Consider the following 57,671-nt stretch of genomic DNA (forward strand, 5'->3'; position numbering starts at 1 on the left):
CATCAGCATTGCTTGGTCTGAAAAGTTTAACTGAATATGTAGTTAGGCTTATGGACGAAGATGCAACACACGTAATTGAAAAGCACGAAAGTATCGTGGTTCAGGATAGTGTCTTTGACGCATTTATGGCTGCTTGTGACAAAGCAAAAGCCCCAAATCAAGCTTTGTTGGAAGCTGCAAAACTCACAGATGAGAGCGGTATCAAGTGAGTTGGGGCAAAGAGTTCGTAGAACTTAGTAAATCATATCACGACCGCAACTCATTCGACTGTGGTGAGCAAGAGCTAAATACATTTATCAAAACTCAAGCAGCAAAGCATATGGAAGCAGGTATTAGTCGAACTATGATTCTACCAAGTGCTCAGCCATTGCTTAATCAGAAGTTTGCAATCTGCGCATTTTACAGTGTTGCGCCTAGCTCAATCAGTCGAGAAACCTTACCAGTGCAACTAGCAAAGAAACTTCCTCGATACCCAATTCCAGTGTTTCTTTTAGCTCAGTTAGCTGTGCATAAGGAATTTCACGGCTCTGGGCTAGGGAAAGTCAGTTTAATCCGTGCACTGAAGTACCTTTGGGAAGTTAACCACCATATGAGGGCATATGCTATTGTCGTGGACTGTCTCACTGATTCAGCACAGGCATTCTATACAAAATTTGGCTTTGAAGTATTGTGTGAACATAATGGACGCATTCGCATGTTTCTACCGATGAAAACGGTAGAAAGACTTTTTAACCAATGAGTTAATAATATAGAAAATAATAATTAGGCAGTGCTTAATCCTGAACTCGTTGTAGATCAAGGCTGTATGACAGTAAGCTAGCGCGTCCATGCTCCGGTAAGAGTTAGTAAATCCTGTTAGCTCAAAAATGCCCCTTTATCATTCTTACAGGCTAAAAGATAATCAAACCGAATAAGATTTTTTCTTTAGAAAAGCTAATCTGAAAGGTTTTTGCATAGTCTATAAAGTTATGCCTATCCTATCTTTTTCTTCCAAAACCTGATTTTGATGAGCTTCGTCAAGCTGGTTTTGGAGAGTTTATAGATATGGAATTACAAGGTATTACAAGCCTTGTTTCCTAAATCGAGGGAACCTTTTGCCGTTAGCGTGATCTGATCCCTAAAGATAGCTATACGGAAGCTGAAAAGTGGGAAAATCTAAACATAAAATAACCAATTGGTCTCAGTACAATAAGGCGTTGATTAATCGAGGCTCACTCACTTTCTGGATTGATGAGCAAGCAATTAAGTCTTGGTATTGTTGTGAACACCACGGGCGTCGTGGTCGAGGGTTCACTTACTCTGATGTTGCTATTGAAACAGCACTCGTTGTGAAAGGCGTTTTTAACTTGTCATTACGAGCACTTGAAGGATTCACCAACTCTGTATTTCAACTTATGGATGTGCCACTGACTTCACCAAGTTATAGCTGTATAAGCAAAAGAGCTAAGACTGTTGAGATCAACTATCGAGCACCGAGTCGTGGCTCTGCGGCACATGTTGTGATTGATTCAACAGGTCTGAAAGTTTATGGAGAAGGAGAATGGAAAACGCGTAAGCATGGTAAAGAAAAACGCCGTACTTGGCAAATTGAAGATTCTGAGCTTAGACTTAGCAAAATCAATAGCTCTGTGACTGAAACGATACAGTACGACGATCCTCGCACGCCCGAAACGGTAAATGGTATCGGCGCATTAAATAACCTGAACTCGGGATAAAAAATTGAACTAACAACCCTCTTTGTGATCAGAGCTCTCGACCAAGATTAATCAATCACGCAGAGGGCATATGAATAATTTAGTGGATATATTTTGTGATGTCGATGATTTTTGTACTGTGTTTATTCCTCAATGGGAACAACAATGTCTAACCGATGGTACTCGCAAGCGTAAGCGCTCTGGCAGAATGGCTATGAGTGAAATTATGACTATTATCATACTCTTCCATATCTCTAATCATCGTGATTTCAAGAACTTTTATACTGGATATTTGGCTCGTTTCTACAAATCTGACTTTCCAAACTTACTCAGTTACACTCGATTTCTCGAGGTCATGCCTAGTGCCGTTATCCCAATGTGCAGTTATTTTTCTTCTTTAAAAAGCGAACCTACAGGCATCGAGTTCGTTGATTCAACGAGCATTAAAGTCTGTCATAATTTACGAATTCCAAGACATAAAACCTTATCAGCTCTCGCTAGCCGAGGAAAAGGTACGATGGGCTGGTTCTATGGTTTTAAACTTCATCTTATTGTGAACCATCAAGGTGGTATCGTTGCAGCCAAAATAACACCAGCGAATGTGCATGACACGAAACCAGTAAAAGAGATGGTCGTTGAATCAATGGATAAACTTTATGCGGATAAAGGATATATTGGAAAAGCGTTAGCAAGCGACCTATTAGAGAGTGGAGTGACTATCATTAATAACGTGCGTAAGGATATGAAAGAAAAAGCTTTATCGCTATGGGATAGAGCCATGCTTTCTAGACGATTTATTATCGAAACAATCAATGATCAGTTAAAAAACATCTCACAAATAGAACATACACGACACCGCAGTGTACATGGTTTCATGCTTAATGTGATAGGTGGTTTAGTGGCCTATCAACTCAAAGAGAATAAGCCACAACTCAATATTACATCAGCTGAATTCAATACGATTTCAGTGTTCCGTTAAACCGATCTGAGGTTAAATAACTATGTAGGCATGTTTAGCGCAAATGCTCCAGGTTGGTCAGCAAAGGTTGTTAAAAGTGACACGGTTTCCGGCGTCACTCGTGTCACAGTCGCTTTCGGCGGAATGGGCCCTGATGGCTCTGAACAAGTTCAGCTCGGTCAGTATTTCCTAGAAAAAAACGGAGAGCTAGTATCTCGTATGGTGGGGTTTGTTGGTACTGGTGAGCAGAGTTAAATTTGTGCTTCGATTCACGCATAACAAGTCATTCAAAAGGACAAAAAGCAGTTGCTTTTTGCTTCTTCGTCACTTATTTTAACCTCTTAATGAGGCGTTAGGAGCAAAGTTAATTATGGAGAATCCATCAACGTTATTAGTCGTTCATAATCTTAATATTTCAAAAGAGTTTTATGTGAATGTTTTAGGCCTTGAATTGATGGAAGAGCATGACGATTGTTTAAAACTTAATATTGGTCATCATCTAGTGTTTATGTTCCAGAGCGGGATGGAATCAATCGAATATAAGCATGGTTATAATGCTAATTCCACCTTGGTTTTTACTGTTCAAAATTTGGATGAAAAAATTAGAGATTTGAAGTCGAAAGGGGTTGTTTTTGTGCATGAATCACCAAACCAAAATAGATGGGGACGTTATTCTGCTTTTAAAGATCCCTCCGGAATTGTCCATGAAGTAATGGAGTTTTGCACCTAATAAACGCATTTAGAACGGATACATAACAGTTTGCTGTGTTTCGCTTCGCTCAACCATTTTAGTCAACTATTATTTAGCCGCTTATGCGGGCGTTGAGTGGCCACTTTCAGGAAACATGTTTCTATTTTTAACTTACTACCAATGGCTGCCATAATATGTGAATTCAACTAAAGACAGGACAGCCAAATCTTTTGTGCTTTAGCATATCCTCTACTAGCCTTTACGTTACCTCAACTGCGTATTGTTCAGGATAACGATCATGACGTCAGCTAGAAGAACCCTCATTGATGCAGAATCAACGCCGTTTTATCACATGAAGAGAAAGATGAAAGATGGGACAGCCATATCTTTTGTGCTTTAGCATATCCTCTACTAGCCTTTAAGTTACCTCAACTACGTATTGTTCAGGATAACGATCATGACGTCAGCTAGAAGAACCCTCATTCGAAAGACGGGACAGCCATTCGAAAGACGGGACAGCCAAATCTTTTGTGCTTTAGCATATCCTCTACTAGCCTTTAAGTTACTTCAACTACGTATTGTTCAGGATAACGATCATGACGTCAGCTAGAAGAACCCTCATTGATGCAGAATCAACGCCGTTTTATCACATAATAAATCGTTGTGTAAGAAGGGCCTACCTATGTGGGGAAGATAAGCTCACTGGGAAAAGTTATGAGCATCGTCGCGGCTGGATTGTCGATAAAATCAAAGCGCTTTCGAACATATTTTGTATTGATATATGCGCCTATGTGGTAATGAACAATCACTACCATTTAGTGCTTAACATTGACATGGATAAAGCCAAGTCTTTGAGCCACCGTGAAATAATTACCCGATGGTGTCAGATTACCAAGGGCCATGATGTAGCCACTAAATACATGAATGGTGACGCTTTGATTGAAGGAGAGCGCATACTTCTTGATGGTTTACTGACTGAGTGGCACGAGCGTTTATCTAGCATATCCTGGTTTATGCGCTGCCTAAACGAAGAGATTGCCCGTAGGTCCAACCGTGAAGATGAGTGTAAAGGGGCTTTCTGGGAAGGGCGCTTTAAGTCACAAGCTCTACTTGATGAGCAAGCACTATTAGCCTGCATGATGTATGTTGATTTAAACCCTATCAGAGCAGGAATAGCCGACACACTGCAAGCTTCTGATTATACGTCGATTCAGGAGCGCATTAACGCGCTAAATACACCTGATAAACCAAATAATGATGAATCAACACTCATCCCGAGTGAGCGACTCAACCCCATTGCCAAATTTGATGGTGCAGCTCATTTAGCACCTCAATCAGGCATCCCATTTCATTTCTGTGAAATAAAGACAGGACAGCCAAATCTGTTGTGCTTTAGCATATCCTCTACTAGCCTTTACGTTACCTCAACTACGTATTGTTCAGGATAACGATCATGACGTCAGCTAGAAGAACCCTCATTGATGCAGAATCAACGCCGTTTTATCACATAATAAATCGTTGTGTAAGAAGGGCCTACCTATGTGGGGAAGATAAGCTCACTGGGAAAAGTTATGAGCATCGTCGCGGCTGGATTGTCGATAAAATCAAAGCGCTTTCGAACATATTTTGTATTGATATATGCGCCTATGCGGTAATGAACAATCACTACCATTTAGTGCTTAACATTGACATGGATAAAGCCAAGTCTTTGAGCCACCGTGAAATAATTACCCGATGGTGCCAGATTACCAAGGGCCATGATGTAGCCACTAAATACATGAATGGTGACGCTTTGATTGAAGGAGAGCGCATACTTCTTGATGGTTTACTGACTGAGTGGCACGAGCGTTTATCTAGCATATCCTGGTTTATGCGCTGCCTAAACGAAGAGATTGCCCGTAGGTCCAACCGTGAAGATGAGTGTAAAGGGGCTTTCTGGGAAGGGCGCTTTAAGTCACAAGCTCTACTTGATGAGCAAGCACTATTAGCCTGCATGATGTATGTTGATTTAAACCCTATCAGAGCAGGAATAGCCGACACACTGCAAGCTTCTGATTATACGTCGATTCAGGAGCGCATTAACGCGCTAAATACACCTGATAAACCAAATAATGATGAATCAACACTCATCCCGAGTGAGCGACTCAACCCCCTTGCCAAATTTGATGGTGCAGCTCATTTAGCACCTCAATCAGGGATCCCATTTCATTTCTGTGATTATTTACAACTTATCGATTGGACTGGCAGAGCAATTAGGCCAGACAAAAGAGGGTTCATCGACGCAAGTCGTCCTAAATTACTTGATGAACTTGGTATATCATCCGATGCCTGGATCACCTCAGCAAAAGAGTTTCGCCGCCAATACAGTGGTATTAGTGGTCGCTGGGATGCCATGTGTGCCTTCAAAAGACAGCATCACAGTGGTCAATGGTGCAAAGGTAAGGCCAGTAGCGATGCACTTCACCCCTCGCCTTAGTCGTATATTACTGAGATCGAGCAATCATCTACAAATACTTGGAAATAATTAGGGGTTCCGAATAAACCAAGGTACTTTTTCTAGTCAATGTCAGTTTAATTAGAGTCTCAGCTCTAACTAATAACTGTCCAAAATCGCGTTAGCAATCATAAAATCTCAATCGAAGAAACAAGGCTTTGTTTTTACAAAGGTGTGAACCCGGCTGTGACCTTCCGTGACAGGGAAGTCACGGCAGAGGCTATAGGGATATATTCACGCCGTGTCACTGAAGTGTTCGCACAGTTCTCGCCGAACAGGCGTTAAACACCAATGAAACTTTGGCCATCAATAAGCCAATCAAACACCCAACCTGCCCAATGAACCCAACCAAAAGATATTTAAAACTTGTTATCAGACAAATTAACTCATTTTTGTCCATAATCGAGTTAGCAACCATAAAATCTCAATCGAAGAAACCATGCTTTGCTTTACTCTTGTTGATAAGAGCAGGTGTAGATGAAGCTTCGGCCGTTGATGGCAAGGCCGTTCTGCAACATCCCTGTTATCACGGCATTTGTGAATCCATTCACATCAGATGCCATCGTCGAGCTTATAGGGAAGACTCTTATGAAATCAAGAGCCAGCGTTCCGCAGACTCTTGTCAAAGAAAAGTACACATCAGGTCGTTCTTAGGCATCCTGCCTACACGACATTGGTGCATCCCTGCACGGCACCTGCTGCAAGCAATAAACACCAATAATACTATGGTACTTAGCAAATTAATCAAACACCAAGTCTGCCCAATGAACCTAATCTAAAAGATGCTTGAAACTTGTTATCCGGCAAGTAGCTAAATCTTGTTATCCAACAAACCACCCAACTTTTATTCAAAAATTCACCACCGAATCAGGCTGGGACAAATTTAATTTATTCTTGCTCTATCTTGGGCGTATTTTCAGTCACCGCCTGACTATTTATGGTTTCATCGTGTGGATTGTCCACATTGGAGACTTCCTCTTTTAAAGCCGTATTTGAAAACAACGCCGCGAGAGACTCTGGATCTGACAAGTCAGGTAAATCTGCGAGGGTATCTAAACAAAAATAAGCTAAAAAATCGACCGTAGTGGCATACAATGCGGGTCTACCTGGTACCTCTTTATGTCCCACCACTCTAATCCACTGTCTATCTGATAGACTTTTAATGGTATGACTGCTCACGGCAACACCACGAATAAATTCGATATCACCTCGAGTAACAGGCTGACGATACGCTATGACAGCCAACACCTCTAGTGTAGCCCTTGAGTATTTGGGGGCCTTTTCCTGCCACATTAATTGTAAATACGGGCTTAATGATTCAACCGTCTGAAATCGATACCCACCAGCAACCGCAATCAATTCAATGCCTCGCCCTTGATAATCTTCTTGCAGCTCTTCAATCGCTAATTTAACCTTGGCCCTTGGTACATTGAAATTGGCCAATACTGTGTCTTTTAAGCTTTTAATCGTGACCGCTTTTCCCTGCACAAACAAGCTGGCTTCAATAAGCTGCTTAAGCTGATCGGGGTTAATCTGCTGTAATTTAGGTGCTGACAATCAATTTATCCTGGAGAGTAATAAGGTACATTTTATTATTTAATATCAATAAGCTGGATGCATAAAAATCAATACGCCTTCACATGTATAGTGGAAAATGGCTCTGTCTGTATTAAATCAACTAAGCGTTCCTTAACCAATTCCATCAAGGCTAAGAAACTGACCACCGCTCCTTTTCGACCTTCTTTTACGTTAAAAAGTGCTTCAAATGGTAAATAATTTTCACCATTTAACAAGGCAAGTATCTGCGTCATTCGTTCACGGGTCGATAAAACTTCACGTTGAACATGGTGATTCTCAGTGGCTGCAATCCTTTGTAATACAAAAGAAAAAGCTCTTGTCATATCCACCAACGACACTTGCGGGGGTAATAAAACAGGTTTAATACTGGGTGCTGGAACCACTTTAGCTTGAAACACATCTCGCTCTAGCCGAGTCAAAGCATCGAGTGCTTGTTGCGCTTCTTTAATCACTTCATAGGCTTGTAATTGGCGGATCAACTGAGCCCGAGGATCCTCTTCATCTTCAATGTCATTTTTAGGGCGTGGCAGCAGTAAACGAGATTTTATCTCTGCCAGTGTCGCTGCCATCACCAGATAATCCGCAGCTAACTCCACTCTTACACCTTGAAGTAGTTCTATGTACTCTAAATATTGCTCTGTCACAGGCCAGATAGATAATTCAACGACATCTAATTTTTGTTTACGGATCAAATATAAAAGCAGATCTAACGGTCCTTCAAATGATTCAAGAAAGACCTCCAAAGCTTCTGGCGGGATAAAAAGATCGGCCGGGAATTGCTTCATCGGCTCGCCTTTTATCATAGCCAAAGGCAAGATTTTTTGAGTTCCCTGCAATCCACAATCTCCAGCTTAAACAGTAAAAAGGTGACAATTTATCATCCACATAAACAAATTAACGCGTTACATCACACCTTAAAAAAACGCGCTTGTATCACCCGCCCCTTCACGGAGGATCTCAATGTCACCATCAGACAGATCAATGACTGTCGTTTGCTTTTGTCCTAAATAACCACCATGAATAATCACATCAACTTGATGCTCTAAAATATCACGAATATGTTCAGGATCGGATTCGGCAAACTCTTCATTAGGTAAAATCAAACTGGTCGACATCAAAGGCTCATCAAGGGCCCCAAGCAAAGCTAGCGCAATCACGTTATCAGGCACCCTGATCCCTATTGTTTTTTTCTTTGGATTTTGCAATCGTTTCGGTACTTCTTTACTGGCCTTAAAGATAAAAGTAAAAGGACCCGGCGTATTATGTTTAAGCACCCTATACGCTTGATTATCCACTTTGGCATAAGTAGACAGCTCGGACTGATCACGGCACATTAATGAAAAATTATGATCATTATCTATCTGCCTGATCCGTGCAATACGACTCATCGCCTCTTTTTCACCCAGTAAACACCCTAAGGCATAGCCTGAGTCTGTAGGATAAACAATCACCCCTCCATTTTTAATCGCATTGACTGCTTGGCTGATTAAACGAGCCTGGGGATTCTCTTCATGAACATAAAAAAACTGACTCATCTCAATTCCATCCATCACCCTCGGTCAAATTTTCCGACGGTAAGTTATTATTTAGTCTGAATTAAAGTGGCTAGACGTTGGCCACAGGCCAATTGTCTGTCTGCCATACCCAATTAACACCTGGAGGTTGATACATACTTTTCCCTAATTCAGTCCAGCTTCCAGGAAAGTGGAAATCACTGCCCAAGGATGCCGATAACTCATGTTGTAAGCTCAAGCTAATTAAGAAGTTTCTCGCCTCTACTGTTTGCTGACTGAGCACCACTTCCATCGCATCACCACCGGCTTCTTTAAACTCACGCACTAAGCGCTTAACCCATTTTGTCGATAATTTATACCCACTTGGGTGAGCCAATACTGCTAGCCCGCCCGCTTGATGGATCACCTCAATAACCGTGGCAAGTTCAGACCAATTATTAGGCACATATCCAGTCTTCCCCTGTGCTAAATATTTTTTAAACACATTCGCCATGCTAGTCGCATAACCTTTATCGGCCAACCAACGAGCATAATGACCTCGACTCAATGCTGCATCACCTGCCATCGATTTAGCGCCTTGATAGGCTCCTTCTATCCCAGCTTTAGCAAGACGAACACCGATCTCCTTGGCTCGACGCTCTCGCAAATCACGTTGATGAATCAAAAAATCATCAAAAGTAGTATCATTAAGATCAATGTTTAAGGCCACAATATGAATATCATGGTTATGCCAACGACTTGATATTTCAACACCATTAATCAACACGAGTGGAGTTTCATGGCCATTATTATGGGCATGAGCCTCAGCTAAACCTGCCGTGGTATCATGGTCGGTGATCGCAAACATTTGCACGCCATGGCTAATGGCTCTTTCTATCAGCTCTGAGGGAGTCAATAAGCCGTCAGAGGCTGTTGTGTGGCTGTGTAGATCGGCCAATATTATTTCATCTGTCATCTGTCCATTCTACTTGAGTTTATGCCCAAAAGGGGAATTAACATTAACAGAGGGTTAATTTTATCATGCCACCCGCTTCATTTTTATGACATGTCTAAGGTACCAACGTAAAAATAGGGCAAATATAGCAAATAATAAAAAGATTCAATTGACATCATTGACTCGCAAATGTTTTCATAGGGTATCGGAGACAAAACAGGCTCCACTTTTTATTACATGTTTTTTAAATAAGGTTCTCATGAACGTATTTTCTCAAGCACAAAACATTCATTGGTGGTGGCACTTCCCAACTTAGCGGGTAGTGTGGAACTCTGTGCTCATGTAAAAGAGACAAGATTCAACAAAAAGCCCGCATAGTTTGCGGGCTTTTTTGTACTTGATATTTAATACCAAAAAATCAATAAAGCTCTAACACTCTATTGCGATAAAAGACAATAAGATAAGCGAGACATTAGATGAAACTAGCTCACGTGATGACGAATAAGGAGAAGATCACCTACCATGCTGATCCTCTCCACTTATACCAGCAACTCACTCAAAATGCGTCACATACCCTGCTACTCGAATCGGCTGAGATTGATAGCAAGGACCACCTAAAAAGTCTAGTGATGACCCACGCGGCCATGATGATACGCTGTGATGGCTATCGACTCACCTTTACAGCATTAACCGATAATGGCGAACAACTGCTAACGCCAATACAAAATTACTTCGTTGATGCTCACAGCGAACGCAGGGAACAAACACTCACGCTGACATTAGTCAAACAAGATGGCATGCTAGATGAAGATGCTAGACTGAAATCGGTTTCCCCTCTTGATGGTCTTCGCGCTTTAGTTAACGAAATCGGTTACGGGGAGACACCGGTATTTGAAGATCTCTTTTTAGGTGGCGTACTCGCCTATGACTTAATTGATACCGTCGAGCCACTGCCCACCGTTCCTCAAACTGAAAACACGTGCCCTGATTACCTGTTTTATCTCGCCGAAACATTAATTTTGATCGATCATCAACAGCAACAAGCCGACATTGTTTCTCACCTCTTTTACACTGATAAGTTACCAGCGTCCTCAACTCAGCAAATCCAATTATCACAACGGGTAAAAAGCCTACAGGCTCAAGCTGAACACATTTCAGCTATCGCTCCCCTCGTGCCTGTTGCAGCTGATATTGACGTCAACATCAGTGATGATGCATTTAAACAAACGGTATTGGATTTACAATCACATATTGTGGCGGGTGACATTTTTCAAGTGGTGCCATCACGTAGCTTTAGCCTCCCTTGCCCTAACACAATAGGTGCATATCGTGCCTTGCGCTTAACCAACCCTAGCCCTTATATGTTCTACTTCAGAGGTGAAGACTTTACTCTATTTGGTGCTTCACCTGAAAGTGCATTAAAATATGAAGCACACACTAATCAAGTAGAAATTTACCCCATTGCAGGCACACGACAACGCGGAAAAAATACCGATGGAGAGATTGATTTTGATCTCGATAGCCGTATTGAACTTGAACTTAGATTGGATAAAAAAGAACTGTCAGAGCACTTGATGTTGGTTGATTTAGCCCGTAATGATGTGGCTCGGATCAGCCAAAGTGGCACTCGAAAAGTCGCTGAATTATTAAAAGTCGACCGCTATTCTCATGTCATGCACTTAGTCAGTCGAGTCACAGGGCAGCTAAGAAACGATCTTGATGCGCTCCATGCCTACCAAGCTTGCATGAACATGGGCACATTAACCGGCGCCCCTAAGGTCAGTGCAGCACAATTAATCCGAGGGGCTGAACAGAGCCGTCGTGGCAGTTACGGCGGTGCTGTTGGCTATCTCAACGGGCTAGGTGATATGGATACCTGTATTGTTATCCGCTCTGCGTTTGTTAAAAATGATATCGCCTATATTCAAGCGGGAGCCGGTGTAGTCTTTGATTCCGACCCACAAGCTGAAGCCGATGAGACTCGGCAAAAAGCGCAAGCCGTTATTTCTGCCATCAAAATGGGAGGTGGCCTATGAAGTTATATCTATTGGACAATTTCGATTCATTCACCTATAACTTGGTCGATCAATTCAGAAGCTTAGGTTATGATGTCGTGATCTACCGGAACGATATCGATGCCACATTTATCGCCAATAAATTACTTAATGAAACCGATAAAGCGGCCCTAGTACTCTCACCAGGACCCGGTGCTCCCCATGAAGCAGGCTGCCTCATGGAGCTGATTAGCCTTGTGGCAGGTAAAGTGCCGATGCTAGGCATTTGCCTCGGTCATCAGGCTATGATTGAGCATTATGGCGGCAAAGTTGAACGAGCCCCCCAAGTGGTTCACGGCAAAGCCAGTCTCACTTATCACCAAGAAAATGGCATATTTAACCATCTTGTTTCACCTTTACCTGTTGCTCGCTACCACAGTTTAGTGGCGACTGAGATCCCAGAGTGCTTAGCCGTCATCGCCACGACAGAATCGATGCCGATGGCGATATCTCACAAAACACACAAGTCAATCGGCTTTCAGTTTCATCCGGAATCCATTCTCACTACATTAGGCAGCCAACTGCTGATTCAGACGTTAAACGAATTAACAGGCATAGAGCGTCATCAAGGGGGTCATTAATGAGCCAATCGATGCAAGAAAATAGAGAGCTGCAACCGTTATTGGATAAACTCTATTCAGGACAATCAGCCACACGAATTGAAGCTAAACAATTGGTCAGTAGTATCATCACTGGTGAAATGAGTGAAGTGGCTATGGCAGGTATGCTGATTGCTATGAAGATGCGCGGTGAAACCATTGATGAAATCTCCGGTGCTGCCGATGCCCTTCGCCTCGCGGCTAAACCGTTTCCTTCGGTCAATAATAAGACGCGTAAACACGGTATCACTGACATTGTCGGGACGGGGGGGGACGGGCATAACACCATCAATATCTCCACGACCGCCGCTTTTATTGCAGCCGCATCTGGCGCTAACGTGGCAAAGCATGGCAACCGCAGTGTCTCAAGCAAATCAGGATCATCTGATCTGTTGGCACAATTAGGTATCGACTTAACCATGGCACCAGAAATGGCACGTGATTGCTTAGATAAATTCGGCCTCTGCTTTCTATTTGCTCCTCATTATCATGGTGGAGTACGCCACGCTGTTCCCGTGCGACAAGCATTGAAAACGCGCACCTTATTTAATGTGCTTGGGCCACTCATCAATCCATCACACCCAGACACCATCTTGTTAGGTGTATACAGTGCAGCGCTAGTGCAACCCATCGCCGAAGTCTTAAAAGCCTTAGGTATGAAGCGAGCCATGGTGGTCCATGGTAGTGGTCTTGATGAAGTGGCAATACACGGTGACACCTTAGTGTGTGAACTCAACAACAATGAAATCACGCAATACACCTTAACCCCTGAGACATTAGGCGTCGTACGAGATCAATTAACAGCTTTAGAGGGGGGGACACCTGAAGAAAATGCCGCATTCACGCGTGCTATTTTGCAAGGAAAGGGTCAATCAGCTCATCAACACGCGGTGGCCGTTAATGCCGGGTGCGCCCTGTACATAGCAGGCGTCTGTGATAGCCCAAAATCAGGCACTGTGTTGGCACTAGACACTATCACCAACGGTAAAGCATACTCACTACTTGAGCAGCTCGCTAACGCCAGCACTGCTGCCAAATAATATCTCAGGAATGACAGTGAAGCATACATCTACAGAAAAAATTAGCAATGTGTTAACCAAAATTGTCGACACCAAAGCAGCGCATATTGCCGCCCTTAAAATACGCTTCCCAGAGGAGAGTTTGGCACCACAGATTTCAGACAGAAGCTTATTTAATGCGTTAAAAGCCCCCAATGCAGGTTTTATTTTCGAATGTAAAAAAGCCAGCCCGTCTAAAGGGCTTATACGTGAAAAATTTGATGTCGAAGCCATTGCCGATGTCTACAACCATTACGCCGCTGGTATTTCCGTGCTTACCGATGAGCAATTTTTCCAAGGTCATATGGATTACATTCCTCTAGTACGTGCACGAGTCAAACAGCCCATATTATGTAAAGATTTTTTTGTCGACACCTATCAAGTAAAATTGGCAGCTCATCAAGGTGCTGACGCGATTTTGTTAATGTTGTCGGTGCTCGACGATGAACAATACCGAGCGCTTGCCTTAGAAGCTGAAAAATACCACTTAGACATGCTCACTGAAGTGAGTAACGAAGCTGAACTCCAACGCGCCATTGACTTAAATGCCACGATTATTGGGATCAATAACCGTAATCTACGTGATTTATCAACAGATTTAACCACCACAGAGGCATTAGCGCCTCGTATTCCAGCCGATCGGGTGGTGATCAGTGAATCAGGGATATACAATCAAGCCCAAGTTCGTCGCTTAAGCCCATTAGTCGATGGCTTTCTTGTGGGCAGTTCTTTAATGGCGGAAGCCGATTTAGATCTTGCCTGTCGAACCTTGACCTTAGGCCATAACAAGGTGTGTGGTATGACGCGCAGTGAAGATATTGCCGCCGCTGCAAATGCGGGCGCCATCTACGCAGGACTTATTTTCTACCCTAAATCACCACGTTCCGTCACGACAGAACAAGCAATCACACTGGTCGAACAACATAGAAAAACGGGCCCAAATATTAAATTCGTTGGCGTGTTTGTCAACGAAGCGCCTGAGGTTATTGCCAAGATAGCAAAAACACTCGATCTGTTCGCTGTTCAACTTCATGGCAGTGAATCAGAACATGACATAGAGCAAGTACGCAGCGCATTAAGCGCACTGTCTAGTCACGTGTTAATCTGGAAAGCCGTTGCAGTCAACGCGGATAAAGAGCAAGAAGAGGTAAACGTACCTACCAATGTCGACCGCATTATTTTTGATAGTAAAAGCACCCAATCTGGTTCACTTCAATTTGGTGGAACTGGCCTGACTTTCAATTGGCAACAAACATTACCAAACAAACCTGAGTCTCTATTAGCAGGTGGCTTAACGGCAGAATTAGCAGCAGCTGCAAGCTCTCAGGGATTTTACGGCTTGGATTTTAACTCAGGCTTAGAAAGCGCTCCAGGGCTTAAAGACAGTGCCAAAATAAAGGCCACCTTCGCCGCGCTTAGGCAGTATTAACACAACAAAATTTTTGATTTAAAACTTATGCCGGCAACGGCTCCTACATAACGCCATACATTGATAGCATTCACATGCTGAAACTGTGTGTTAGAGGACATGGATATGACCAAGCTTGACCCTTATTTCGGTGAATATGGTGGCATGTATGTGCCACAGATTTTAATGCCGGCACTGAAACAATTAGAAACTGCTTTCCTTGAAGCACAAGCAAGCGACACATTTAAAGCTGAGTTTAGTGATCTACTCAACAACTATGCAGGCCGCCCTACTGCCTTAACACTGACGCGTAATTTAAGCCCCAACCCATTGGTTAAAATTTACCTTAAGCGTGAAGACCTACTTCATGGCGGCGCACACAAAACTAACCAAGTATTAGGCCAAGCATTACTTGCTAAACGTATGGGTAAAAAAGAAATTATTGCCGAAACGGGTGCAGGTCAACACGGCGTTGCGACCGCCCTTGCATGTGCACTGCTCAATCTTAAGTGTAAGGTATACATGGGGGCTAAGGATATCGAACGTCAATCGCCCAACGTCTTTAGAATGAAACTGATGGGCGCTGAAGTTATCCCGGTCACATCGGGTTCTGGTACGCTAAAAGATGCGTGTAATGAAGCGATGCGAGATTGGTCTGGTAGCTATGACAAGGCGCATTACCTGCTTGGCACTGCAGCAGGTCCGCACCCTTTCCCGACTATCGTTCGTGAATTCCAACGCATGATTGGCGCTGAAACTAAGCAACAAATTCTAGCACGCGAAGGCAAATTACCTGATGCTGTGATTGCCTGTGTTGGCGGGGGATCTAATGCTATCGGTATGTTCGCCGATTTTATTGAAGAAGAGTCCGTTAAGCTGATAGGTGTTGAACCCGCAGGATTGGGCATAGACACTCCCATGCATGGTGCGCCACTGAAACATGGTAAAACCGGCATTTTTTTTGGGATGAAAGCGCCATTGATGCAAGACCAAGAAGGACAAATTGAAGAGTCATATTCTATTTCAGCGGGTCTTGATTTCCCTTCAGTCGGTCCCCAACATGCCCATTTAGCCGCAACAGGCCGTGCCACCTATGAGTCAGCAACCGACGATGAAGCCTTAGCTGCCTTTGAGCTACTCGCGAAATGTGAAGGTATTATTCCGGCCTTGGAATCTGCTCATGCCATCGCCTATGCCGTTAAGCTGGCAAAAGAAGCCACCAAGGAAACCCTATTAGTGGTTAATTTGTCAGGCCGTGGCGATAAAGATATTTTTACCGTAGCGGATATTCTTGCAGCAAAATCGGTACAAAAAACAACACAGGAGAGTGGCAATGAGTAAGCGTTACCAGGCAACTTTTGCCGCATTAAAAAATAAAAATCAAGGCGCATTTGTCCCCTTTGTCACCTTAGGCGATCCAAGCCCAGCACTTTCATTAAACATTATCGATTGTTTAATCGACAATGGCGCAGATGCTCTGGAACTCGGATTTCCCTTTTCCGATCCACTCGCCGATGGCCCGGTGATCCAAGGAGCAAACCTGCGTTCACTCGCAGCGGGTACCACACCTACTCAATGTTTTGAAATGCTAACAAGTATTCGCGCTAAGTACCCTGATTTGCCTATCGGATTACTGCTTTATGCGAACTTGGTCTACGCCAATGGCATCGATACCTTTTACGCTAAGGCTCAAGCTGCTGGTGTCGATTCTGTATTGATCGCCGATGTTCCTGTTGAGGAGTCAGCCCCTTTTATCAAATCAGCCAAAGCACATGGTATTGCCCCTATCTTTATTGCGCCACCCAATGCCGACGATGATACGCTCAAACTGGTCAGTGACAAAGGTGAAGGTTACACTTACCTCTTATCACGTGCTGGTGTGACTGGCACAGAGTCCAAAGCAGGTATGCCTATTAATGACATTTTATCTAGCCTAAACCAGTTTAACGCAGCTCCTCCGCTACTTGGTTTTGGTATTGCCGAACCTGCTCAGGTTAAAGAAGCGATTGATGCAGGCGCTGCAGGGGTCATTTCTGGATCGGCCGTTGTCAAAATTATCGAAGCAAATAAAGATAATGAAACAGAACTATTGACTAAGCTGGGTGAGTTTACTCGTAAGATGAAAGCTGCGACCTAATGTTTAACCAAAAAAATAGCGCCTAAATGGCGCTATTTTTTTATTAGTGCCATCGCCAATTATTAACTTAACCTGAACTAGGGATAACGAGTGTCAGATACGTTTGACTTTTTAATTTAAATCAACAGGTTAAATTCCACCTGATTATTATTAACCCACTTACTTAATGCCGACATTTTTGTCGATATCAAGACGGGATTTCGTACGTAATAGCTGGCTATGACTAGAAAGCACAACAAAGATAGGGGCCAAAATAGCGATATTAAGCGGCACAGCTTAACCCGAGCTCAGGTTAACTTATCCTTCACGGGCTAAAAATTCAATGATCTGCTCCATATTCAAGTCAAAATCATCGGCTCTGACACATTTGACTATGTGCTCGGTTTGCATTGCGGACAAATCAATATACTCTGTCATTTCAAAATGATTGGGCTTTAAATGATAAAACACTTTCACCTTTGGGCGAATAGGATCTTGTACATTATGACTCTCTACAATGGCTAATCTATCCGAATCAAGTTGCACTAACGCCCCTATAGGATAAACCCCCATGCATTGAATAAAGCTATCAACTAGGTTTTCATCCAATTGGTTATCTTGCGCCAAGGCCCGTAAAATACTAAACGCTTTAACCTGAGAATAGCCCGTTTTATAACAACGACTCGAGGTCAGTGCATCAAAAATATCACAGATAGAGATCATCCGGCCATACATGGAAATACCATCCGCTTTAATGCCGTTAGGGTACCCTTTACCGTCTAGTTTTTCATGATGTAAAGCGGCAACTTCAAGGCTTAATGCACTAACACCCGGTGTATTTTTAATCGTTGTAATAGAATGAGCTGCATGGCTTTTCATGATTGCAAACTCTTGTTCTGTCAACTTGCCTGGTTTATTTAATACCGAATCTGGCACAAAAATTTTACCCACATCATGCAAAAAAGCCCCTATCGCTAATTGACTAACAATGTCTCTATCCAACTTCATGTGGAAAGCAAACATGGTTATCAATACGGAAACAGCCACTGAATGCTCTAATAGGTATTCATCTTTATTCCTGATACTCAATACACACGTCAGTGCATCAGGGTTTTTAAAGATAATATCAATAGACTCATCGGTGACTTTACTGACAGATTTAACATCTAAGGTATTGCCATTTTTTGCTGCTGCAAATAATTTTTTCTGAATATTTTTAGATTCATCAAATATCAGCTTAGCTTTAGCAATTTGTTCGGTAAATGACGGCGCGTTATTTTCAATAATCGGGGCAAGGACAATGGCAGACTCTTTGGTTTTACTCATATCGATTAAAAGACGCTGTACACCTTTATTTCTTAATCCCTCAATGACGCTTTCACTCTCTAGCCAGGTTGCTTTAGTCAGATGAAATTGTCCTTTCGGATAAGTAATGTCCAAAACATACATACCAACACGTACATTAGCAATATCTTGCTCAACGATCATAGTTAAATCCTATTGCCTAAAGCACAAATTACGATTCTCAATCTGAACCATCATTCGAGGAGTGAGTTAAAAGTATGGCCCACAAAATAACCAAAAACCACTCTATTTAACCTTAATTACATCATATGACATTTTGTGGGATCAAGTGTATTTGCGTATTTCCTATGCCAAGTTGTCCGTTGATATTATCTCCCCAACATTGGAGCGTGTCATCGTCCAAAATAGCACAACTATGACCTTTGCCTAATGCGATCATTTTAGCTCTGTCTCTAAGCGCCACTGATAGTGGTAATGATTGGTTGACGTTATTACCGATCCCTATTTGCCCATACTCATTATTGCCCCAACATTGCACTTCGCCATCTTCAATAAGGACGCAAGCATGTTCGTTTCCTGTTGCTATTTGTTTAACCGTCCCATTAATATTAAGTGTTTGCGGCCTAGCTTTAATGTAGGTATAACCTAACCCTAACTGCCCGTATTGATTATTACCCCAACACTTCACACTGCCATCAACTAACAAAGCGCAGCTATACTCAAGTCCAAGGGATATTTGCTTAGCCTGCCCACCTAAATTAACGGTTTGCGGCAACATATGTGCATCATGATCTCGAACACCTATTCCTAACTGACCAAAATAATTGCTCCCCCAGCATTGCACAACACCATTATCGGATAGCGCACAAGAATGTTTGTCACCAAGTGCTATCTGCTTTATATTCATGTCCGTGTTCACACTAGCTGGTAGGTGAGTGGGACTGGTAGTTCCAGATCCTAATTGCCCAAAAAAGTTATCTCCCCAACATTTAGCTTGACCATTAGCAATGGTTATACAAGCATGAACACGTCCCATCGTTATCGTCTTTGGATTATCAGCTAAATTTAACATTGTTGGAGCGACTAACCGATGAAGCCCATTACCTAATAAATGTCTGCGATTTCCTCCCCAACATTTGACTATATTATCTTCAAATAACACACAAGAATTATCGCCAACGGATGTAAGTTGATGAGGATTATCATTAATGTTAAGCAATTGAGGACTTGTCACACCAGCTAAACGGCCTAGGCCTAAACCCAGTTGACCTGAATAATTGTCCCCCCAACAAAATACCTCTTTATTAATTAACATCCCACAAGTATGAGACCGGCCAAGCGATACCAGCTTCCAGGCTCTAGGCGTTTCCGCCCTTGCATTTAACACGATCACAAATATTATCATTAAAATCAGGTATTTAGGATTTATCATATTTATTATTTACCTTAAAAAAGTAACACATCAACAAAGCTTAAAAATAACAGTTACGATAACCCATTGAAACATGAAAACGACTGATATTAAAAATGAACCCAATCCAGAAAGAGGAGTGATGTGCTAGCTCTTTTGCCGCCTTTACAGGCATGTTACACTCTCTTTTTTAACTCTTATTTAGATAGAGACCTATGAAACAATTGCTCGATTTTCTCCCTTTAGTGATCTTTTTTGCCGTCTATAAAATGTTCGATATATACACGGCCAGTGGCGCACTTATCGCAGCAACCGCACTGCAACTCATTGTGACCTACGCTTTATATAAGAAAATAGAAAAGATGCATATCGTGACTTTCGTCATGGTGACATTTTTTGGCACGCTCACCTTAGTATTTCATGATGATAGCTTTATCAAATGGAAAGTGACGGTGATTTATGCCCTATTTGCCATCGCGTTAACAGTCAGCCAGTGGCTCAATAAGCCCATACTTAAGAGTATGCTAGGTAAGGAGCTTATTGTTGCAGATAAAATATGGGCTCATGTCACCTGGTATTGGGTCTGCTTTTTTATCGCTTGTGCCCTGATTAATATCTATGTGGCTTTTAGCCTGTCGCAAGAGACTTGGGTTAATTTCAAGGTATTTGGCTTAACAGCGCTCACCTTGGTTAACACGGTTATCACTGTTATTTATCTCTTTAAAAATATGCCTGAAGAACATAAAAAAGAGCTGAAAAAATAATCACCCACTTTCTGTAATATCCCATAATGCCATGGTTAAGCAGGGCATTATGGACACAACATCCATGCTTCAGTGCAGATAAAGGAATTAACCATGTGGTATATGATCTCATCACAAGATATTGAAAATAGCTTACCAGCACGCTTAGCCACGCGTTCTGAGCACCTCAGTCGCTTACAACAACTCAGCGACGAAGGACGGCTACTCGTGGCAGGGCCTCACCCTGCCATTGACAATGAAAATCCTGGAGAAGCTGGTTTTACTGGGTCGCTGGTCATTGCTGATTTCGCCTCACTAGAAGATGCGCAAGCGTGGGCAGACCTTGATCCTTATGTCGCCGCAGGCGTCTATGAAAAAGTGACCGTTAAACCCTTTAAACGTGTTCTTCCTTAAGGTTTAGGGATATATAATGAAAATTGTTTCTTTTAATATCAATGGCATTCGCGCCCGACTGCATCAATTGCAAGCACTTATCGACACTCACCAACCCGATGTGATCGGTCTACAAGAAACCAAAGCACACGATGAAGTGTTCCCCGTCAATGATGTTGAAGCCATGGGTTACAAGGTCTATTATCACGGTGGCAAGGCCCATTACGGCGTGGCAATGCTATCAAAGCTGGAGCCTGTGAAAGTTCAAAAAGGCTTTCCAACCGATGAGGAGGATGCCCAACGTCGTATGATTATGGCAACCTTTACCCAAGAAAATGGTCGTCCATTAACCATATTAAACGGCTATTTTCCTCAAGGTGAAAACATCAGCCACGAGACAAAATATCCAGCTAAACGTAAATTCTACCAAGATTTGATGCTTTACCTTAATGAGTACCACCAAGCTGATGAAGATATCGCCATCATTGGCGACATTAACATTTCTCCGGTAGATCTCGATATTGGCATTGGTGAGCCTAACGCTAAACGTTGGCTTAAAACCGGAAAATGTAGCTTCCAGCCTGAAGAACGTCAATGGCTGAGCACATTGATGCAATGGGGATTGGTTGATACTTTCCGTCAATTGCACCCAGAGCGTACAGAACGCTATTCATGGTTCGATTATCGCAGTAAAGGCTTTGATGATAACCGCGGTTTGCGCATTGATGTGGTATTAGCAACCCAATCACTCGCTGAACGTTTAGTGGGATCCGATGTGGATTATGACTTACGTGGCATCGAAAAGCCTTCAGATCACGCCCCCATCTGGAGCAGTTTTACATAAATCTTAGATCCAAAAAATAACCAACAGATTAAATGATCCATGTTATCAAGCCATAGCGTGGATCATTGTTGTTAATTCCCCATCGTCAAATAAACCTCATTTAAGAACACAACAAGCACAGAGATTAAATTCAGTACTTCTGATTTCGCGGTGCTAAAGAAACTTAAGAATAGTATGGTGCATGAGCTAAATTAGAACAGCTGATCAGTACGTATGAGAATATGCATGCTTCTTGGCCTGGCAATGATTACATTTAACTATTGACGCTGGCTAAGGCTCCTAATATTTATCATTTATACGAGTATAAGTACCATCTTGTTGCATCGCTGCTAATGTTTTCGAGATCTTTTTCATTAAAGCATCCTTACCTTTAATTCTACCTGCCTTAGAAAAAATTAAGTACGCACCTGTGGAGAGCGAATAGGCCTAGGAAGTGTCACTATCTCAGATGTCGGATAAAACTCATTAATAATAAGCTTTACCTCATGAACATTCCCAATAACACCATCGCTGCTTTTCATCGTAAGTCGCTCTACATGATCTTTCATATCACCCTCATGAATAATAATGCGACCAGATTTTGAAGCGTTATCAAACTCTTAAATTAAGTAACTGAGTAAGTCTATGGTATTCCACAAACCAAAGAGAGACTCAGTGTATAGCCAAACCTGCTATATAGCTTGAAATTGAAGGCTGAAAAGCTAGAGAGTTTTAACGTTACTTCGGTTCAAAGAGCGCATGAGTAGCACCGTCACGATAGGATGCATTATTCGATCATAAAAACATCTGTTTGTTTAGGGTACTAATTTGTAACAATAAGTCACAACTCGTCACTTCTCATTTTATGCTATTTACGTGATAGTGATCGTATAAGTACATCTTTATTAAGGCAGTCATCCCACGGAAGTGCCTTTGTTTTATCAAAAATAATAAAAAAAAAAGAAGAGGGATTTATGGAAGCATCTTTTTGGGATGGTAAACGCGCCCCAGGACTTACTGACAATGTCGATTTAACCCAATATAAATCAGCCATTGAGGCTATTGAAGAGGCCTTTATTACCTATGCCGATAGGCCCGCTTTTACCAGTTTAGGCCACACATTAAGCTTCCGTCAGATAGATGAATATAGCGCGGCATTCGCCTATTATTTGCAAAATCATACTTCTTTGATTCAGGGCGATGCTATCGCGATTCAAATGCTTAATACACTGCAATACCCTATCGCCGTGTATGGTGCATTAAGAGCTGGACTACGCATCGTTAATACCAATCCCCTTTATACTGAACCAGAAATGATCCACCAGTTTAACGATTCCGGTGTCAAGGCGCTGCTATGCATGGACGTGTTTGCCAAATCAGTTGAAAATATTCAAGCTGAAACACACTTAGAGCTTATCTTAACCACCAGCCTGGCTGATATGCTCCCTCCGCTGAAACGCGTGTTGATCAATGCCACCGTTAAACACATTAAGAAATTAGTCCCCAAGCATCACTTGCCACAAGCCATCTCTTTTCGACAGGTGGTGAATCAATCTCTGGGTAAAGGTTTTAAACCGACTCACCTGAGTCAACCCGATGACACCATCGTATTACAGTACACAGGCGGGACGACGGGTGTCGCTAAAAGTGCTGAGTTAACCAATGCCAACATCGTCGCCAACATGCTACAGTCTGGCACAGTTACGGCACAAAGGAATGAACAAGGCCAACGACTGATGGGCGGGGATAAACAATCCATCATGGTGGCTCCTCTCCCCCTTTACCATATCTACTCATTTACTGTTCACTTAATGGCATTTTTCAAATTAGGTGAACACAGCATATTAATCGCTAATCCCAGAGATACCGAGTCCTTTATCAAGGCAATAAAACCATTTAAAATGACAGGACTCATGGGGCTCAACACCTTATTTGTTTCCCTCATGGAAACCCCCCGTTTTACACAACTCGATTTTAGTGAAATGGCGTTTACCCTTTCTGGCGGCACTGCACTGCTGGGCGACACTGCCGAGCGCTGGAAAAAAATAACGGGAGTGGGTATTTCTGAAGCTTATGGGTTAACCGAATGCTCCCCCGCAGTGTGTATGAACCCCTTTAATGGTTTGGAACGTCAGGGAACGGTGGGCATCGCCTTACCAGAGACAAGCCTTAAGTGTATTGATGCCATGGGCAATGAGGTGCCCATAGGCGAACGCGGTGAGCTTTGTATTAAAGGCCCACAAGTCATGAAGGGCTATTGGAATCGTCCTAAGGCAACCCGAGACTCCTTTACCGATGGAGACTGGCTGTTAACAGGCGACGTCGCTATCATCGACAAAGATGGCTATGTTAGCATTGTCGATCGAGTCAAAGATATGATCATCGTTTCAGGCTTCAATGTGTTTCCCAATGAGATAGAGGGGATCATCGCTACACATCCCGATGTGCTCAATTGTGCCGCTATCGGGGTACCAGAGCCTAAACAAGGCGAAGTAATCAAGCTGTATGTCGTCACTCATAATAATGTCACTTTGACTTCTCAAGACCTTAAAGATTTCTGTAAAGACAAGCTCACAGGATATAAAATCCCCAGAATATACGAGTTTAGAAATGAACTTCCCATGTCACCAGTGGGCAAAATTCTCAAGCGTAAACTTAAAGATGAAATAGAACTTGAAAAACGTTCAGCATAGTCACTGCACTATTGCGCTACCCTGCGGCAACTCAACAACGAGTATCTTGAGCTGATTTGGGCAGGCTGCTCCTGTAAAACTGAGCTGGGCATCAATGCCATTGATCCCAGGCTCACTGAACTTTCATTTTATGTTTTATCGACATCGACGAGCGACCTCGTCGACTCTACTCCCTGAGTTCCCCTGTGTCTAAATCTCCCAGGGGCTTCTCCCGTCCAGCGTTTAAACGCACGTTGAAAGGCCGTTGGTGAGCCGAACCCTAACAAATAAGCGATTTCACCTAAACTCAATGCGGTATCTCGCACATAACTGATGGACAGAGTGCGCCTGGTGTCATTGAGTGTTTGCTGAAAACTTCCGCCTTCATCCACCAGTTTTCTTCTCACTGTCCACGGTGCCATATTAAGCTGAAGGGAGATCTGCTCTAGCGTTGGAGTACTTCCGTCAAGCAATGGTCCTATCACCCGACTCACCTTTTCATGAAAGCTTAGCCCTAAGCGCACTTTTTCAAGCTCGGTTTCTGCCCCACGCCTTAACAATTCGAAAGTGGGTGCGCTGTGGCTCAGACAAGGCCAATCTAAGGCTTCAGCCTTGATGATCAGATAGTTATTTGGCTGGTTAAATAACACCTCACAATTGAAGTAATGGCTGTATTTATCGCCATAGGAAGGTGCTGGAAATTCAAAGCAGACTTTTTCGACTGCGTCGTCTCGGCCACACAAGACGTTGATCACTTGATGCCAACCAGACAGAATTGAGTCGACGACAAAGTAGTTATATTCGTTATAAGGATTGATAGAGTAGAACCTCAAAAATCCCTGACCCTCTTCAACTCCATAATCTCGGCACAGCATATGACTTTGACCCATCTGCATACCAAAACAATGATTGACATAAAAATGCGACTGACCACGTGAATTGTATTTATTCAATCGCTCATAGGTGCATATTTGTTCACATGCTTGCTTTAGATTTTTCGCCGAAAATGCCAATAACCCAGCGACCCCTAAATCCGTCACAGTGGTGACTTCTCCCATGATAAGCCCTAACCAAGGAGTCTGCGTTTTTTCAATACAATCATGGCCTAATCGCATAAACTTCGGAATAGTCACTCTCGCATCTGGAGAGGCTAATGCAGCATTATCTATGCCATATTTCGCTAACAGATCCTCAACATCTTCACCCAGTATCCGCATCGCTTTAATGACGATTTCAATATAAGAGACAGAAATATCACCCAGTTTCACAACACACCACCATGCAAATTATAATCATTAATTTGTTAACTTTAGTCATTGGCTAATCGTAGCATTCGCTCTATCGTTAACCAACAATTATAATAACTAGGCATTGAATAATGAGCAATCCGTACCCGCACTTGATGGCCCCATTAGATTTGGGATTTCGCACCATAAAAAACCGCAGCTTGATGGGCTCGATGCACACTAACTTAGAAGAAGCCACTGATGGTTTCGAACGCATGGCAGCGTATTATGCTAGGCGCGCTGCAGGTGGCATAGGTATTATCGTCACCGGTGGCTTTGCGCCTAATCTTGAAGGTGGTGGTATGCCCAATGCCACTATGATAGCCACTGATGATGATATTGAGAACCATAAGATCATCACCCAAGCCGTGCATCAAGAGGATGGGGTCATTTGCCTGCAAATATTGCATGCTGGCCGTTACGCCTATCAGCCACATTTAGTCAGCTGCTCACCCATACAGGCTCCCATTAATTCTTTTGTTCCCAAAGAGCTGGATGAAGCCGGTATTGAGAAACAAATTCAAGACTTCGTTAATTGTGCCCTTAACTCACAAGCTGCTGGTTATGATGGCGTTGAGATAATGGGATCTGAAGGCTACTTTATCAATCAATTCATCTGTAAACACACCAATCATAGACAGGATCGTTGGGGCGGAAGCTATCAGAACCGAACACGATTGCCGCTAGAAATTGTCCGCCGTATCAGAGAGGCTGTCGGTAAAAACTTCATTGTAATTTTTCGTTTATCCATGTTAGATCTCGTTGAAGATGGCAGCACATGGCAAGAGATTGTCGCGCTAGCGAAAGGGATTGAAGCGGTCGGAGCAAGTATTATCAACACAGGAATAGGATGGCACGAAGCGCGTATTCCCACCATTGCAACCAGTGTGCCTCGTGGCGCGTTTGTTGAAATAACCAAACGCATGAAACAAGAGATCACGATTCCTTTGTGCACCACCAACCGCATTAACACCCCTGAGCTTGCTGAGACTATCTTGGCTGAGGGCAATGCTGATATCATATCAATGGCCCGCCCTATGTTGGCAGATCCTGACTTTATGATCAAAGCCGCAGCCGACAAATCAGATGAAATTAACACCTGCATTGGGTGTAACCAAGCCTGCTTAGATCATATATTCCAGATGAAGCTTGTCTCATGCTTAGTCAATCCACAAGCTTGCCATGAAACCAAGCTGCTTATCCTCCCTGCCAATAAAATAAAAAACATTGCTGTTGTTGGCGCCGGACCTGCTGGACTTGCTGCAGCGACAACGGCGGCAAAACGCGGCCATAAGGTCACCTTATTTGAGGCCGAAAGTTATATTGGTGGTCAATTTAATATCGCGATGCAAGTGCCTGGTAAAGAAGAATTTGCTGAAACAATTAGGTACTTCCAAAAACAAATCGAACTCACTGGGGTGATCCTTAAATTAAACACAACAGCGAGTAAAGATACCTTAACTGAATTTGATGAGGTCTTACTTGCTACGGGGATCACCCCACGCCAACTTGACATTGCAGGTATTGATAACCCGATGGTGATGAGTTATATAGACGTGCTTAAGCATAAAAAACCAGTAGGTAAACGAGTAGCCATCATCGGAGCAGGCGGTATTGGCTTTGATGTTGCTGAGTTTTTATCTCATCAAGGTCCGTCCACCAGTTTAGATAAAGAGGCGTATATGAAAGAATGGGGCATCGATCTCAGCGTCTCTAGCCCTGGTGGATTAACCCAGCCTCAACGTGCACCTTCACCTCGTGACATTTTCCTTATTCAACGCAAAAAAACCAAGGTGGGTGATGGACTGGGCAAAAGTACAGGCTGGATCCATCGCACTGTGATGAAAAATAAAGGCGTAAAGATGATTAAGGGAGCGCAATACGAAAAAATCGATGATCAAGGGTTACATATCAATCTAGAGGGAGTCTCACAACATATAGAGGTCGATAATATTATTATCTGTGCAGGCCAAGACTCACACAAAACCCTTCAGGCAGACTTGGCGTCGAATAATATCAAAGTGACTTTAATCGGCGGTGCTGACATCGCCTCAGAACTCGATGCAAAGCGCGCCATAAAACAAGGTACTATGGTCGCAGCCGCACTTTAACTTTTACACGCTCAGGTTCTGGCATTAAAGTGCGAGAACCTAGCAAGTCTTATTTCATTAAAAATAATAACGGCTCGCCAGCTGCCATTGCTCCTCAATTAATTCCTTACTATTACCTTGTTCTGCGCGAGCAGGTCGGGTCGAATCTACCCGGTTGTATTCTGCCTGTAAAAACCATCCTTTGCGTAATTGATAACCATAAGAAAACGTCATGGCATTGCCTGTTTCACTATTATCATCATCGACGGTGAGATCATTATCAATGACACTAAAATCTTCAAACCTAATCGACACTCGATGTTTCAGCCATCGATGGCTGAGTAAAACAAAGCCACTGTTATAGCCATTATCGACAATATTAATCCCCTGAGGAGATTGCATCAAGGTATCTCCCTTCATATATTGCGCAATGAATTCGATATCATACGGTAAACGCCATTGAATGCCAGCATGAAAAAATTGCGTTAACCAAGCATATTGGCCATTTTTAACCACTCGTGTATCGGCATCATTATCATAATAGCCAAATTCAAACCGTCCCATGTCATGCAGCCGCCATTGAGTATTAACATGGTAACCCATGCGATCATCTAGCTCTAAAAAAGGATCTGACTCCTTAGCTTGAGACGCCAGTGAGCCACCATCAAGACTGGGGAGAGCACTGAGTGGCAATTTTTCCTGCCACAACGTCTGGCGTGAACTGCTGGTCCATCCATGCCACGCTAACATCGCACCTGTGGTGTCATTATACTGAAAAAAATCAGCAGATAACTTAACATCTAAAGCTGTGCCATTGAATTTCCCTAGGTGCTCAAGGCTTAATCTAGCACCAAGGTGACGCACTTCTTCACCCAGCCAGCTATTCATCGTAGAGTAAGTTAACGTATAAGGTGATGACCAGGCAGTAGCGATATTCTCCATGGAAATCTCAGGATACATGATCCCAAATTTACCCGACAGTCGAAACCCATTATCCCAGGGTAAACCTTTATATATCAGATAGCCTTCGGTGATCCCAATATTATCTCTTACCCCATCAAGATAAGCATTCGCCACAACATGGAACGAGAATGGGTTATCCCAATCGACGCGATAACTCAATCCACCTTGGGCCAAGGATAATTGGCCATCAGGGTTAAAACGAAACTTGCCAAGACCGGCATCAACATAAGAAGTAATACCGTGTGTGTAACTTACTCTGACATCCATCACCCCGGATACTTTATGCTCAGCTGCCACCGTTATCGATGAATACAAACTGAACATCCATAACCAATATTTCATCCTTGCTCCTCGCACCTATCATATGCAGAACACTGTTAAAAGTAACAGGCAACAACACTAATAATGTGAGTTAGTTAGCCAGTTAGCGATCTTATCTGCCGGTATAGGCCGAGATAAATAGTATCCTTGCCCCATCTCACACCCACGTTCAATAAGCCAATTTAACGTCCCTTCATCTTCTATCCCTTCAGCAACAACGGTCAATCCTAAACTGTGGGCCAACTGTAATGTCGAACTCACAATAATTTGATCATCAAGACTCATCATTAAATTTTGCACAAATGATTTGTCAATTTTTAACTCATCAACTGGCAACATTTTAAGTTGAGCTAAGGATGAATACCCAGTACCGTAATCATCAATAGAAAGCTTAAGCCCATATTTTTTGAGTATTTTAAGTTGCTTAATTGCATTTTCAGGATCTGACACTACCGCATCTTCAGTGATTTCTAACGTTAAGGCTTCAATCGGAATGTTCCTATCTGACATCACATCCAACACATATTGGCAGAAATATTCATCCTTCAAATTTTCAGCAGAAATATTGATTGCGATGGATAAATCTATGCCCTCAGATTTCCATTGTAGATATTGAACAATAGATTCATTCATCACCCAACGTGTTAACGCATTCATCTGCCCCATTTGTTCTGCAATAGGAATAAACTCATCCGGTAAAATGATGCCTCGATCAGGATGCTGCCAACGCACTAACGCCTCAACATGAGTCACTTTTTTCAACTTAAGATCGAGTTTAGGCTGATAAAAAAGCACCAATTCATTATTGTCTATGGCCGATTTAAGCTCATTAATCAATTGTAATCGCGCTAACGTATTCACATCAATCTGCTGGTTGTAGATCTGCTGATCTAGCTTATGTTTTTTAGCATATTGTAACGCCGTATCCGCTTGACGCATTACGGTTTCTAAATTGCTAGGGTAATAAACAAAACTAATGCCTATCGTGAGTTGCAAGTGCAAAGAAATATCTTGATAGCGATATTCAGCCTCAATACTTTTTTGCAGATCTATCATTAATATTCGTAACTCTTTGGGCGATATATCTTTAAAAGCCAACACAAAATCATCCCCACTAAGGCGACAAACAAGGTCAATATTATCCAAAGATAACAAACGTCTTCCCATCTCCTTTATCACCTCATCCCCTACCACGTGGCCTAAAGTGCCATTCACCTCCGTCATGCGTTTAATGTCTATTAAACAAATGGCCACAGCCATTTTGTCTGCAAACCAAGAAAAAGTGACGCGTTCAAGCTCATTTTTATTACCTAAATGCGTCAAAGGATCATGGTAAGCTTGAAACGCTATTTCACTTTCACGACTTAAAATCGCCTCCTGCATAATAGTGAACTCTTCAGCGAGAAGCTGCATTTCAACATTGTTTCCCACCTGCACTTTAGACTTATAATTCCCTTTAGCAATATATCTTGCTTGCTCAATTAATAACTGAATCGGCTTCGTTACTCCACGTGAAATAATAAAAGCCAACAAGAGAGAAATTGGCAGCATTAATAAAATTAATCCTAACTGCTGTAACCACTGTTTTTGGAATGCCTCAAGTACATCATGACGTGTCAGATACATAAAAGCGTGCACCTCTTTTTCGTCCACTTTACCTAGCCATTCGTGCCAAAGCACATAATCTTCATTGGCGTGGCCATGATGAATAAAATTGGACACAGCTTCATTATCGGCCGCATTTAAATCGTCACCAGACAAACTGATAAATTGATTATTCTGGCCTTGCTCTGTTACCACAAAGCCAGTGTTCAATCCTGTATGCAGCTGTAATGTCTTGGCTAATTCATCACCCATAATAAAACCAAACCCCACCCACCCAATCACGTTATTTGCTCCGCTATTTAAAGGCGCAAATTTAATCTGATAAATGTGATTTTCAAGTTCATAAAGAGAATGAGTCTCTTTATAGTCAGTCTCTAATGAATAACGAAACGGTTTTCCTTGCTCAGGACCTATGCTAACTTTACCTACATTCAACCTGTTAGTATCGAGCATTAACTCGCCGATAATAATGCCATGCTTATCCACCGCAATGGCCAAATCGGCATCAATGCGTTTTCTATGGTTATTAAGTGCCACTAAAAAACTGCGGCTGTCATCATTGATAAAAAAATCTTTAAGGCCGAAATCTTTTGCGGCCGTTTCAGCAAAAGCTGACAGATAGTAATTACGTTTCCCATAGTCTGATTTAAACACCAACTCAGCCACTGATAGCTGATGATTAAGCTGCTGTTGCTCAAGCCGTTTATTCGCAAAAAAAGTGATTGCAAATGATATGGCTTGTACACCTATTAATAGCACCACAAAAAAGGCAAAAATTCGTGTCTGTATTCGGTTAAATATCCTCAATGTCAGTAGCCTTCCAGAAAATCAAAATCATTCAGACTTTGTTGAGCGGGAATATCTGCCATTGATGCCATAATCGTTAACGTTAATCGCTCAGAAAAAGGAAGTGTGAGCGCTTGTGATTGACGATTATCGGCGGCTAACAATTGAGGGTGCCATATGGTTAATATGTAGTCAGTATGAGGAAGGTCATTAAATTCTATTTCCCCCATATCATTGGTGATCCCAAAATAAGGAGTATCAAGTACCAATAGATGGCCACTCATCCAATCATGAACATTACACCCCATGGAAACGTGACCCACTTGGTCAAATACCATGTTTTTCATTGCGCTGCCTTTTCTTAATTTAAAGGAAAAACGCTTCGGCCCTGCAGCTGAATAGATATGATGAGTAATATCATCATCATTAACAAATTGTAACTCATAACCTTTTTGTATCACCGTGATATAAGGGGTAAATTGTTTATTGTGTTGATGTACCTCAGAAGGTGGCCTGATGTTATCCATCGCTATCGGCTCAATGCTATGCTTAGGTTGCAGATACACGACCATATTCGCCATGATGTCTCCCGACACATTCACCAATCTTATTTTTTCTGCACTGGCGTCAAACATCCCTGCGATTAAAAAATACCAAAAAAATCCTTCACACAAGCATACCATTCGATTTTTTTTCACATCGACCTCATTTAAATTCTATATATTTTAAGGTTTAGCAAACGCTCCCACACTCTTATCTAAATAATAGGCAATATAAAAGCAAAACCTTAATTTTGCTTTTATATTTTTAATAAAGGATAACTGATAGGTTTAATATTGAGTTGAAATAGGCGTTAGCAGCGTCGATGAATCACTTAATTATCCCGCTACATCAATCGAACACTTCACCATGCTGCATCTTGAGGTCATTTGCTGTATTTCACCCAGACATCATAAACACCAAAGAGACGCGGCAATATCGAACTCAATTACACGGTCAAATACTGATTAACAGGAAGATGTCTTATTCTTATGCCTGATGCTGCGAAGATAGCATTCGTCAAACTTGGGGCTACAGGAGGAACACCGGGCTCGCCCACGCCACCAGGTGAGGCCTCAGATGGAATAATGATAACTTCAATATCAGGGCATTGGGTTATTCTCAACAGGGGATAATCATGAAAATTGGATTGCTGAACTTTTCCTTCTTTAAAGCTTACCTCTCCCATCATCGCTAAACTCAAACCAAATATAATCGCCCCCTCTACCTGAGACTTGACTCTATCAGGGTTAACCACCCTACCCGCATCGATTGCAGCTACAGCGCGCAACACACGTAGCTTGTTATTCTTATCCACCTGCACCAATAAAGACATAGCAACAAAGGCAGCAAAACTACGATGCACAGCAAATCCCCAAGCTTGACCATCTTTAAGCTGATGTCCTTTTTTCATCCCTAATTCAACCGCATCAATAACACCATGATAACGGGCGATGTCAACAGGATGACGAGCTAATTCCTCACCGTAATTGCCATACTTAAACCCTTGCCCAACAAATTTTTCTTTGCGCACCTCTCCCAATAAATCACGCCACATCTGTGTCACGGGTTTTTTGGCTTTAACAGCAAGTTCATCGACGAAACTGCCGATCCCAAACCCATGTTGAATATTACACACAGAGCGCATCCAGCCTATCCGTGTATGAGCTTGAGCTTCTACGGTTTCACAACGCAGGCTGTTAACGGCTAGCGGCACATCAACAAAGCCTAAATCAAGCTCCCAATCTGCTGGATAATGAGCCCCTTGAGTAAAAGTTGATTCTATACTTGGAAACGCTGTTCGTTGCAACATCGCTTGCGGCATTTTATCGCGTCCTAGTTTAGCCTGATAGAACTGCGCACTAATGGCATGTAAATAACCATGTTGAATGTCATCTTCCCGACTCCAACACACCTTTATGGGCGCCTTCATTTTTTGTGATAATATGGCCGCCTCAGCGCAGTAATCAGGCTTAGATTTACGTCCAAATCCTCCCCCAAGCAAGGTGACATTAACCTTCACGCGATCTTCTTTTATTCCAAGCGATCCTGCCACATTTTGCGCTGCACGTTGAGGCGTCTGGCTTGATGCCCACAGCTCGCAACCCTTATCAGTGACACTGGCGATGGCAACGGGAGGCTCCATCGGTGAATGTGCAAGATAAGGGACAGTATAAGTCGCTGTCATGGTACTATCTTTGGGCCAATCAGTATTCTCTTCACCGTGTTGCTTTACCATCTGACCGGGCGCTTGTACTCGTTCAATTAACTGCTTCAGAAAAACGGTAGAGTCATGACTATCATTCACCGAACCAGTCCAAGTGATTTTTAATGCTTTTTTGCCCTCAATCGCGCTCCAAGAATTGGTTGCTATCACCGCAACACCACCAAGAGGTTGAAAAGCTGGCGCCCCTTTAGGCACAGGTAAACGAACAACCCCTATCACACCCGCCACCTGACGAGTATCACTATCATCTAAGCGATTAACCTCACTACCAAATACGGGCGGGTGGATAATACTGGCGTACAGCATCCCTGCTAACTGGATATCGTAACCGTATTTCGCCTCACCTTTGAGTATCGCTTGCATATCGACAATCTGGTGCGATTGCCCGATATGAGTAAAGTTTTTCGCAGGCTTTACTATCAGCGTGTCAGCTGAGGGCACTGGAAGCTGAGAAGCGGCAACCGCTAACTCCCCAAAACGACTCGATTTTCCAGATGGCACGTGCATCACCACGTTATGTGCAGTATTCAATTCAGACACGGGCACTTGCCATTGATTGGCCGCAGCTTGTTCAAGCATACTGCGGGCCATCGCCCCCATTTCACGCATCTTATCAAAACCTTTGCGAATACTGCGTGAGCCATCGGTGTTTTGACTGCCGTAACGCTTATCTGCCAGACCTTGCACTACAACGACTTTATTCCAGTCAGCACCCAATTCATCAGCCAATACTTGTGAGATCCCAGTACGGATCCCTTGCCCCATTTCAGAGCGGTGGCAAGTAAGATATACCTTGTCATCTTCACCTATGGCGATAAACATATTCAATCTGGCATCTTCTCCTTGCGCCATGAGCATCGGGCTCCAACCTAGACAACTCGCACTTAAGGCCAAACCTCCACCTGTGGCGCCAAACAATTTAAGCACATCACGACGACTGACGTTTTCCACAGCAGTAAATAAAGGCTTCATGACTTCTCCTCCTTTAAAGCGGCTGAAGCACTCAAGATAGCGGCCTTTATGCGCGGGTAAGTGCCACAGCGACAAATGTTGCCTGACATAGCATCATCAATATCAGTATCACTTGGTTGACTATTTTGACTCAGTAAAGCTGCCGCTGACATCAGTTGTCCAGGCTGACAATAACCACATTGAGGTACATTATGATCAGACCAAGATGCCAACAGTTTGTCAGCCTTTAATCCCTCAATGGTGGTCACCTGTTTACCTTGAGCCTGTTTTAAACTGGTTAAACATGCCCTACTCGCTTTACCATTAATATGAATCGTACACGCTCCGCACAGCCCTGCTCCACAGCCATATTTTGTCCCCGTTAATCCTAATATATCGCGGACAGCCCACAGAATAGGCATATTAGGATCCGCATCGAGCTTAAATAGCCTACCGTTAAGGTTAAGGTTAAGTTCATTATCTGACATGATTCACTCCATCTCGGCCTATCACAACTAAAAGTAAGGCTGCTTGATTATTATAAGTCGCTTTATTTATATCAAAGTATTCGTGGCTATCCAGTTGGCTAATTCATCGGGGGTATCAATATCAAATGCAGCACTGCTCATCTCAACCGTGTGCAATTTTTCCGCTTGATTAAGCGCCATCAATATCGACTTAGCGCCACAATCGCCTCTGAGTGCAGCTAATTTGTCAAAGTCATCACGCCTGAATATCGCAGGGACAGATAACGCTTTGTCAAAGGTCACGCAAACACGAGACTTCAGGCTTAATGCTCGAAGTAAACTAAGGTATTCATCGGTTGTTATCGCGATCTGATCCGCTAATGCGATCAGTAAATTATCAATTTTATGTCTTTCGGCAAACCGAACAGCCTGATCAATAGAAGTCGATAAGCCCATGGCAAATTCATGATTAATCACATATTCAGCATCATCAGGCAGTAAGGGGGAAAGTTGTTGTTCATGGTCGCCTAAAATCACCACCAATCGGGCGTTCGATTTTTCAGCCACTAATTTAAGCTTACGGTAACTATCTTCAAGTAACGTCGTGCCTTGTGCATTTATTGTTTGCGCCAATTTGACACCGTGAAATCGGGTACTTTTCCCAGCAGCAAGCAATGCAATTAAGGTATTCACAGCATCACCTTGTCCAGAGGGATCTGTTTCGCATCATGCAATATGCCATGACATTGCGCCAAAATACTCAAGGCTATCGACTCTGGCAATTCCCCTCCCAGCGCCAACCCTGCTGGGGCGGAAAAAAAGCACTGAAAATCATCGCTATGCAATTCACTTTTTTGCAATACTCTCTCTCGACGATGTGCAGGGCCTAATAATGCCAAATAACTCAACTTACCGTCTTTATCTATCTCATGAGCCAGCGCTAACGCTTTAGCATCCAATGCCAAATTATGTTGCATAACGATGACAGCATCTAAATGGTGCCTGAATGTCTTGGGCAGAGTGTCAACTGACTCCCTATAAATATTCGCCCCCGGAAAATCATGACTGCGTGCATAGCTTGTCCGTCCATCAATTAAGTCTACCTGCCACCCTAAACTCAATGCCATCGCCACCATAGGTTGGGCATCTAAGCCACCACCGAAAATAGCCAGCCGATACCGAGAACGTAGTGAGATCACTAACACATTGTGCTCAATGGAAACAGCACTATCACTGTCTCTACCATCAGCTTTCTCCGACTTAACATTGGTACTTACCTTGGCCAGTGCGGTGTTCTTTTGAGGTAGGGATATGTGATAAGAACAGCGACCATCATGTGCTAATTGTGCAGCCAATTGGTGAAAGCAAAGGTGGTTATTTTCAGGTTTAAGAGGAACCAACATAATATCGACAATCCCCCCACACCCCAACTGATAACTGGCATCTGTTTCATCACTGGCGTCATATTGCACAAGTACAGCTTGCTGCCTCTCAATGGCCATTTGCGCGTGTCGGCGTAGATCTGCCTCTAAGCAACCACCACTAAGTAACCCTACCGAACGACCCAATGGATGAAATAACATCATGGCGCCAGTTTTACGGTAGGCTGAACCCCGCACTTTCGTTATCACGGCAAGCACCCACTCATCATCAGGAGTTCTCTGCCATTGAGCAAGAATATCCTCTATATGATGAGACATCTCGGCTTCCAAATGTTAAGTTAATAAGCAACACAAGTTATCACACAAAGAGTTACAAGTTAATAATTTGAGTATCCAAGTCGGTATCAGCCACTTAAATCATCACTAAACATCGAGACGAAAGGTGATTGCTCCGATCCAATTTTTGTATACAATCGACATAACAATAAACGCATTTTAGGCGTCCGATGAAAAACGATCTCATCTTAGCTGGCTTGTCCGCACGTAAACATACCTTCATCTTACCACTGAACTATAGCGATCCTCAGGGAAAGAAAATCCAAATTTTTGCCAGAGAGCTCATCTCAACCAACACCGCTCCCGATACCAATGAACGTCCATTTTTAGTCTTTTTTCAAGGTGGACCGGGCTTTGGTGCCGTCAGACCTACAGCTAATTCAGGTTGGATTAAGCGTGCACTGGTAGAGTTTAGGGTACTGCTTTTAGATCAGCGAGGGACTGGACTTTCTAGCCCAATCAACCACTTAACCCTAGCCCATTTTAATTCCGAGCAACAAGCTGAATACCTATCACATTTTCGAGCTGACAATATTATTCGTGATGCAGAGGCCATACGAGCACAACTTTGCCCTGGACAAAAATGGAGTGTTTTAGGTCAAAGCTTCGGTGGTTTCTGCGTGCTTAAATATCTCAATGATGCACCAGAGGGACTAGATGAAGCCTATATCACAGGTGGAATACCTTCCCTTACTCGTCCTGCCGATGAAGTGTATCAAGCTACCTATCAAAGAGTATTGGCTAAAAACCATGCTTTCTTTACCCGTTTCAGTGATGCACAACAGCTTGTGAGTCAACTTGCTGCGCATATTACCCATCATGAGGTACGTATCGCCACTGGCGAGCGACTCACTGTGGAAATGTTGCAACTGATAGGCATCAATATTGGTATGGAGCAAGGAGCTGAATCCGTTTATTACTTACTAGAGCATGCCTTGATAACCACCGACAATGGACCAGAGATCAATCCACTCTTTTTAGCACAGTTTTGTCAGTTACTTGATTTTAACACTCACCCTATTTTTGCGTTGTTGCACGAAAGTATATACTGCCAACACACAGCCTCAAATTGGTCTGCTCAACGTATTCGCGCTCAATATGATGAGTTCAATTACCACCAAGATAAGCCATTCTTATTTACTGGAGAGATGATTTACCCTTGGTTTTTCGAACAGTTCACTAACTTAAAACCACTCAAACAGGCTGCACATTTACTCGCCAGTAAAAGAGATTGGCCAACACTCTACAATGTAGATATTTTAGCCAACAACCACGTCCCAATTGCTGCAGCCATCTATAGCGAAGATATGTTTGTCGACATGGGCTACAGTTTAGAGAGCAGTAAACAAATCGGTCATTTAAATTACTGGTTAACTTCTGAATATGAACACAATGGGATCCGTATGGATGGTGAGTATATCTTAGATAAACTGATTGCACTCAACCGCGGTCAACAATTGCGTTAAGCTCAATATTATCAACTACACTCAAGATATTATGCTTGTGCCTTAATATTTCATTATCTGATTAATATTTTTCACATGGCCTACTTAACCCAAGTTCAGGTTACTTACCTAGGGCTAAATAGCCATTAAGTTGTCCATTTGCCTGTTGGTTATCGCCCATAGAAGAAGCCAATTGCATTAAAGATCTCAACCCTCGCCACTGCTCCGCATCACCTGCGCTCATCTCAACATCACCCTGTAAGAAGACATTCAATTGAGAAGACACCCTAGCAGCCTGCTGACTGATCTCTTTGCTTTGTACATTAGCCATGTTATCTAATACATTTTCAGCATCATCCAATAATTTAATCAATACCGTAGACACAGTGGTATTATCTGCAGCTGTGGCTTCAATCTCACTGCGTGTAGATTCAATAAATGTCTTCATATCATCCACTTTTCCTTGGGATTTGGGCACCTCAATTCCTTCATCCGACAAACGAGTTAATTGAGTTTGTGACAGGATGCCATCTTGATGTAATCTTTGTATCAATTGAGGTAAATCGGCACTGGTAAACTGGCCATCAGCAAAGAAATCTTGCGCCATATTGTCAATTTTCTGTGCTCGCAGTGCTCTGGATGATAAATAGACGGATCCATCTTTAATTTGCTCATTGTTCGCCGTTTTAGCCGCATCACGGGTTTGACCTAAACTCACCTTATCACTGTGTTTCCCCGCTTCTGCCTCTGCGGTATTGTTGGTATCATATTTTTCAGCAAGATTAATTTTATTCAGCTGACTGGCGGTATTGGTAATTGAATTCATAGTCAAATAATCGGCAGGTTAAGAATAAGTGTATAATATAATGCATTAATCATGCCTAAACACTTGCGATTAAATACGTAATAATCCATCAACACAAACTATCACAATAGCAGCCATTAACGTAAATGAATGAGCTTTAGCACCGTAGGCAAGAGTTCATTTTGCTTAATCGGCTTAGCAAACCATCCTGTCGCCCCTGCCAATTTAGCCTCTTCCTTAAATTTAACATTACTTGCCGTTGAAACAATCAAAATGGGGATGCCGATATAAGACCCTAGTGCCCTCAGCTTTCTCGTCAATTCGATACCATTAAGATTCGGCATATGGTAATCCGTGATCACCATATCATAATTGAGCAACTGCGCAGCTTTGTAAGCCAATGCACCATCTTCGGCTAGTTCAATCTCGAAGCCATCACTAACAAGTATTTTTCTAAACATATTGCGCATTGCCAGCTGATCATCAACGACCAATATTTTTTTCATGTGATTGCTCCTAATACACCTGTCCTAAAAACCGAAAAAATTGTTGAACAATTCATTCATCAATATAGACCATAACGCACTTAAAAATAGGGCAAACAAGATCTTACTAAGCTGATTTGAGTAAGTAATTAGCTTTAGAGAGAACAAAAGAATGCATAATGACATAAAAAGACGCCCTTCTTATCATCATCTCTATGGCTCAACACGGCCAAATTAGGTTATAATCATGGGTCGAATTAATCTTGGAGCACAGCTTTGCTATTTACCGAATTTTCCCTAGACACGCGCCTGTTGCAGAGTCTCGATCATATGGGGATAACCACGCCTACTGAGATTCAAGAGAAAGCGATCCCCGTCGGTCTATCAGGAAAAGACCTGATGGCATCATCAAAAACAGGCTCAGGTAAAACGTTAGCCTTTTTATTACCGGCAATGCAGAGAATCATTTCAACTAGAGCCTTAAGTAAACGTGATCCAAGAGTGTTAATTTTATTGCCTACCCGTGAGCTTGCTAATCAAGTGTATAGTCAGCTACGTCTATTAGTGGCTAACACCCAATATAAGGCCATTAAAATCCTCGGTGGTGAGAACTTTAATGATCAAGCAAAAGCCCTGACTAGAGATCCACATTTCGTTGTCGCAACACCAGGCCGTCTTGCGGATCATTTAGCCCAACACAACTTACATCTCAATGGGTTAGAGCTGCTAATTTTAGATGAAGCAGATCGTATGCTGGACTTGGGCTTTACAGCACAATTAAAAGCAATCAACACTGCTGCGGATCATAAACGTCGTCAAACCTTAATGTTTTCAGCGACCCTAGATCATACTGAAATCAATGATATTGCTGCTGAGCTGCTCAACGATCCTAAACATGTGGCTATCGGGGCCAGCAATGTTGAAAACCAAGACATTACTCAGAAAATTTATTTATGTGACCACCTTGATCACAAAGAGGCCTTGCTACTTAATATTCTTAAGCAAGGCCAGCATAAACAAATCATTATTTTTACTGCAACGCGCCAAGACACAGAACGTTTAGCAAATAAATTAACCGAAGACGGTTTTAATACCGCCTCACTCAGTGGCGATTTGAATCAAAATGCCCGTAATCAAATCATGGATCAGTTTAGCCGTGGCATACAAGATGTCTTAGTCACGACCGATGTGGCCTCTCGTGGACTCGATTTACTCAATGTTTCCTTGGTCATTAATTTTGACATGCCTAAACTCGCCGAAGAATATATTCACAGAATTGGTCGTACTGCACGTGCTGGCGCTAAAGGCGATGCCGTCTCCTTAGTCGGGCCGAAAGATTGGGTAAGTTTTAAACAAGTCCAACAATTTTTAAATAAGACCTTCGAATTGAGTGTTATTGATGGCCTTAAAGGCAAGTTTGCTGGGCTAAAAGATAAACCTAAAACAGGCAAGAAAACGCCAAATAAAACCAAACGTACTAAAGTCAGTGCCAGCCAGAAACAAAATCAACCTAAAGCCAAAATCGCGAAAGATAAACGCTTTATCACGGGCATTGATGTCGGTGATGCGCCTATGCTAAGAAAGAAAAAATCAACACTTCAGGAAACCCCGGAAGATTAATCTATTTACATCTAAACGCTGATCCTAATTAGGTTTCACTGTATAATACGCATAATATTGTTTTTTTTAAGGTGTAACATGAGAGTTTGTGGCGTTGAATTGAAAGGTGGCGAAGCCATTATCTGCTTGTTGAGCTATGAAGGTGACACTTTTAACGTACCTGATTGCCGCCAACAATCATTTGTTATTTCACACTCAGAATCTACCGATTCTATTCGTGATTTTAATTTTGCATTCAGTAAATTAATGCAAGACTATCACGTCGACAAAGTTGTGATTATTGCCAGAGAGCAGAAAGGTAAATTAGCAGGCAGTGCGACCAGCTTTAAAGCTGAAGCCGTTATACAGTTGCTTGAACTGCCAGTGATATTAATGTCACCGGTCACCGTTAAAGAACGCTTAAAGCGTAATCCACCTCAGGTCGATTTTGAAGGATTAGGACTTAAGCGTTTCCAGCAGCCTGCTTTTGATGTGGCTTATGCTTATCACAATCAACATATCTTCAATATTTGGGATAATGAATAAATACCAACCACGAACGTAGCATCTGCTACGTTCGACATTTTCCCTAGCAAGAATACCACTCTATTATGACGCCACTAAAATACATTGCTGGCTATCAGCAAGAAATACAAGATCAAGTTGCCAGCCTACTTAGCAGTGGTAAACTGAAAAATGTGTTACTTAATCGCTATCCTAACACCCATGACATTCGCACTGACAAAGCCCTGTACGACTATACGATGGCGATTAAGAATCAATATTTACGTAAGTCACAACCTGTGGCAAAAATCCTCTTCGATGATAAAATTAGCCTGAGTCATCAAGCGCTGGGTTTGCACTCTTATGTCTCGCGTGTACAGGGAAATAAAACCAAAGCCAAAAATGAAATCCGCATATCATCACGATTAAAGCGAGTACCAGAGCCATTTCTTCGTATGCTCGTCGTCCATGAACTCGCCCATCTGAAAGAAAAAGATCATAACAAAGCCTTCTACCAACTTTGTTGCCACATGGAAGCGGATTACCATCAACTGGAATTCGACTTGCGCCTACTCTTAACTCAAATCGACCACGACTCAAACCCTTATGACTAATCACACAACACATGTCGCTAACGTTTAATTGTTAATCCAAATATTGCATTGATTTTTAGGTCTGCCCCATCATCATTTGTCTCACCTTAACTAACTGTTGGAACTCGCTCATCTCCTTCTTCGATAACTGACTCGCCAGTGGAATGTTCGCTTTCATAGGATTAACCGGACGCCCATTGACATGAAACTCATAGTGTAGGTGAGGCCCTGTCACTCGCCCTGAATTACCGGATAGCGCAATCACTTGACCCCGGCTTACTCGTTGTCCCTTATGCACTAATGCTTTAGAAAGATGAAGGTAACGAGTACGATATTTATTGCCATGATCGATCACCACATAGGTACCAGCAAACCTATGCTTAGTCACCAGTGATACGACGCCATCACCAGGAGCCACCACTGGTGTCCCTGTTGGAGTCGCAAAATCAGTGCCGTTATGTGGTGCCGTTCTCCCCGTCACTGGATGATGACGATATCGGTCAAAGCTGGAGCTAATACGATAATTTTTCTGTAGAGGTATACGCTGAAAAGCCCGTGACAAGCTGCGACCTTGCTCATCGTAAAAATTACCATCGCTATTTTGATAAGCATTAATATCGTTGCGACCGCGATGTATCGTGACCGCGATAATGTCACTGGCTCCAGTCGCATTTCCTTCGATAAACTGCTCATTCATCAAGACTGAAAAGGTATCTCCAGCCCTAAGATCTCGAGCAAAATTGAGCTTTTCTTTGAGTAACGACTCAACACGCTGTATTTCTGCCGCACTTAATCCGGCTTTTTTCGCTGACACATAGAAAGAACCATGGATCTCACCTGACACAGCACGATTCTGCCAAACTCCATCATGATGAAACTCTTCAACGTTATAATCGCCATCATCAAAACGGCTAAAAGTCACTTGCCGAGCAGCAGAAAAATACAGTTCTAATTTTTGTAATTCCCCTTTATCATTCAGCCAGAAGCTAATTTTATTCCCTGGCTTAAGTGTATCCAGTGCCAAAACATCCAGATCGACTTCTAACACACGATACATGGTTTTCTGATCAACGCCAGCATCAGCAAACAGATCACTTAATGTGTCTCCAGAAGCAACTTCTTTGACGTAATCAGGCTGATTAATGAAGATGTCCATAGGCGCCGAGGGCGTCAATTTTACCAGTAATGCTTCAATATCCAGATCAATGGGAATGCGTTGCGACAAAGATACTGGCTGATTGGGCCATAAAATAACGGCCCCAATCATTAACCCCGCTCCTAATATGATTTTTTTATGAAAATTAGATTTTGTTAACATAAATAATGCCTGATAATTAAACGTTGGCATTTTAAAAAATGATAATTTACGTGTATACAACTTTAACCCCACCTACTTTTATTATATTTTACATCTCACTCAAATCACATAAAAAATCAGTCATATTGATAGCAAAAATAGAGTCTAAATGATAACAACTTTTTATTGTTTAATGACTAATGTGCTTTAATTACAAATATAAACTTTTGAAATGATTACTTTTATAAATTATACCTGTGGATTAATTTATATCAAACAAATCCACTTTCTGTATCCCCAAATATGCTTAAATCACTATTGATGTACGGAGTATCATAATACATATTGGTCACGATACTGCGAACAAGTCATTGTTATGAACATTGTTATGGAAGGACAATAGCGGTCTGACTGCCATTGGCTGTGCTAATAATGTCAATCCGAGTCCCTATCTGCTCTTTCATCTCAGAGACATGTGAGATAACCCCAATCATGCGACCTGAAGATTGCAGATCCATCAAGGTGCGGATGGCTAAATCTAGGGAGTCTTGATCTAAACTGCCAAAGCCTTCATCGATAAACAGGGTGTCGAGCTTAATGCCCCCAGCATAAGCTTGTACTACATCAGATAGTCCCAGCGCCATTGACAATGCAGCCATAAAACTTTCGCCACCGCTTAGCGTTGCCACAGGCCGCACTTTAGAGGTGTAAGCATCTTCCACTTCCAACTCAAGCCCCGAAGCTTTATTGCCTTTGGCTCTATTTTCCTTGCGGATCAGTCGGTAACGACCTTTACTCATCAACTGTAAACGCTGACTGGCTTCGAGCAGCACATCATCAAGCAGTACGCTCAATACAAAGCGTTGTAAGCTTATTTTGTTACCCGTTTGGCCATTAGCCACATCAGCTAAGGTGCCGATAATGGCGTATTTAGCCTCTAATTTTTGGGCATCTGCATCCGCCTCTTGCAGTTGCTTTTGGATCTGGGTCAACTGAGAGACCCTAGTGTGTAAATGTTGCCATTGCAGTTCAGCTTCGCGTTGCTCTGTCTGAGTTATCACTAAACGTGCCTCAACATCGCTCAGCTCAGGTTTAACGTGTGCTGATAATTTATCATTCAGTTGTGTTAGTGACGTTCTATTGGCCACACACGCCTGTTGATAAGCGGCTATTTCATCCGTTATCAAGGTGACATCTTCATTCGATAACAGCGCTTGCGCTAACGCCTGCTGATCATCAAAGTCTGCTGCAGACAAGTGCAAATTAAGTTCAGCTTGCGCCTTCTCGCTGTGTTCTTTTGCCTGAGTTAAGCTTAATTGAGCCGCAGCTAAACCCGCAGTATGCGCAGCATCTTGTTCAAGCGCTTGTGTGTGAGATTGCCGGATCGTGTTTATCATTTGCTGCAGGCTCGCTAGGTGAGCCGACGTCTGGCTTATGGCACCATTGAGCACATCTAAGCAGCGATATTGTTCAGGTATGGTGACTGAAACTTGTTCTAATTGACCTTCAAGAGACGCGACACGAGTCTGCAATGTTTGAAATAAAGCGCGATCGACCTCTAGTTGATGTTGTAGCTCCCTCTCCTTTGACTGCCAGTGTTGTATTTGCTGCCTAAGCTCAGTAAGCGCTAAAACAGCCTGATTAGCCTGATTAACGTTCAATTGCAGTTGGTGCTGATGAGCATGTAACGAGGCCAAAGGATGCGCAGCCCATTCTCCAAGTCTGTGCTGATAATCATCACTTAGCGTCACTTGCTCCAGTCGCTGTGCTGTCAACCCTTTATAATCAGCAATCATTTGATTTAATAAAGACTTTGCTATTTCACAAGTCTGTTTACTTAATGCTAAATCGGCTTCTGATGGTACAAATTGCTCACTTTCGGCAGGATATGGATGTTCAGCACTACCACAGACAGGGCAAGGCTCTCCGGGGGTCAACTTTTGTGCCAATACATTCGCTTGCCCGCGATGCCAGATCAGCTGCAATTGATCATACGCATTTTCTTTGTCTTTGGCATCGACACGAAGCTGCTTGCCTTTTTCCTCAGCTTGTTTCAATGCATCATCCGTTTGCTGAACATGCGTACTAGCAACCTGCCATTGTAGATAACGCTCAACAGTGTCAGTGTGAGCCGTCAATGCCTGCTGTGCATTGACCTGCTGAGCAGAATGCTGCTCGAGTTGAGGGATTTTCAGCTCTGCCGCTTGTTTATTCGCTGATAAACTTGCTAATGCCGCTTTCCCTTTAAGGCCCACTTCTTTGGCCTGCTCAAGATTGAGATTTGCTTGGGTAAACTCTGCTTGCAGATGAGCCAGCCCCTGAAGTTGTGGGAGCAACTGAGTCAGTCTCATCTCTTCGCTCTGAGCTTGTTGCAATTGGCAGTCTAACTCGTCCAAGGTACAACACTTTTCAAGGCTAACACTCAGTGCTTGCTCACTCAGATGTTTATTGGTTTGCACCTCAATAAATCTATTATTCGCTTGAGTAAGCTCATACTCACGCGCTTGTGATACCTCCAGCACAGGCTTTATTTGTTGTGCTTTTTGATTATTGTCAACTTGATATTGGCGCTGTTCAATGGCCGTCTTCTGCTCCATCAACAATGCAGCGGCTTGGTTTAATTTAGCTTGGGCTGCAAAATCACTGAGAAGTAATTTCGTTGATTCATATTGCTTATTCATCTCAATCAGTGCCGATGTCGCCTGATCTTTACGTGCTGAAGCGTAAGAGAGCTTAGGTGATACTTCTATCAACTCTGCACTGAGCGCTTCATCTGAACTCAATTCAACACTTTGAAGTATGCCATCACGTTTATTACGGCCATCTCGTACTTCATGACGAATACTTGAGGCTTGAAGTTTTAATTTATCTTCAATTTTGCGATAGATTTGGGTCTGAAACAGTTGGCTAAATATCTTTTCTCTGTCTTTAGAATCCACCATCAATAGCTCACGAAACTTACCCTGTGGCAGTACCATCACTTGGCGAAACTGATCGGCATCAAGGCCTGTTAGCGCTTCAATTTCTGCGGTTGCCTCTGACACCTTACTCGCCACCAGCAGGTGCTCACAACCCGCTTTATCTACTCGATATAACTGGGCTTCTGGTTTTTGCACCGTAAACCCTTCGCCACTTTTTTTAACCCTATTTTGCTCTGGCACTCGGCGAATACGGTACTCCATATCACCTAAGCTAAACGTAAAGGAAATCTCTGTCAGCAGATCATCATCAGCTGCATCGCAGCGCATCTGACTGCCTTCACGTTCATCACCGGTGGTTTTACCATAAAGCGCAAAACAAATAGCATCGAGAATGGTGGTTTTTCCAGCGCCTGTAGGGCCATTAATTAAAAACAACGCATTGCTACTAAGCACAGAAAAATCGGTGATTTGCTTGGATGCAAATGGGCCAAAAGCGGATATGTCTAACCTAAGCGGCCTCATGAGACACTCTCTACTTTATGCAGTTCATCAATGGCATCAATCATGGCTGCGGTTTGTGCCTCATTCATGGGCTCACCAAAAACTTGAGAGAAAAAATCAGTAAACATGTCAAATTCCCCCTTTTTAATATGCTCACGACCAATAGCAAGCTGGCTATTTTTAGCCATTAACCCTGTACGCTCTAAGTGCAGCACATTAGGGTAAACATCTCTAAGCTTACCCATGGGGTCTAAAATGGCATTTTTGTCCCATAGCCTCACCATAAGATAATCATCACGATAAAGATCCGTTTTACCCGTCGCAAGTAACACATCGAGCTCACCTTCAATAATCCGTACATCGCGCATCGCACTCAGAGGTAAGAGTTCAATATTTGTTTCACCAGAGGGGGTCAGTTCTACTAAAGTGACTGATTTTTTTTGATTTTGCTCACTGAATGAATATTTTAAGATAGAGCCCGAGTAGCGAACATGCTCCTCACCTTTATATTGTGGGCCATGAAGATGACCTAAAGCTGCGTAGTTAAACGGGGTAAACAAACTGGGGGATATTTTATCCGCACCGCCAATACTCAAAGGACGTTCAGATTCAGACTCACTCCCCCCATCAAGGAAGCAATGGCTAATCACCACCTTTGGTAAACCTTGGCTATCATCTTCATGAACTTGTTCAAGCAACTTGACCATCGCTGCTTCATGGCTACTGACTTCACAGTCAAAGACATCACGCACAGTAGCAGGATCGGCATAGGGCAAACCGTAAAACACAGCATCACCTGACTTTCCTGTTAATCTGACGGGAGCGAGCAACTTATTAAGCGGACCAATAATATGCAGACCACTATCTTTCATCTGTCTCGATGCAAAACCTAAACGTTCAGGACCATCATGGTTTCCAGCAATCATGATCACTGAAATATTCAGTTCATTCACTAGGCGATTCACCACTTCATCGAGCAAAGCAACCGCGTTTGCAGGTGGAATGGAGCGGTCATAGATATCACCAGCAATGACCACAGCATCAACATCATGAGCCACAGCAAACTCGACAATTTGAGCCAACACATGACGCTGATCTTCCAGTAAGCTGTGATGATGAAGTTGGCGACCAATATGCCAATCGGACGTATGGATAAATTTCATGAATGCTCGCGTAAAAAGTAAGAGGAGGAGAAAAAAATAGGAGAGTTTGCGATTATACCCCAGTGACTTGGGTATAATAGGAAGATGAGCACTTTTTGACAAGCACTTGTTCACTTAATCTAGGATGAATACATTCAGCGAGAATTCAAAGCGCTGTAAACAAGAACTCTATTTGGCTTCTGCATATAGCGAAGAATGGTTAGCGAAGATTGTTACTCATTCAATAAGTACTGATAGCATATCAGCAGCATTAGTTGGTATAAATTCAGTGATATCATAATGAGCTAGACCATGTATTTTAAATGGATCTTCTGCCAAGATCCCTTCTAACATTGTTTGGCTTTCTGCGCGCGCTAAAATGATCCCTCCAGTACGAGGTTCTTTCCTTCCTGATACAAGAAAAATCCCCTTTGAATATTGCCGTTCTAGGTACTGAATATGGCTATCAAGATGCTTCTCAATATCCCCGATGTCACACTCGTATGTTAAAGAAACGATGAACATAGTCAAGACTCCCCGTCTATCTAGTTGATGCCAAAATGATTAACTTAATACATTCTACCATCTCATTGGCATAATCCCAATGATAACCCCAATGACAACTTCATTGATCTTCTGTGAAAAATAGGTAGCGTCGATGCCAAAACTACGACCGATATTCGCAGAGGATCCGTACGTCGATTCTGGTATCCTCTAAATAAACCATACTGTCACCGTCCATGGTAATTTTCATGACATTGAAGAATTAGTTATTTTCAAGCTGAAAAGGATAGATACGCTTCCAATCTTGTTTCATATCAATCACGGTCCATCCATCTGATTGTCCTTGAGTCAGCGCCTTATCTAACTTACCAACGTGAGAATCTTTGTCATATGCCCATTCATTTTTTTCATCTGTATGGTGCACAATACTCATGAACCTCGGTCCCTCACCCGCTGCGGTCCATTGTAACATTTGCAAATCACCATCAGAATTGCCAAATGCAGCAATCGGCCTCTGCCCTATAAACTTTTGAATAGCGACAGGTTTACCTTCTTTGTCATCAAGGAAATCCATTTCAGGCAAACGCACTAAAGCCAGATCAGCGCCTTTCATTTGAAATTCTGTTTTAATGCTGCTGCCAATCACTTGCTCTGGAGGGATACCATACACTTTCTCAGTCCACGGGCGCATAAATTCGATACCACCACCGGAAACAATATAAGTCTTAAAGCCATTTTCACGTAAATATGTCAGCACTTCTAACATAGGCTGATAGACTAATTCTGTGTAAGGACGATCAAATTTAGGGTGCTTTGCTTTGGCTAACCACGTTATGACAACTTGCCTAAACTCTGCAGTCGTGAGCCCAGCGTGAGTGGCCATCACTAATTCCAATAAACCTTTATTGCCTATTTTAGCCAATGCTTGTTGATCATTTTCTAATACCGCTTTAAACGGTTGAGTCGTTTTCCATTCAGGATGCTCTGCCGCCATCTCTTTAACTCTATCCATGGCAAACAGTAATTGAAAATAGACTGGTTTTTCCGACCATAGCGTACCATCATTGTCAAACACAGCGACGCGCTGAGCCGTTGGCACAAAATCAGGCGATGTTTTTTGGGTGACTTTTTCAACAAAAGCGAGAATATTTTTTTTACTTTCTCCTTCGTTCCATGAAGGTAAAGGGTCTTGATGTGAAAATGCATTGAAACTGGCAAAAAGCAATACAGCAACAAGCGTTTTTTTTACTCTATGATTAACTTTATTTATCTTCATTTCTCTCTCCATCATGACGTTTATTATCTTAGCAAAAGGCATATTATGTTTTTGATCCATTTAAGGCTTCACTTTTGCAGCCTTAAGTCGCTTTCGTAAATCGGCTAAAGCAGGATCTCCTGGCGTGATGCTTTCCAACTGCTGCACGTGTTTTAACGCTTCATCGATATTGCCGCTTGCTTCCAACGCGAGCGTCAGCACAAACTGAAATCGACTATTATCAGGCTCAAACTCAGCCGCTTTGGCTAGCGCAGACAGCGCATCTGGCCATTGTTGTTGAATGACATAAACTAGCCCTAAATTGTGTAATGCCATAGCGTGGTTGGGCGCTATTTTAAGAATATCTTTTAATAGCATTTTGCTTTTATCTAACTGATCCATTTCTCGGTAGATACTGGCAAGATTGAGCTTGGCAGGTAAAAAGCTGGGTTGTAACTTAATGGCATTGCTATACAAGACTTGGGCTTGTTCCAAATCCCCCACTTTATAAGCCATGTCTGCCAGCGCCAGTTGAGCCGACAGTAAATCCTGCTGCTTTTCATAGGTTGACACCGCTTCCAATAACCCTGCTTGTAATTTCTTTTGGGCTTTCTCTGGTATTTGTTGTCTAAAAGCGGGGGCTAATAATTTAATCGCCCCCATGCGTACATTTTTATCGTCATCATACAAAAGACCAAAGCCTATCTGTAACTGCAATCGATAGGGTGAAGACTCAAGCACTCCTATCACGCCAAGTTTAACCAAACTTTCATCATCACTGGCTACCGTATTCAACGCTTGGACATTTTCAGGCTTTGCCATGTCAAGTTGTCCCAATAATACTGCTCTGCGCATCGCTGGTTGCAGCTTATCTAATACCAGCTGTCGCAGTAATTTCTGCCCTTGTTGCTTATTTTGTTGGTTGAGCAATATCGCTGGGCCGATATCATTATAGTGACCGAATATCTGCTTTTTTTGATTTTTCAAATTATTCTGGGACCACTGACTATTTTTATCCTTATGGCAGCTAAGACACACATCATTAGACCCTACCGCCTCACTGACCCAAGGATTAGGGACTCTAAAGGCATGATCTCGCCTATTATCGACACCCATATACTGTGTGGTCGGCATATGGCAATTGACACAAAGGGCCCCCTCTGACGCCTTATTATGTAAGGTATGTTTAGGGGTATCAAATGTCGTTGCTTTATGGCATTGAAGGCATAAGCCATTTTTTTCAGCTAACAATTTCCCAGAGTGAGGTTCATGGCAATTGCTGCATACCACCCCCGCCGCGGCCATTTTGCTTTGAGTAAACGAGCCATAGACATACACTTCATCGAGAATTTGGCCATCCAGATGATAAAGTGGAGGCTCAGCTAAACGAGGAATAAAATGCTGGCTGAAATTTCCCGCTTTAGCACCATCAGTTAAGGCAACGCGGCGACTATGACAAGCCGCGCATTGATCAACTTGACCATGATCAACCGATATTGGTTTTGTATCTTGTCGTACCGCAGTATGATGAGATGAGTTAAATGCCCAGAGACTGGTTTTTTTTAATGCATTATCAAAGCCTGAATGAGTGGCAGGTTTACCCTGTTTTTTTAATTTTAGGTGTGTGGCAGCCGGTCCATGACATGACTCACAACTGACGTTGATTTCACTCCAACGGGTTTTATAACTATCAGTGTCAGGCTCATACCCCCTCGTTAAATGCGTTGAATGACATTCAGCACAGCGCGCATTCCAGTTATTAAACTGACCTTTCCAGTAAAATGGCGTCGATTTCGTATGTGTATTGTCATATAAGTCATACCATTTACTCCCCCCTTCTGTGTCAGTTCTTGCATCCCATGCAACCGTATACGCTTGCAATCGCCCTTGGCCGATATCAACCAAAATCTGTTGTAACGGGTAATAGCCAAAGACATAAGGAACACGGTAACGCACACCAGATTGACCTTTGCTTCCCGTCTCGATGTAGTAACCTTTATCGTCTTTATTGAACACAGTCCAGCCGTCATTAGACTCAAATCTTACGTGATTAAAATCACCTAATACGGTCTCTTCGTTAGCCACTTGCATCGCTTTGGCGTGATCTGAGCCCTGCCAGTTTTTCACTTCATTGCGATGGCATTCCTGACAACTTTCATTACCAACATAATCTGTTGCCAACGAGGGGGCACAGACCACACAGCAGGTTAATATCACACACTGCAACACCGTACGGATTAATTGCATTCATTTACTCACTTAATTAACTGACCCAATTCTTTAGTTAGTTTTTTAGTTGATTGATTGTTTCCCTCTTTGATGCGCCCTTGGCTTAATGCAGAGCCCTGAATGGACCGAGGACGTGCATATAAAAAGTCGAATAAATCAGCGATAACCCGCTTGCTCTCAGTTAATTTTAATTGACGGCAACCACGCTGACTTCCCTGTTCTGCATCAGTTTTCTGGTAAAGTAAGCTAACGAATTTTTTCAAATCGCCACTCCTTAGTGCACATGTTAATTTCGCTTTCAAACTCGGTGGTCTGTTAGCTACATATCGGCCACCCAGTGATAACAAGAGCAAGAGAAATACCACGATGATGAGCACGTAAACAGACCGAGGAGATAGACCATTGACATTGATCTCCTCAGTAGGAAATACGCTTAATTGTTCCCCCTGCTCAAGGTTCCACCAATACAATGATTCACCTCCAATACGATAATTGCCAGCTTGCGTTATGACGTAACTCAGACGTTGAGTCATGCTGGCCCTCTGCTGACCGCGATCATTAGTGTCTGATAATTGTGCTTCCTGAGGAATTATTTTAATACCATCGACAGGTAAAGGAATAAAGCGAGGGATCTGTATGCTTTGTACATCACTGGCTTCAATCTGGATCTGACGCACAAGAACATCACCTTTTTCATACTGATTTTTTTGCCCCGTCCAGCGGTCACTCACTTTTACATCTGGTGACACGATATATGAATTAACACCTTGTAATTCATCAGGTAAATAAACAAAAAATTGAATATCATCTGATACTAATCTTTGTTTAACCGCCTTACCTTCATTATTCATATACTCGATATTAAACATCATAGCGGGAATGTCTAACAATCCGGTTTTTTCAGGATATAGGCTCACTTCCCATCGCTGAGTCGCCAGACTCCTTCCTTGTTTTCGAATACTGCCATTAACCGCAAAATCCGACCGCTTCGCTAATCTAGCGCCGGACAATGAGGCCAAATCAAAACGAGTCGGGCCATTAAAAAAACCATCAACGACGAGCTCATAACTCAGTACCACTTGTTGCCCTACCACTGGATGATGAGTGTCAGCAGTGGTTATTAGCTGAGGAGATATTGGCGTAGCATGACATAGATGCGAAACCAACAAGATCAATAACCCCCCAACAAACCTATTCATTGTTCCCCCTCCAACACCTTGGACTCCGAGCCCTGTGTTTGCTTGTTATACTGCACTTGAAACTTAGCGGTAAGAAATTGCTTAGGATCTTTACTTATATCCCTAAGCCACAATGCTTTTTTCTGCTCACTCGCCAATAATTCTTCCACTGACAACTGTTCTATTTTAACCGCTATTTGACCAATTTTTTGTTTGTCTGCACCCAAGCTGGTATCCATCATCTCATCTCGATTGACAATATTAGGTGGAGATTCCTCTTGCTGGCTTTCAGACAGACGTTTAATTTCATCGACCAAACGGGTAATAATCGCCAAATCTTTTTGTACCGCACTATTGTCAGGCTCGATTTCAAGCAACAATTGGTAAAGCCCAATAGCTTTACTGTAATTGCGCATTTTCACGTAGCTGGACGCTAAATTGTAAAGACTCGTTAAGTCATCTTGCTGCCGATAAATATTGGCCGCTTTATCAAATTGCCTTGCATGATAAAACGCCGCAGCCTGCCACTTTTCATCATCAAACCTAAGTGCCGCTTCTTGATAGTCACCACGTGTAAAATAATATGCCCCTTGTTGATCTGGGGTCATCACCCAATCAAGCCAGCTCGCCTCAACAGGTTGAGGTGTCAAGTTGACTAACAAAAATAACCCTGTGCTCCAATAAAGATTAAAGCCTTTGCGAAAGAAAAATAGCAGTAACAATGCAAAGGGGTAAAGCAGCCAATAGCCAAGGTTTTCTTCTATGAAAGCGTTAGAATGACTGGGGTTGGCTAAAGCATTAATCATCTTGTATAAGGTATCACTGTCTACGTTCAAATCTCGCCCATGAATCGTTGTTAATGCTAATGCTTCTGACGACCTCTCTCCTTCAGGGGTTAACGCTGCCACCATCCCTGATCCCCCATAACCCTTTAACCAATCATTAAAAATGGCACTATTGACCTCAAAACCATCAGACAAAATAATCAAATCAAATCCAGTTTCCTTTATCTTAGGGATAGTATCGATAACCCCCATTAATGAATTCAAATCATTACCATTTTTTGGCATAACGCTGGGATCGAGATAAGCCAGATATAAACGTAATAATTCCCGTTGATCTGACGGAGGTAATACCTGATGACTACTTCCAGCAAACGTGATTAACGTTACCGGACGACTGACACCTTGATTCAATACGTCATCCAATAGCAATTTTGCGTGCTGTAATGGGCTGACAGAATCTGTTGTCGCCACCATAGAGCTGGACAAATCTAATGCGAAAATTAACGGGGCTTGCAATTGGTCATTGCTCGCCTTCTGCCAGCTAGGCCCTGCTAATGAAGTCAATAGCAAAACGGTTGCCATTAACGTTAATAGGATTGGCCTGAGTGTCGCTTCCTTATGCTGCTGCAATGAGAAAACCTTAGACAAATGCGGTGCAATCATGCCTCTCCCTGCATCCTTATGTTGTACATTCCTCGCTTTAAACAACACCAACATCAAGCAACTTATTGGGATAAGTAACACAAACCATAATGGCTGAGCAAAATAGAAACTAGCTAGCACGGGCATCTCCTTGGCGACTTCGCCACATTTGGCGACCAGACAAAAAGAACCAAAGACATAAATACAACAACAATAAAGGCCCCATGATCCAAGGATAGATATCAGTCTTAGGAACAAATGTCGCTTGTTCGAATTGGGCTGGTGCGATCTGATTAACATCCTCCAATACTCGCTTAATCGCATCAGCGTCTGATGCGACATAAGACTTACCTTTAGTGACTTTGGCTATCTTATTAAGCGTGTTAAAGTCGACTTTATCATCCCCCTCTGTATTGGGATCGCCCATTGCAATGGTATAAACTGTGATATTTTCACTGGCAGCAACTCTAGCAGCATCAACTGGATCAAGACGAGAACTGGTATCGCTACCATCGGTAACCAGTAGCAATAGACGCTGCTTAGATGTCGAATGGGCAAAGGCTCTGATACTGAGTCCAACGGCATCACCAATCGCGGTGGCAGGGCCTGCCATTTGCGTCTCCATCTCATTCAATAACACTTGCCACAAATGTATATCTTGAGTAAAAGGAACTTGCAAATAGGCGCCTGAGCCAAACACAATCAAGCCTAAGCGGTCTCCGTCTCTATGGCTTGAAAAATCAACGAGCACTTTTTTTAATGCCTCAAGCCGAGAAATATGACCTAACGAAGGATATAGATAATCTTTTTGCTCCATTGATTGAGACAAATCCACCGCGATCATCAAATCTCGTCCGGTCTTATTGACCACTTGAACCTCACCTAACAAAACAGGACGGGTCAGACAAATAATTACGCCAATCCAACTTAATATTAAGGCCAACCCTTGAATTTTTTTTCGGCGACGCACGCTTGCTCCCACGGTTGGAGTTTGCCCTGTGGCCTTAACAAACCGAAAGAAAAAGGGCACGTAAAGCGATACACTAGGGTGTAAATACGCTGGAATTAATTGATGTATAAAAAAAGGCAAGGGTAAAAGTAATAACAACCAGGGGTAAATTAACTCAATATTCATTACGGTGTTCCTGTACCCAGACTTTACATTTTTGTTGTAATTCAGTCAGTGAATCTTGAGTCAGATCCCAATCAAGTGGATTTTGATAGCTAAGTTGCCAAATAAGATGTAAATCAGTGGCATTAAAAATGGGAAGCTGTGTCACACTATTTAAAAAGTGTTGCCAGGTTTCTCGATCGTAACTCAGCACATCAGTTCCATTAAAACTCACTGACACGACTTCCCTTATAATTTGAGGAAGACGTGAAGCATTAGACAATAATATCACGTCAAGCTCAGCTAAGGCTTCTCGCAGATAGCGCTTTTGTTGCCAATGCTGCCATTTTATTCTCCCAAAAACACCGAGCACAATCAGCAAAGCAAGTAGGATGACATAACAGCCTGGGGCTAATGGCCACCATGCTACTGGGTCTGGCAAAATAAGTTTCGATAACTGACTCATATCATCCATTATTCATGCCCTTGTAACAGCATCATCAATTGATTAACCACAGGATCATGCGTATTTAATAGTCCCAACGGTAAGCTACTTCCTGACATCGCCAGCGTCAATTGCTGTAATTTATCCTGATATAACGCATCGTATTTTTGCTGATTGTCATTATTGACTTGAATATTTATCTGCTCTTTTCCCTCAGAAATACTTAATCCATGTGCCAAAGACAGGTTTGCTTCTAATGGATCTTGCACTACAAATAATACAAAGTTTGATTTGTGCTGCAACATTTCCAGCTCACTAATGTCCGTTTCTCCTAATCCCTCAATATCAGTAATAAGGATCACGACGCTTTGATTGGTCAAACTCGATAAAAAAGGCTTCACTTGAGCAAATAGCGATCCACTAGGCTCAGCATCTGTCACTAGGCTCAGTTGATTATTGGCTGAAATAATCGCCTCCAGCAAGGTGATCACATTATTCGCACTGCGCTGAGGAGAAATAGGTTGAATGCCATTAACTCCAACCACAACCCCCCCAACTCTATCACCCGAGTCCAAAGCTACCCAAGCGAGTAAAGCCGCTAACTCTGCCGCAATGACAGATTTAGTTTTTTCAACGCTACCAAAGAACATGGGTAAGCGCTGGTCAATGACAAGGTGTACAGGTCTATCGGTTTCTTCTGAATAAACACGAACATAAGGTTTTTTAAGACGAGCACTGGTTCGAGGATCTATCTGACGAATATTGTCGCCAAACTGATATTGTCTTAATTCCTCAAAATTGAGGCCACTGCCTCTTAACTTCGAAGCATGATTACCTGACAATATTCCCGCAGGACGATAACTTGGAGACCAATGGATATGGCGCCCTGATTCTCGCAGTTCAAGCAGCACTTCCAAACGGGTATAAATTCGTAAGTCTTGCACAGACAACTCCCACACTAACCGTTACGCTATCATACCGGGACAACTTTGACTAAATCAGCCACCAATTGCGATGCCGTTTTTCCTGCTGCGATGGCACTATAACTCAGCATTAAACGGTGATTTAACACCGCCATTGCAACCGCCCTAACATCATCTGGATCGACATAATTCCGCCCCGCTAATACAGCATGAGCACGAGCAGCTTTATCTAACGCAATGGTCGCCCTAGGACTGGCACCCACTTTAATATATTTGGCTAAATCACTGTCTGGATAACGATCAGGGCAACGTGTAGCCATCACTAAAGCAACCATATATTTTTCTATGTCTTCAGAGAGGTACACTTGGTGAACCAGTTTTCTAGCCGCTAAAATTAACGCTTCGGCGT

50 protein-coding genes, 2 pseudogenes and 1 other annotated feature (2 of these 53 running past the window's edge) are annotated in these 57,671 nt (G+C 42.7%); of the genes and pseudogenes, 23 read left to right on the forward strand and 29 right to left on the reverse strand.

From position 1 onward, the window contains the following. The 8 genes and pseudogenes from HQQ94_RS15115 to HQQ94_RS15150 all read left to right on the forward strand — a co-directional run. Window positions 1–209, forward strand: the 3' portion of a protein-coding gene (locus HQQ94_RS15115; RefSeq protein ID WP_173295195.1) for a DUF1778 domain-containing protein. It extends 61 nt beyond the left edge of the window; the window shows 209 of its 270 coding nt (coding positions 62–270); its start codon lies beyond the left edge, outside the window; the stop codon is at window positions 207–209. After that, a complete protein-coding gene (locus HQQ94_RS15120; protein WP_173295196.1) occupies window positions 206–739 on the forward strand; it encodes a GNAT family N-acetyltransferase in 534 nt (177 codons plus the stop codon). Before HQQ94_RS15115 ends, HQQ94_RS15120 begins: the two co-directional genes overlap by 4 nt. 406 nt (window positions 740–1,145) lie before the next feature. Then, window positions 1,146–1,586: pseudogene (locus tag HQQ94_RS15125) on the forward strand (IS5 family transposase); the annotation flags it as partial. Window positions 1,587–1,785: 199 nt separating this feature from the next. Beyond that, window positions 1,786–2,673 (forward strand): IS982 family transposase, encoded by an 888-nt coding sequence (locus HQQ94_RS15130; RefSeq protein ID WP_173294116.1) that lies wholly within the window; start codon window positions 1,786–1,788, stop codon window positions 2,671–2,673. 30 nt (window positions 2,674–2,703) lie between these two features. Next, window positions 2,704–2,907 (forward strand): hypothetical protein, encoded by a 204-nt coding sequence (locus HQQ94_RS15135; protein ID WP_173295197.1) that lies wholly within the window; start codon window positions 2,704–2,706, stop codon window positions 2,905–2,907. A 115-nt stretch (window positions 2,908–3,022) separates the two neighbouring features. After that, the gene (locus tag HQQ94_RS15140; RefSeq protein ID WP_173295198.1) at window positions 3,023–3,382 is read left to right on the forward strand and encodes a VOC family protein; all 360 of its coding nucleotides are present in this window, start codon (window positions 3,023–3,025) and stop codon (window positions 3,380–3,382) included. A 557-nt stretch (window positions 3,383–3,939) separates the two neighbouring features. After that, window positions 3,940–4,576: pseudogene (locus HQQ94_RS15145) on the forward strand (transposase); the annotation flags it as partial. Between the two features lie 220 nt (window positions 4,577–4,796). After that, window positions 4,797–5,819 carry a transposase gene (locus tag HQQ94_RS15150; protein WP_173295199.1) on the forward strand — a complete coding sequence of 341 codons (1,023 nt, stop codon included), beginning with the start codon at window positions 4,797–4,799 and terminating at the stop codon, window positions 5,817–5,819. A gap of 906 nt (window positions 5,820–6,725) precedes the next feature. Here the strand turns inward: HQQ94_RS15150 and scpB are convergent. The 4 genes from scpB to HQQ94_RS15170 all read right to left on the reverse strand — a co-directional run bounded on the left by scpB (window position 6,726) and on the right by HQQ94_RS15170 (window position 9,884). Next, window positions 6,726–7,394 (reverse strand): SMC-Scp complex subunit ScpB, encoded by a 669-nt coding sequence (gene scpB, locus HQQ94_RS15155; RefSeq protein ID WP_173295200.1) that lies wholly within the window; start codon window positions 7,392–7,394, stop codon window positions 6,726–6,728. A gap of 68 nt (window positions 7,395–7,462) precedes the next feature. Further along, on the reverse strand, window positions 7,463–8,251 hold the full coding sequence (locus HQQ94_RS15160; RefSeq protein ID WP_173295201.1) for a ScpA family protein: 789 nt from the start codon (window positions 8,249–8,251) through the stop codon (window positions 7,463–7,465). Window positions 8,252–8,329: 78 nt separating this feature from the next. After that, a complete protein-coding gene (locus HQQ94_RS15165; protein WP_173295202.1) occupies window positions 8,330–8,950 on the reverse strand; it encodes an L-threonylcarbamoyladenylate synthase in 621 nt (206 codons plus the stop codon). 70 nt (window positions 8,951–9,020) lie between these two features. Further along, a complete protein-coding gene (locus HQQ94_RS15170; protein ID WP_173295203.1) occupies window positions 9,021–9,884 on the reverse strand; it encodes a PHP domain-containing protein in 864 nt (287 codons plus the stop codon). A gap of 265 nt (window positions 9,885–10,149) precedes the next feature. Continuing rightward, window positions 10,150–10,258 (forward strand) — a sequence feature (Trp leader region). Between the two features lie 81 nt (window positions 10,259–10,339). On the opposite strand from HQQ94_RS15170, the gene HQQ94_RS15175 reads away from it, so the two are divergent. The 6 genes from HQQ94_RS15175 (at window position 10,340) to trpA (ending at window position 17,119) form a co-directional block, all read left to right on the forward strand. Next, window positions 10,340–11,899 (forward strand): anthranilate synthase component 1, encoded by a 1,560-nt coding sequence (locus HQQ94_RS15175; RefSeq protein WP_173295204.1) that lies wholly within the window; start codon window positions 10,340–10,342, stop codon window positions 11,897–11,899. Continuing rightward, window positions 11,896–12,498: an aminodeoxychorismate/anthranilate synthase component II gene (locus HQQ94_RS15180; protein ID WP_173295205.1), complete on the forward strand. Its 603-nt coding sequence runs from the start codon at window positions 11,896–11,898 to the stop codon at window positions 12,496–12,498. Before HQQ94_RS15175 ends, HQQ94_RS15180 begins: the two co-directional genes overlap by 4 nt. Next, window positions 12,498–13,556, forward strand: a complete 1,059-nt coding sequence (gene trpD / locus HQQ94_RS15185; protein WP_254304072.1) for an anthranilate phosphoribosyltransferase — start codon at window positions 12,498–12,500, stop codon at window positions 13,554–13,556. The genes HQQ94_RS15180 and trpD overlap by 1 nt, the downstream gene beginning before the upstream one ends. A gap of 10 nt (window positions 13,557–13,566) precedes the next feature. Then, entirely contained in the window at window positions 13,567–15,003 is a 1,437-nt protein-coding gene (gene trpCF, locus HQQ94_RS15190) for a bifunctional indole-3-glycerol-phosphate synthase TrpC/phosphoribosylanthranilate isomerase TrpF (protein WP_173296671.1), read from the forward strand. A gap of 105 nt (window positions 15,004–15,108) precedes the next feature. Beyond that, window positions 15,109–16,323 (forward strand): tryptophan synthase subunit beta, encoded by a 1,215-nt coding sequence (gene trpB / locus HQQ94_RS15195; RefSeq protein ID WP_173295206.1) that lies wholly within the window; start codon window positions 15,109–15,111, stop codon window positions 16,321–16,323. Then, on the forward strand, window positions 16,316–17,119 hold the full coding sequence (gene trpA, locus HQQ94_RS15200) for a tryptophan synthase subunit alpha (RefSeq protein ID WP_173295207.1): 804 nt from the start codon (window positions 16,316–16,318) through the stop codon (window positions 17,117–17,119). The genes trpB and trpA overlap by 8 nt, the downstream gene beginning before the upstream one ends. Before the next feature lie 297 nt (window positions 17,120–17,416). Here the strand turns inward: trpA and HQQ94_RS15205 are convergent, their stop codons facing one another. Both HQQ94_RS15205 and HQQ94_RS15210 read right to left on the reverse strand, forming a co-directional pair. After that, window positions 17,417–18,586: an HD-GYP domain-containing protein gene (locus HQQ94_RS15205; RefSeq protein WP_173295208.1), complete on the reverse strand. Its 1,170-nt coding sequence runs from the start codon at window positions 18,584–18,586 to the stop codon at window positions 17,417–17,419. A 121-nt stretch (window positions 18,587–18,707) separates the two neighbouring features. Further along, on the reverse strand, window positions 18,708–19,835 hold the full coding sequence (locus HQQ94_RS15210; RefSeq protein WP_173295209.1) for an RCC1 domain-containing protein: 1,128 nt from the start codon (window positions 19,833–19,835) through the stop codon (window positions 18,708–18,710). A gap of 194 nt (window positions 19,836–20,029) precedes the next feature. Between HQQ94_RS15210 and HQQ94_RS15215 the strand changes: the two genes are divergently transcribed. The 3 genes from HQQ94_RS15215 to xthA all read left to right on the forward strand — a co-directional run bounded on the left by HQQ94_RS15215 (window position 20,030) and on the right by xthA (window position 21,794). Next, window positions 20,030–20,578, forward strand: coding sequence for a septation protein A (locus tag HQQ94_RS15215; RefSeq protein ID WP_173295210.1), 549 nt, complete (start codon window positions 20,030–20,032; stop codon window positions 20,576–20,578). Between the two features lie 93 nt (window positions 20,579–20,671). After that, on the forward strand, window positions 20,672–20,971 hold the full coding sequence (locus tag HQQ94_RS15220; protein ID WP_173295211.1) for a YciI family protein: 300 nt from the start codon (window positions 20,672–20,674) through the stop codon (window positions 20,969–20,971). Window positions 20,972–20,987: 16 nt separating this feature from the next. Beyond that, window positions 20,988–21,794: an exodeoxyribonuclease III gene (gene xthA, locus HQQ94_RS15225; protein WP_173295212.1), complete on the forward strand. Its 807-nt coding sequence runs from the start codon at window positions 20,988–20,990 to the stop codon at window positions 21,792–21,794. Window positions 21,795–22,189: 395 nt separating this feature from the next. On the opposite strand, the gene HQQ94_RS15230 is transcribed toward xthA, so the two are convergent. Continuing rightward, window positions 22,190–22,342 carry a hypothetical protein gene (locus tag HQQ94_RS15230; RefSeq protein ID WP_173295213.1) on the reverse strand — a complete coding sequence of 51 codons (153 nt, stop codon included), beginning with the start codon at window positions 22,340–22,342 and terminating at the stop codon, window positions 22,190–22,192. A gap of 405 nt (window positions 22,343–22,747) precedes the next feature. Between HQQ94_RS15230 and HQQ94_RS15235 the strand changes: the two genes are divergently transcribed. After that, window positions 22,748–24,466, forward strand: coding sequence for an AMP-binding protein (locus HQQ94_RS15235; protein ID WP_173295214.1), 1,719 nt, complete (start codon window positions 22,748–22,750; stop codon window positions 24,464–24,466). Window positions 24,467–24,594: 128 nt separating this feature from the next. On the opposite strand, the gene HQQ94_RS15240 is transcribed toward HQQ94_RS15235, so the two are convergent. Beyond that, window positions 24,595–25,713 carry an AraC family transcriptional regulator gene (locus HQQ94_RS15240; protein ID WP_173295215.1) on the reverse strand — a complete coding sequence of 373 codons (1,119 nt, stop codon included), beginning with the start codon at window positions 25,711–25,713 and terminating at the stop codon, window positions 24,595–24,597. Between the two features lie 110 nt (window positions 25,714–25,823). Between HQQ94_RS15240 and HQQ94_RS15245 the strand changes: the two genes are divergently transcribed. Beyond that, on the forward strand, window positions 25,824–27,842 hold the full coding sequence (locus HQQ94_RS15245) for an NADPH-dependent 2,4-dienoyl-CoA reductase (protein WP_173295216.1): 2,019 nt from the start codon (window positions 25,824–25,826) through the stop codon (window positions 27,840–27,842). A 57-nt stretch (window positions 27,843–27,899) separates the two neighbouring features. Here HQQ94_RS15245 and HQQ94_RS15250 read toward each other — a convergent pair whose 3' ends face one another. From HQQ94_RS15250 to HQQ94_RS15280, 7 genes are all read right to left on the reverse strand, one after another. Further along, window positions 27,900–29,126 (reverse strand): hypothetical protein, encoded by a 1,227-nt coding sequence (locus HQQ94_RS15250; RefSeq protein ID WP_173295217.1) that lies wholly within the window; start codon window positions 29,124–29,126, stop codon window positions 27,900–27,902. A 57-nt stretch (window positions 29,127–29,183) separates the two neighbouring features. Continuing rightward, on the reverse strand, window positions 29,184–31,517 hold the full coding sequence (locus HQQ94_RS15255; protein WP_173295218.1) for a GGDEF domain-containing protein: 2,334 nt from the start codon (window positions 31,515–31,517) through the stop codon (window positions 29,184–29,186). A 2-nt stretch (window positions 31,518–31,519) separates the two neighbouring features. Beyond that, window positions 31,520–32,194 carry a hypothetical protein gene (locus HQQ94_RS15260; protein ID WP_173295219.1) on the reverse strand — a complete coding sequence of 225 codons (675 nt, stop codon included), beginning with the start codon at window positions 32,192–32,194 and terminating at the stop codon, window positions 31,520–31,522. Between the two features lie 290 nt (window positions 32,195–32,484). After that, window positions 32,485–34,734 (reverse strand): xanthine dehydrogenase family protein molybdopterin-binding subunit, encoded by a 2,250-nt coding sequence (locus tag HQQ94_RS15265; RefSeq protein ID WP_173295220.1) that lies wholly within the window; start codon window positions 34,732–34,734, stop codon window positions 32,485–32,487. Beyond that, window positions 34,731–35,201 carry a (2Fe-2S)-binding protein gene (locus HQQ94_RS15270; RefSeq protein WP_173295221.1) on the reverse strand — a complete coding sequence of 157 codons (471 nt, stop codon included), beginning with the start codon at window positions 35,199–35,201 and terminating at the stop codon, window positions 34,731–34,733. The genes HQQ94_RS15265 and HQQ94_RS15270 overlap by 4 nt, the downstream gene beginning before the upstream one ends. Window positions 35,202–35,267: 66 nt before the next feature. Further along, the gene (locus tag HQQ94_RS15275; RefSeq protein ID WP_173295222.1) at window positions 35,268–35,873 is read right to left on the reverse strand and encodes a nucleotidyltransferase family protein; all 606 of its coding nucleotides are present in this window, start codon (window positions 35,871–35,873) and stop codon (window positions 35,268–35,270) included. Further along, window positions 35,870–36,880 (reverse strand): XdhC family protein, encoded by a 1,011-nt coding sequence (locus HQQ94_RS15280; protein ID WP_173295223.1) that lies wholly within the window; start codon window positions 36,878–36,880, stop codon window positions 35,870–35,872. Before HQQ94_RS15280 ends, HQQ94_RS15275 begins: the two co-directional genes overlap by 4 nt. Before the next feature lie 188 nt (window positions 36,881–37,068). Here HQQ94_RS15280 and HQQ94_RS15285 point away from each other — a divergent pair, with 188 nt between their 5' ends. Continuing rightward, window positions 37,069–38,364, forward strand: coding sequence for an alpha/beta fold hydrolase (locus tag HQQ94_RS15285; RefSeq protein ID WP_173295224.1), 1,296 nt, complete (start codon window positions 37,069–37,071; stop codon window positions 38,362–38,364). A gap of 100 nt (window positions 38,365–38,464) precedes the next feature. On the opposite strand, the gene HQQ94_RS15290 is transcribed toward HQQ94_RS15285, so the two are convergent. After that, window positions 38,465–39,169 (reverse strand): hypothetical protein, encoded by a 705-nt coding sequence (locus HQQ94_RS15290; protein WP_173295225.1) that lies wholly within the window; start codon window positions 39,167–39,169, stop codon window positions 38,465–38,467. A gap of 116 nt (window positions 39,170–39,285) precedes the next feature. Beyond that, window positions 39,286–39,654, reverse strand: coding sequence for a response regulator (locus HQQ94_RS15295; protein WP_173295226.1), 369 nt, complete (start codon window positions 39,652–39,654; stop codon window positions 39,286–39,288). A 255-nt stretch (window positions 39,655–39,909) separates the two neighbouring features. Here HQQ94_RS15295 and HQQ94_RS15300 point away from each other — a divergent pair, with 255 nt between their 5' ends. The 3 genes from HQQ94_RS15300 to HQQ94_RS15310 all read left to right on the forward strand — a co-directional run bounded on the left by HQQ94_RS15300 (window position 39,910) and on the right by HQQ94_RS15310 (window position 42,350). Then, window positions 39,910–41,253 carry a DEAD/DEAH box helicase gene (locus HQQ94_RS15300; protein WP_173295227.1) on the forward strand — a complete coding sequence of 448 codons (1,344 nt, stop codon included), beginning with the start codon at window positions 39,910–39,912 and terminating at the stop codon, window positions 41,251–41,253. 78 nt (window positions 41,254–41,331) lie between these two features. After that, a complete protein-coding gene (locus tag HQQ94_RS15305) occupies window positions 41,332–41,778 on the forward strand; it encodes a DUF3010 family protein (RefSeq protein ID WP_173295228.1) in 447 nt (148 codons plus the stop codon). Between the two features lie 65 nt (window positions 41,779–41,843). Continuing rightward, window positions 41,844–42,350 carry a M48 family metallopeptidase gene (locus HQQ94_RS15310; RefSeq protein WP_173295229.1) on the forward strand — a complete coding sequence of 169 codons (507 nt, stop codon included), beginning with the start codon at window positions 41,844–41,846 and terminating at the stop codon, window positions 42,348–42,350. 55 nt (window positions 42,351–42,405) lie between these two features. On the opposite strand, the gene HQQ94_RS15315 is transcribed toward HQQ94_RS15310, so the two are convergent. From HQQ94_RS15315 to HQQ94_RS15370, 12 genes are all read right to left on the reverse strand, one after another. Next, window positions 42,406–43,647, reverse strand: coding sequence for a peptidoglycan DD-metalloendopeptidase family protein (locus HQQ94_RS15315; protein WP_254304073.1), 1,242 nt, complete (start codon window positions 43,645–43,647; stop codon window positions 42,406–42,408). Between the two features lie 365 nt (window positions 43,648–44,012). Continuing rightward, window positions 44,013–47,069 (reverse strand): AAA family ATPase, encoded by a 3,057-nt coding sequence (locus tag HQQ94_RS15320; protein WP_173295230.1) that lies wholly within the window; start codon window positions 47,067–47,069, stop codon window positions 44,013–44,015. Then, entirely contained in the window at window positions 47,066–48,211 is a 1,146-nt protein-coding gene (locus tag HQQ94_RS15325; protein WP_173295231.1) for an exonuclease SbcCD subunit D, read from the reverse strand. The genes HQQ94_RS15320 and HQQ94_RS15325 overlap by 4 nt, the downstream gene beginning before the upstream one ends. A gap of 216 nt (window positions 48,212–48,427) precedes the next feature. Continuing rightward, window positions 48,428–48,715: a YciI family protein gene (locus HQQ94_RS15330; RefSeq protein ID WP_173295232.1), complete on the reverse strand. Its 288-nt coding sequence runs from the start codon at window positions 48,713–48,715 to the stop codon at window positions 48,428–48,430. Window positions 48,716–48,956: 241 nt separating this feature from the next. Then, window positions 48,957–49,970: an HAD family phosphatase gene (locus tag HQQ94_RS15335; protein WP_173295233.1), complete on the reverse strand. Its 1,014-nt coding sequence runs from the start codon at window positions 49,968–49,970 to the stop codon at window positions 48,957–48,959. Window positions 49,971–50,030: 60 nt separating this feature from the next. Then, window positions 50,031–52,196 (reverse strand): ammonia-forming cytochrome c nitrite reductase subunit c552, encoded by a 2,166-nt coding sequence (locus tag HQQ94_RS15340; RefSeq protein WP_173295234.1) that lies wholly within the window; start codon window positions 52,194–52,196, stop codon window positions 50,031–50,033. A gap of 8 nt (window positions 52,197–52,204) precedes the next feature. After that, the gene (locus tag HQQ94_RS15345) at window positions 52,205–53,377 is read right to left on the reverse strand and encodes a BatD family protein (RefSeq protein WP_173295235.1); all 1,173 of its coding nucleotides are present in this window, start codon (window positions 53,375–53,377) and stop codon (window positions 52,205–52,207) included. Beyond that, window positions 53,374–54,924 carry a hypothetical protein gene (locus HQQ94_RS23000; RefSeq protein ID WP_173295236.1) on the reverse strand — a complete coding sequence of 517 codons (1,551 nt, stop codon included), beginning with the start codon at window positions 54,922–54,924 and terminating at the stop codon, window positions 53,374–53,376. The genes HQQ94_RS15345 and HQQ94_RS23000 overlap by 4 nt, the downstream gene beginning before the upstream one ends. After that, window positions 54,914–55,918 carry a VWA domain-containing protein gene (locus HQQ94_RS15355; protein WP_173295237.1) on the reverse strand — a complete coding sequence of 335 codons (1,005 nt, stop codon included), beginning with the start codon at window positions 55,916–55,918 and terminating at the stop codon, window positions 54,914–54,916. The genes HQQ94_RS23000 and HQQ94_RS15355 overlap by 11 nt, the downstream gene beginning before the upstream one ends. Beyond that, a complete protein-coding gene (locus HQQ94_RS15360; RefSeq protein ID WP_173295238.1) occupies window positions 55,908–56,369 on the reverse strand; it encodes a DUF4381 domain-containing protein in 462 nt (153 codons plus the stop codon). Before HQQ94_RS15360 ends, HQQ94_RS15355 begins: the two co-directional genes overlap by 11 nt. Beyond that, complete coding sequence (locus tag HQQ94_RS15365; protein WP_173295239.1) at window positions 56,369–57,283, reverse strand: DUF58 domain-containing protein; 915 nt, start codon at window positions 57,281–57,283, stop codon at window positions 56,369–56,371. The genes HQQ94_RS15360 and HQQ94_RS15365 overlap by 1 nt, the downstream gene beginning before the upstream one ends. A gap of 29 nt (window positions 57,284–57,312) precedes the next feature. Next, on the reverse strand, window positions 57,313–57,671 hold the final stretch of the coding sequence (locus tag HQQ94_RS15370) for a MoxR family ATPase (RefSeq protein ID WP_173295240.1). It continues 619 nt past the right edge of the window; the window shows 359 of its 978 coding nt (coding positions 620–978); the start codon falls outside the window, past its right edge; its stop codon occupies window positions 57,313–57,315.

Source organism: Shewanella sp. VB17 (assembly GCF_013248905.1).
Lineage (GTDB): Bacteria > Pseudomonadota > Gammaproteobacteria > Enterobacterales > Shewanellaceae > Shewanella.

What these genes read in the sequence shown, in the direction of transcription:
- HQQ94_RS15130 (WP_173294116.1), top strand. Translation starts at nt 1,786, where the DNA reads ATGAATAATTTAGTGGATATATTTTGTGATGTCGATGATTTTTGTACT.
- HQQ94_RS15135 (WP_173295197.1), top strand. Translation starts at nt 2,704, where the DNA reads ATGTTTAGCGCAAATGCTCCAGGTTGGTCAGCAAAGGTTGTTAAAAGT.
- HQQ94_RS15140 (WP_173295198.1), top strand. Translation starts at nt 3,023, where the DNA reads ATGGAGAATCCATCAACGTTATTAGTCGTTCATAATCTTAATATTTCA.
- HQQ94_RS15150 (WP_173295199.1), top strand. Translation starts at nt 4,797, where the DNA reads ATGACGTCAGCTAGAAGAACCCTCATTGATGCAGAATCAACGCCGTTT.
- HQQ94_RS15165 (WP_173295202.1), bottom strand. Translation starts at nt 8,950, where the DNA reads ATGAGTCAGTTTTTTTATGTTCATGAAGAGAATCCCCAGGCTCGTTTA.
- HQQ94_RS15170 (WP_173295203.1), bottom strand. Translation starts at nt 9,884, where the DNA reads ATGACAGATGAAATAATATTGGCCGATCTACACAGCCACACAACAGCC.
- HQQ94_RS15175 (WP_173295204.1), top strand. Translation starts at nt 10,340, where the DNA reads ATGAAACTAGCTCACGTGATGACGAATAAGGAGAAGATCACCTACCAT.
- HQQ94_RS15180 (WP_173295205.1), top strand. Translation starts at nt 11,896, where the DNA reads ATGAAGTTATATCTATTGGACAATTTCGATTCATTCACCTATAACTTG.
- trpD (WP_254304072.1), top strand. Translation starts at nt 12,498, where the DNA reads ATGAGCCAATCGATGCAAGAAAATAGAGAGCTGCAACCGTTATTGGAT.
- trpCF (WP_173296671.1), top strand. Translation starts at nt 13,567, where the DNA reads ATGACAGTGAAGCATACATCTACAGAAAAAATTAGCAATGTGTTAACC.
- trpB (WP_173295206.1), top strand. Translation starts at nt 15,109, where the DNA reads ATGACCAAGCTTGACCCTTATTTCGGTGAATATGGTGGCATGTATGTG.
- trpA (WP_173295207.1), top strand. Translation starts at nt 16,316, where the DNA reads ATGAGTAAGCGTTACCAGGCAACTTTTGCCGCATTAAAAAATAAAAAT.
- HQQ94_RS15205 (WP_173295208.1), bottom strand. Translation starts at nt 18,586, where the DNA reads ATGATCGTTGAGCAAGATATTGCTAATGTACGTGTTGGTATGTATGTT.
- HQQ94_RS15210 (WP_173295209.1), bottom strand. Translation starts at nt 19,835, where the DNA reads ATGATAAATCCTAAATACCTGATTTTAATGATAATATTTGTGATCGTG.
- HQQ94_RS15215 (WP_173295210.1), top strand. Translation starts at nt 20,030, where the DNA reads ATGAAACAATTGCTCGATTTTCTCCCTTTAGTGATCTTTTTTGCCGTC.
- HQQ94_RS15220 (WP_173295211.1), top strand. Translation starts at nt 20,672, where the DNA reads ATGTGGTATATGATCTCATCACAAGATATTGAAAATAGCTTACCAGCA.
- xthA (WP_173295212.1), top strand. Translation starts at nt 20,988, where the DNA reads ATGAAAATTGTTTCTTTTAATATCAATGGCATTCGCGCCCGACTGCAT.
- HQQ94_RS15230 (WP_173295213.1), bottom strand. Translation starts at nt 22,342, where the DNA reads ATGAAAGATCATGTAGAGCGACTTACGATGAAAAGCAGCGATGGTGTT.
- HQQ94_RS15235 (WP_173295214.1), top strand. Translation starts at nt 22,748, where the DNA reads ATGGAAGCATCTTTTTGGGATGGTAAACGCGCCCCAGGACTTACTGAC.
- HQQ94_RS15245 (WP_173295216.1), top strand. Translation starts at nt 25,824, where the DNA reads ATGAGCAATCCGTACCCGCACTTGATGGCCCCATTAGATTTGGGATTT.
- HQQ94_RS15250 (WP_173295217.1), bottom strand. Translation starts at nt 29,126, where the DNA reads ATGAAATATTGGTTATGGATGTTCAGTTTGTATTCATCGATAACGGTG.
- HQQ94_RS15265 (WP_173295220.1), bottom strand. Translation starts at nt 34,734, where the DNA reads ATGAAGCCTTTATTTACTGCTGTGGAAAACGTCAGTCGTCGTGATGTG.
- HQQ94_RS15270 (WP_173295221.1), bottom strand. Translation starts at nt 35,201, where the DNA reads ATGTCAGATAATGAACTTAACCTTAACCTTAACGGTAGGCTATTTAAG.
- HQQ94_RS15280 (WP_173295223.1), bottom strand. Translation starts at nt 36,880, where the DNA reads ATGTCTCATCATATAGAGGATATTCTTGCTCAATGGCAGAGAACTCCT.
- HQQ94_RS15285 (WP_173295224.1), top strand. Translation starts at nt 37,069, where the DNA reads ATGAAAAACGATCTCATCTTAGCTGGCTTGTCCGCACGTAAACATACC.
- HQQ94_RS15290 (WP_173295225.1), bottom strand. Translation starts at nt 39,169, where the DNA reads ATGAATTCAATTACCAATACCGCCAGTCAGCTGAATAAAATTAATCTT.
- HQQ94_RS15295 (WP_173295226.1), bottom strand. Translation starts at nt 39,654, where the DNA reads ATGAAAAAAATATTGGTCGTTGATGATCAGCTGGCAATGCGCAATATG.
- HQQ94_RS15305 (WP_173295228.1), top strand. Translation starts at nt 41,332, where the DNA reads ATGAGAGTTTGTGGCGTTGAATTGAAAGGTGGCGAAGCCATTATCTGC.
- HQQ94_RS15310 (WP_173295229.1), top strand. Translation starts at nt 41,844, where the DNA reads ATGACGCCACTAAAATACATTGCTGGCTATCAGCAAGAAATACAAGAT.
- HQQ94_RS15315 (WP_254304073.1), bottom strand. Translation starts at nt 43,647, where the DNA reads ATGTTAACAAAATCTAATTTTCATAAAAAAATCATATTAGGAGCGGGG.
- HQQ94_RS15320 (WP_173295230.1), bottom strand. Translation starts at nt 47,069, where the DNA reads ATGAGGCCGCTTAGGTTAGACATATCCGCTTTTGGCCCATTTGCATCC.
- HQQ94_RS15325 (WP_173295231.1), bottom strand. Translation starts at nt 48,211, where the DNA reads ATGAAATTTATCCATACGTCCGATTGGCATATTGGTCGCCAACTTCAT.
- HQQ94_RS15330 (WP_173295232.1), bottom strand. Translation starts at nt 48,715, where the DNA reads ATGTTCATCGTTTCTTTAACATACGAGTGTGACATCGGGGATATTGAG.
- HQQ94_RS15335 (WP_173295233.1), bottom strand. Translation starts at nt 49,970, where the DNA reads ATGAAGATAAATAAAGTTAATCATAGAGTAAAAAAAACGCTTGTTGCT.
- HQQ94_RS15340 (WP_173295234.1), bottom strand. Translation starts at nt 52,196, where the DNA reads ATGCAATTAATCCGTACGGTGTTGCAGTGTGTGATATTAACCTGCTGT.
- HQQ94_RS15345 (WP_173295235.1), bottom strand. Translation starts at nt 53,377, where the DNA reads ATGAATAGGTTTGTTGGGGGGTTATTGATCTTGTTGGTTTCGCATCTA.
- HQQ94_RS15355 (WP_173295237.1), bottom strand. Translation starts at nt 55,918, where the DNA reads ATGAATATTGAGTTAATTTACCCCTGGTTGTTATTACTTTTACCCTTG.
- HQQ94_RS15360 (WP_173295238.1), bottom strand. Translation starts at nt 56,369, where the DNA reads ATGGATGATATGAGTCAGTTATCGAAACTTATTTTGCCAGACCCAGTA.